Genomic DNA, 55,014 nt, shown 5'->3' on the forward strand with positions numbered 1-55,014 from the left:
AAGCCTACATCCTGACCAAGGAAGAAGGCGGCCGTCACACCCCGTTCTTCACCAACTACCGTCCGCAGTTCTACTTCCGCACGACGGACGTGACGGGCATCATCAAGCTGCGCGAAGGCGTCGAAATGATCATGCCGGGCGACAACGCCGAGCTGGACGTCGAGCTGATCACCCCGATCGCCATGGAAGAGAAGCTGCGCTTCGCTATCCGTGAAGGCGGCCGCACCGTCGGCGCCGGCGTGGTTGCGAAGATCGTTGAATAACGATCATCGCGACCCTGCTTAGTTCGCCAGAAGCGCTAGCGCTTCTGGTGGGCCAAGATCGTCGAGTAATCGAACGCTCTTAGCTTCGGCTAGAAATGCGAAGGCCCCGGAGAGCAATCTCCGGGGCCTTTTGCTTTTGCAACTCCCCCTGATTGTAACTTCCGGATTGACGTGGTGGTATTGCAACCTCGGCGCTTGCGCCGGCGTCTATCAGCTTGGGGCGGGCGAGTGTTTGGTGAAGAGGGTTCGGGCGCACGCTTCGAGGTGGGCGCTCCGGGGGATTGGGTGATTGCTGCGCGGTTCGAGCCCAATCTAGAACCACCGAGTGACAGCATTGATGGAGGGCGCCGATTTTGGCTCTCCGACACTCAGATTGATCTGCGCTGCGGCGGCCAGGCTTGGTTTTCCAGGGTCGTCGCCGAGGTTGTCACTGCGGATGGCTTGCAGCCTATCGGGCAGATCAGCGTCGACTTCGAACCTTCTTACGAGCGTCTCATTCTGCATCACGTGCGCATCCTGCGCGCGGGGGAGACGCGCGAAATCGAGATCAGGCCGCTAGTGAGCGTTCTGCGGCGCGAGCGGGATCTCGAGCGTGCGATGTATGACGGCCGTTACACCGCGCACCTCGTCGTTCCCGACGTTCGCGTCGGCGATATCGTAGATTACAGCTACACGCTTCACGGTGCCCATCCCAGCTTTCGCGGTCTGTTTGGGGCCGAGTTCGGGCTTCAGTGGTCGTGTTGGGTCGCGCAGACTCGTGTGCGCCTACTTGCGGATGAAGAGCGGACTTTCGACACACGAACGTGGAACGAGGCGCCCGCGCCCAAAGTGAGCCTTCTGGAGGCGGGCGGCCGCGAATGGCTCTGGAACGTCATCAACCAGCCCGGCGTCCGCTCCGAACAGAACGTGCCCGGCTGGATCCGAGACCGCATGGCGCTCCGGCTGGCCGATCACGCGACATGGGCTGACATCGTCGCGCTGTTCGCGCCGTCCTATGAGACATCCGGAGCGTTGCCAGACGATCTTGAGGCGCGGGCGGTAGAGATAGAGTCCCAGGCCGCAGATCAATCAGCGCGCGCGGTTGCCGCGCTCCGGCTGGTCCAACATGGGCTCCGCTATCATTCGGTCAGCTTGGGAGACGGGGGTTTCGCGCCGCGCTCCATCGAGCACATTTGGGCCGTCCGGGCGGGCGACTGCAAGGACTCGAGTCGGCTTTTGGCGGCCTTGCTTCGCCGCCTCGGCTTGGAGGCTGATCCTGCGCTTGTCCACACCTGGCTTGGACAGGATATCAAGGATGATCCGCCGGCGCCGAACGCCTTCAATCATTGCATTGTCCGGACTCGCGTAGCCGGCCGAACCTATTGGCTCGACGCGACCCGTTACCCACAAGGCGGCGCGCTGGAGAGCGTTTCGCAGGCCCGCTACGGTTGGGCCCTTCCGCTTGTCGAGGGAGCCGCGCTTGAGGCTATGGGGGAAGACACGCCCACACCGATTTGCGATGCGAAGGAACGCTTTGAACTCGAGCCCGCCCCTGATGGCGCGGGCCGACTGACGATTGATACACACTATCGTGGCTGGCGAGCGGACGACATTCGGCGTCGGTTGGCGTCGGAAGGCCCCGACGCTATCGCACGAAGCTACCGTGAGTACTACGAACGGTTCTTCGGCGCCGTAACCGAGCTCGCGCCGATGACGGTCGATGACGATGTGGAGGCCAACGTCATTCGGATTGGCGAGCGCTACGCGCTTGCGCGCCCCTGGGAACGGATCGACGAGAATCGGGGGCGCTTCCAGCCGCTCGACGACATCTTCGCACCGCATCTGACAACCCAGAGATCCGCGAAAAGGCGTACGCCTATTGACCTTGGGACGCCTCGGTCCCTCTCGGTAGAGACCCTGATCAAGCTTCCTCATGCCATAAGGGTCACGCCTTGGGACGATGTGTTCGAAGCGCCGGGTGTTCGCGCATCGTCACGGTTGGAGCCTGCGGACCAGACCGGGACCCTGTTCCGGCTGGCGCGAGGGTTGACGATCTCCCGAACTGAAGTTCGGCCCGAGGACGCTGAGGCTCTCTTTAACCTGCGCGAAGGCGCGATCAACGCCTCCGTCGTGATCACCGACACCAAGGACAAGCCAAAGGCGACGTCCGGCTTCCAGCTTGGCGAAGTTAATCTAGACTATCGAGTGATCTGGGTGGTCTTCTGGCTGCTGATCGTTATCGGTGGTCAAGTTTTTTCACGCATAAACTGACCAGCCACCAATCCAGATATCGGCCCTAACTGTGGCGCCTGATCCGGCGGCGCCGCAACCTCATCGTCTACGAAGCCCTAGCCTTCTGGCGGATTGTCTCCACGCGCGCGCCAAGTTCATGCTCGGGTCATCCGCCTATTGATGGCGGTTGGAGCAAGCGTGCCACGATGTGATCGGCTGTACCGCTCGGCGCCGTCGGAGTAGGCTCCCCGCCATGTCGCGTTCCGTCGCCGATCCCCGTCCCGCCCTGCAGTGGCGCGCCGATCAGGCCGTGCGGCCGATCGAGCGGATCACGCCGCGGGAGATCGCCGTCGGCCTGTCGTTCGATGGTCGCCCGCACACAGTGCTGATGGCCTCGCCGGAGGGTCTGGAAGACCTGGCGCGCGGCTTTGTCGTCACTGAAGCCGTGGCCGCCGCCCAGGATATCGCCGCGATCGACATTCGAAGCGAAGAGCAGGGTGTCCTGGTCGATGTCCGCTTCCACCCTGGCGCCGGCCCCCGCAAGGCTCGGCCGCGCAATCTGGAAGGGCGGTCCAGCTGCGGTCTGTGCGGGGTGGAGCGTTTGGCCGACGCCGTGCGCCCGCTGCCGGTGCTGGCGGCCTCGGACGTGACCCTGGCGCACGCCGTCATCCCGCACGCCCTGGCGAGGCTGGAGGATGAGCAGGCCCTGGGCCGCCTGACCCGCGCCACCCACGCCGCGGCGTTCTTCTCGCTGGACGGCGATCTGGTGTTGCTGCGCGAGGACGTCGGTCGTCACAACGCGCTGGACAAGCTGGCCGGCGGACTGCTGGGCGATGGGCATGACCCGACCGCCGGTTTCGTCGTGGTGACCAGCCGCTGCTCGTTCGAGATGGTCGAAAAGACCGTGCGGATGGGCTGTCCGATCCTGGTGGCGGTCTCGGCGCCGACCGCCTTGGCCATCGACCGGGCGCAAGCGGCCAACCTGACCCTGGTGGCGCTGGCGCGCGCGGATGGCCACGCGGTGTTCGCCGGCGAGGAGCGGCTCGTGGTCGCCGAAATGGAGACCGTCTGATGTCGGATCCCAAGATCCCCGGCGTCCGCGACTATGACGCCCCCGCCGGCGGCTGGGGCGCGCTGAAGGCCGTGGCCGGCGCGCTGGCCGACCAGGAGACGGTGATCGAGGGCGGCAAGACCCTGCTGCGCGCCAACCAGCCGGAGGGCTTCGACTGCCCCGGCTGCGCCTGGCCCGATCCCAAGCACACCTCGTCGTTCGAGTTCTGCGAGAACGGCGCCAAGGCCGTGGCCTGGGAGGCGACGACCAAGCGCGCCACGCCCGAGGTCTTCGCCCGCCACACGGTCAGTGAGCTCCTGACCTGGAGCGATCACCAGATCGAGGATCTGGGCCGCCTGACCGAGCCGATGGCCTACGACCCGGCCGACGATCGCTACAAGGCGATCAGCTGGGATGAGGCCTTCACCCGGACCGGCGCGGCGCTGAAGGCGCTGGAAGATCCCAACCAGGCCGAGTTCTACGCCTCGGGCCGCGCGTCGAACGAGGCGGCGTTCCTGTATCAGCTGCTGGGCCGACGGTTCGGAACCAACAATTTCCCCGACTGCTCGAACATGTGCCACGAGCCCACCAGCGTGGGCCTGCCGGACTCGATCGGCCTGGGCAAGGGCTCGGTGACGCTGGAGGATTTCGACCACGCCGACCTGATCCTGTGTTTCGGCCACAACCCCGGCACCAACCATCCGCGCATGATGGCCACCCTGCGCGAGGCCAGCCGGCGCGGCGCGATTATTCTGGCCTTCAATCCCCTCAAGGAGCGGTCGCTGGAGCGCTTCGCCTCGCCGCAAGACGCCGTCGAGATGGCGACTTTGGGATCCACGCCCATCGCCTCGGCCTATTATCAGGTGACGATCGGCGGCGACGCCATGCTGGTTCAGGGCATGATGAAGGCGCTGCTGGCGATGGAAGCCCAGGGCGGCGGCGTCCTCGACCACGCTTTCATCGCCGAGCACACTGCTGGCTTCGAGGCGCTCATGGCGCAGCTCGAGGCCCTGGACTGGTCGGTGATCGAGGCCGGCAGCGGCCTGTCGCGCGCCCGGATCGAGGAGGCCGCCGTCGTCTACGCCAAGTCCAAGGCCGCCATCCTCTGCTACGGCATGGGCCTGACCCAGCATCGCGACAGCTCCGGGACCGTGCAGCAGCTGGTCAATCTGCTGCTGCTGAAGGGCAATATCGGTCGGCCAGGCGCGGGGATCTGTCCGCTGCGGGGCCATTCGAACGTGCAGGGCGCACGGACCGTCGGGGTCTGGGAAAAGCCCCCGGCCGCGCTGCTGGACTCACTCCGCGACGTCTTCGGCTTCGAGCCGCCGCGGGCGCATGGCCATACGGTGGTCGAGGCGATCGCGGCGATGGAGCAGGGCAGGGCCAGGGTGTTCGTGGGCCTGGGCGGCAATTTCGCCGTCGCCGCGCCTGATCCGACCCGCACCTTCGCGGCCATGCGCCGGCTCGATATGGCGGTGCATATCGCCACCAAGCCCAATCGCACGCACCTGCTGGTCGGCAAGGCGGCGCTGCTGCTGCCTTGCCTGGGGCGGACCGAGATGGATATGCGCGGCGGCGTGCGCCAGTCTGTGACGGTCGAGGACTCGATGTCGATGGTCCACGCCTCGCGCGGTCTCAACCCGCCGGCGTCGGAGCATCTGCTGTCCGAGCCGGCGATCGTGGCGGGGCTGGCCGAGACGGTCTTCGGCCGCGACCCCCTGATCGACTGGGGCGGTCTGGCCAACGACTATGACGCCGTCCGGGCGCTGATCGCGCGCGTCTTCCCTTCGGCCTTCGCGGACTACAACGAGAGGGTCCGTGTCCCCGGCGGCTTCCGGCTGCCGGTCGGCCCCTCGGACCGGGTCTGGCGCACCGCCAGCGGCAAGGCCAACTTCCTGGTCTTTGACCCGAAGGGCGGCGATCCGCGTCGGGGCGATCCTGACGTCCTGCTGCTGACGACCCTGCGCAGTCACGACCAGTACAACACCACGGTCTATGGCCAGGATGATCGTTACCGGGGCGTGTTCGGACGACGCGACGTGGTGTTCGCCAATCCCGACGACATGGCGCGGCTGGGCCTGGAGGCCGGGGCCAAGGTTGACCTCCTCGCGGCGTTTGATGACGGCGGCGCCCGGATTGCGCGCGGCTTTACGCTTGTGGCGCGCGACATCCCGCCGGGCTGCCTGGCCGCCTATTATCCCGAGACCAATGTGGTCATCGCGCTGGACGACCACGATCTGCGTTCAGGGACGCCAGCCTACAAGTCCGCTCCGGTGCGGCTGCGCAAGCACGAGGCGGGTCTCAACTAAAGCGGTTGTTAGGATGCTTAAGGCCTAATGCGCGCTCTGGGGGGAGGGACCCGTTGCAGGCCGACCGTATCAAGGTTGAGGTTGTCGATGTCGCTGGACTGGGTCCGGCGGAGCGCTCGGCTTGGCGCGACCTGCGCGCGGCTGATCCGACCCTGGCCAGCCCGTATTTCGATCTCCGGTTCATCGATGTCGCGGCCGAGGTCGCGCCGGGCGCCAAGATCGCGGTTGTCCGCGAAGACGGCGAGATCCGGGGCTTCCTGCCTTTCCAGAAGCGCGGCGCTCTGCTGCAGCCGTTGGCGGCGCCGATGAGCGATTTCCACGGGCTGATCGGTGCGCGGGGCCTGTCGGTGTCTCGGCTGCTGCCGGACCTGCCCGGGGCGCGTCGCGTGCGGTTCGGCGCTCTGGTCGGCGCGAGCGATGAAGACCTGCCGGGCCTTGCGTCCCGCCGGGCGATGGCGGCGGTTCTTTCTGACGGCTTTGACGCCTATTTGGCCGGCCGCGACAGCCGCTTCCTGAAGGACAAGCGCCGGCGTCGACGTACGCTTGAGCGAGACCATGGGCCGCTGAGCTTCTCGCTCCAGCCCGCCACGCGTGACGACATCGCGATGATCGTCGACCGCAAGAGGGCGCAGATCGCGCGCACCCATCAGTACGACGTGTTCGCCTGCGGCTGGACCGTCACGCTGCTCGAACGGCTGGTGGACGCCAGCGCCGAGGATTTTGGTCTGCGGACGGCGACGCTACGGGCCGGGGGCAGGGTGGTGGCGGCCGAGTTGGGCCTGCTTTCCGGGGGCCGCTATCACCTGTGGCTGCCGATCTACGATCCGGAGTTCGCCCGCTACTCGCCCGGGGCGCTGATGACGCTGGATACGCTGGAGGCCTTGGCCGGGCTTGGCGTGAAGCGCGTCGATTTCGGGGTCGACGCTGACAGTTACAAACGTGACTTCGCAGACCCCGTCGAGACGGTGTTCGAAGGCCTCGTCGAACGACGACGCGGCGCCCGGGGGCGGCCCATGCGCGTGATGGGCGCGGCCCGCCTGGCTAGGCGGTTCGATCGCATCGTGGCGTGCGAGCCTGGCCTGGTGGGGCAGCTTCGAGGCGGTGGGGGCTTTATCGCGACGCTCGCCCGCCGCTATCCCCGGCTGGGCGCGGCGCTGGGCCTCGGGTTCGGCCTGGTGGGCCTGGCGATGCTGGTGGACTAGCCTGACCCCAACATGACTTCGCGGTCATGACCTCGAATTAAGTCGAAACCTTGTCGGCCCCTGGCTAGCCTCTCCTCATCGAATTTCAACACGCGTCCTTGGGGAGACACTGATGCGGGCTCTGACCACCCTGGCTGTTCTGGCCATCGCCTCGACCGCCGCTGGCGCGGCCGCCGCCGCGCCCTCCGTGAAGATCAAGGACGCTGTCGCCCGCGTTGTGATCATCCCGGAGAACCGTACGGACGTGAAGGTCGAGTTCCTGACCACCAACGCCGCTTTGCCGCTCACGGTCCGCCAGGACGGCGACCAGGTGATCGTTGACGGCGACCTGAAGATGAACCGGATCAAAGGCTGCAATAGCCGCAATGGCAAGATCTGGGTGAAGGTGCGCGGCGTGGGGGACGTTTCCTACGACAACATTCCCGAGGTCGCGGTCCGCATGCCTATGAACGTGAAGGTCCAGGCCGGCGGGGCGGTGTTCGGCGACATCGGCCGCTCCGACAGCGTCGAACTGGGCAATGCCGGGTGCGGCGATTGGACGATCGCCAACACCAAGGGCAAGCTGGAAATCGCTCAGGCGGGCTCGGGCGGAGCCAAGGCCGGCACGTCTTCGCAGGCCGAGGTCAGCATTGCCGGTTCTGGCGATGTCTCCACCCAGGCGGTCGCCGGCGACCTTGAGACCAATATCGCCGGTTCGGGCGACATCTGGGTGGCCAGCGTCAGCGGCAAACTCGAAGCCAATATCGCGGGCTCCGGCAACATCACGGTCGCGGGCGGTCGTAGCCGTTCGGTCGACATCAGCGTCATGGGCTCGGGGGATGTCAGCTTCAATGGCGAAGCCGATGACGTCGATGTCGCCGTCATGGGATCGGGCGACGTCAAGATCGCCCGGGCGACCGGCCCCGTGAGGAAGCACGTCGGCGGTTCGGGTGATGTGATCATCGGCCAGTAGCGCCAGGCCGGACCTTAAAGGCGGCGCTATATATAAAGCATGCTGCAGCGGACGCCCCGGCGATGACCTCGTCGGGGCGTTCTTGCGTTCCGTGGCTTGCCTGCGGAAGGGAAGGCGCCTATCCAGAACCCGCCCGACGACTCGCGAACTTCAATTTGCGACGAACCGGACAGAGCGCTTGACGAAACCGATTCCGGAACGTACAAGCGCGCCTCTGTTGGACCGGCTGTGAGCTCTAGGGCTCAAACGCGGTTCGCGAGACGCCCGGACATAGCGCCGCCAACCTCTTTCGAGAGGGGTGCAATATCTGGTCATCACCCCCGACAGGCGACTGTTGGGGACATTTGTTTTGCGGACGCTGCGTACGGAGCCCACCTGGGTTCCGAGTTGGTCTTTGAAATGGTTCGAGACGCGGGCGCAGCCCACTAGGAAACCGAGCGATATGGATCGTCAGAACATCCGCATCCGGCTCAAGGCCTTCGATCACCGCGTGTTGGATCATTCCACGCGCGAGATCGTCAATACGGCCAAGCGTACGGGTGCGACGGTGCGGGGCCCCATCCCCCTGCCCACGCTTATCGAGAAATTCACTGTCAACCGTTCGCCGCACGTCGACAAGAAGTCGCGCGAGCAGTTCGAGATCCGTACGCACAAGCGCGTTCTCGACATCGTTGACCCGACTCCGCAGACCGTGGACGCGCTGATGAAGCTCGACCTGTCGGCCGGCGTTGACGTCGAAATCAAGCTGTAAGGAGGGCCGATCCATGACTCTCCCCACCCAACGCACCGGCGTCATCGCCAAGAAGCTCGGCATGACCCGCTTCTTCGACGAAGCTGGTCAGCACGTGCCGGTCACCGTCCTGTCGCTCGACGGTTGCCAGGTCACGGGCGTTCGCACCGTTGAGAAGGACGGCTACACCGCCCTCCAGCTCGGCGCCGGCGCCAAGAAGGCCAAGAACACCTCCAACGCCATGCGTGGCCACTTCGCGAAGGCGGCCGTTGAGCCGAAGCGCGTCGTCGCCGAATTCCGCGTCGAGGAAAACGCCCTGATCGAAGTTGGCGCCGAACTGACGGCCGACCACTTCGTCGCCGGCCAGAAGGTCGACATCCAAGGCGTGACCGTCGGTAAGGGTTTCGCCGGCGCCATGAAGCGCTGGAACTTCGGTGGTCTTCGCGCCACCCACGGTGTTTCGGTCTCGCACCGCTCGCACGGTTCGACCGGTAACCGCCAGGACCCGGGTCGTACGTTCCCGGGCAAGAAGATGGCCGGTCACCTGGGTCAAGAAACCGTCACCACGCTGAACGTCACCGTTTGGAAGGTGGACGTTGAGCGCGGCCTTATCCTGGTCAAGGGCGCTGTCCCCGGCCACGAAGGCAGCTACGTGAAGGTTCGTGACGCCGTGAAGAAGGCTCTGCCGGCTGACGCTCCGCGTCCGGGCGCCTTCCGCAAGGCTGGCGAAGCTGCTCCGGCCGCTGCTGAGACCCCCGCTGAAGAGGCCCCCGCGGCTGCGACCGAAGAGGGCGAAGGCTAATGAAACTCGACGTCATCAAACTGGACGGCGGCAAGGCCGGTTCCGTTGATCTCGACGACGCCATCTTCGGCATCGACGAGATCCGCGGCGACATCCTGCAGCGCGTCGTGACCTGGCAGCTGGCCAAGCGCCGCTCGGGTAACCACAAGATTCAAGTTCGTAACGAGGTCTCTCGTACGAGCAAGAAGATGTACAAGCAGAAGGGCACCGGCGGCGCCCGTCACGGTTCGCGCCGTGCGGCTCAGTTCGTCGGCGGCGCCAAGGCTCACGGCCCTGTCGTCCGCAGCCACGCTTTCGACCTGCCGAAGAAGATCCGGGCCCTGGCTCTGCGCCATGCCCTGTCCTCGAAGGCCAAGGCCGGTTCGCTGGTCGTGGTGGACAGCGTTGCTCTGACCGAAGCGAAGACGGCCGCCCTGCGCGCCACCTTCGACAAGATCGGTCTGAAGAACGCCCTGGTCATCGCCGGTCCGGAAGTGGACGCGAACTTCAAGCTCGCCGCCCGCAACATCCCGAACGTGGATGTCCTGCCGAACGCCGGCCTGAACGTCTACGACGTGCTGCGTCGCCAGACCCTCGTCCTGACCAAGGACGCGGTCGAAGCGATCTCGGCCCGTTTCGCTGAGAAGGAAGCCGCCTAATGGCCGCCACCGCTCGCCACTACGACACGATCCTGTCGCCGGTGATCACCGAAAAGACGACCCTGCTCAGCGAGCAGAACAAGGTTGTCTTCAAGGTGGCCAACGACGCGACCAAGGACGAAATCGCCGCCGCCGTCGAAGAGCTGTTCAAGGTCAAGGTGACCAAGGTCAACACCATCGTGACCAAGGGCAAGACCAAGCGCTTCCGCGGTATCGTGGGTCGTCGCAACGACGTCAAAAAAGCGATCGTGACCCTGGCCGAAGGCCAGTCGATCGACATCACGACGGGGCTCTAAGACATGGCCTTGAAGCAATTTAACCCGACCAGCCCCGGCCAGCGCGGCCTGGTGCTGATCGACCGCAGCGAACTTCACAAGGGTCGCCCCGAGAAGAAGCTCGTTGAAGGCCTGACCAAGTCGGGCGGTCGCGGCGGCAATGGCCGTATCGCGGTCCGTTTCCGCGGCGGCGGCGCCAAGCGCCTGTACCGTCTGGTCGACTTCAAGCGCCGCAAGCAAGGCGTGGCTACGGTCGTTCGTCTCGAGTACGACCCCAACCGCACCGCCTTCATCGCCCTGATCAAGTATCAGGCCGACGGTGAGCTGGCCTACATCCTGGCCCCGCAACGCCTGAAGGCCGGCGACGAAGTCGTCACGGCTGAAAAGGTCGACGTGAAGCCGGGCAACGCCTCGCCGCTGCGCACGCTGCCGATCGGTACGATCATCCACAACATCGAGCTGAAGCCCGCCAAGGGTGGTCAGATCGCCCGTTCGGCTGGCGCCTACGCCCAGCTGGTCGGTCGTGACGCCGGCTATGCCCAGATCCGCCTGAACTCGGGCGAGCTGCGCATGGTGCTCGATACGTGCATGGCCACCGTCGGCGCCGTTTCGAACCCCGACCACATGAACCAGAACCTCGGCAAGGCCGGTCGTTCTCGTCACATGGGCCGTCGCCCGCACGTCCGCGGTGTCGCCATGAACCCGGTCGACCACCCCCACGGTGGTGGTGAAGGCCGGACCTCGGGCGGTCGCCACCCGGTGACCCCGGCTGGTAAGCCGACCAAGGGCGCCAAGACCCGCGTCAACAAGGCCACGGATAAGTTCATCATCCGCTCGCGCCACAAAGCGAAGAAGGGCCGCTAAGCCATGACCCGCTCCGTCTGGAAAGGCCCGTTTGTCGACGGGTACCTCCTGAAGAAGGCCGATGCCGCTCTGTCGTCGGGCCGCAAGGACGTCATCAAGACCTGGTCGCGTCGCTCGACGATCATGCCGCAATTTGTCGGCCTGACCTTCGGCGTGCACAACGGCCACAAGCACGTTCCCGTGCTCGTGTCGGAAGACATGGTCGGCATGAAGTTCGGCGAATTCGCGCCGACCCGGAACTTCCCGGGTCACGCCGCCGACAAGAAGGCCAAGAGGAAGTAATCATGGCCAAGCAGAAGCAAGAACGCCGCCTGCCGGCCGCCGAAGCGATGTGCAAGGTGCGCACCCTGCGCACCAGCCCGCGCAAGCTGAACCTGGTCGCTCAGTCCATCCGTGGCCTGAACGTCCAGCGCGCTCTCAACGAGCTCGAGTTCAGCCACAAGCGCATCGCTCAGGACGTCCGCAAGGCGCTGTACTCGGCGATCTCGAACGCCGAGAACAACCACAACCTCGACATCGACTCCCTGGTCGTGGCCGAGGCCTATGTGGGCAAGAACCTGATCATGAAGCGTTTCTCGCCCCGCGCTCGCGGTCGCGCGACGCGCGTTGAGAAGCCGTTCTCCGAGATCACGATCGTGGTCCGCGAACTGGGTGAGGCCGCCTAATGGGTCAGAAAGTCAATCCGGTCGGGCTGCGGCTCGGCATCAACCGCACCTGGGACAGCCGTTGGTTCGCCGACGGCAACCAGTACGGCAAGCTGCTGCACCAAGACCTCGCGGTCCGCGCCGCTCTGAAGAAGCGCCTGTACCAAGCTGGTGTCTCGCGCATCATCATCGAGCGTCCGCACAAGAAGTGCCGCGTGACGATCTATGCCGCCCGTCCGGGCGTCATCATCGGCAAGAAGGGCGCTGACATCGACAAGCTCCGCAAGGACCTGTCGGTGATGACCGAGGGCGAAGTCCACCTGAACATCGTCGAGATCCGCAAGCCGGAAACCGACGCTCAGCTGGTCGCCGAGTCCATCGCTCAGCAGCTGGAGCGCCGTATCGCGTTCCGTCGCGCCATGAAGCGCTCGATCCAGTCGGCCGTGCGCCTCGGCGCCAAGGGCATCCGGATCAACGTTTCGGGTCGTCTGGGCGGCGCTGAAATCGCTCGCATGGAGTGGTACCGCGAAGGCCGCGTGCCGCTGCACACCCTGCGCGCCGACATCGACTTCGGTTTCGCCGAAGCCAAGACCACCTACGGCATCATCGGCGTGAAGACCTGGATCTTCAAGGGCGAGGTGCTCGAGCATGATCCGATGGCGCTCGACAAGCGTCTGGCTACCGAGTCCGGCCCCGCCGGCGAAGGTGGCGGACGTGAGCGTGGTGATCGTCCCGACCGGGGCGACCGTCGTGACCGTCGCGATCGCGCCTAAGGATTAGATCGCCATGCTGTCTCCGAAGAAGACCAAATTCCGCAAGCAGTTCAAGGGCCGCATCCACGGCACTTCGAAGGGCGGCACCCTGCTGAACTTCGGTTCGTACGGCCTGAAGGCCGTCGAGCCGGAGCGCATCACGGCCCGTCAGATCGAAGCCGCCCGTCGCGCCATCACCCGCCAGATGAAGCGTCAAGGCCGCGTCTGGATCCGTATCTTCCCGGACGTGCCGGTCACCGGCAAGCCGGCGGAAGTCCGGATGGGTAAGGGTAAGGGCGCCGTGGATTACTGGGCCGCTCGCGTGGCTCCGGGCCGCATCATGTTCGAAATCGACGGCGTGCCGGACGATATCGCGCGTGAAGCGCTCCGCCTTGGCGCCGCCAAGCTGCCGATCCGCACCCGTGTTGTCACCCGCATCGATGCGGGCGTGGCTCAGGAGGCCTGAGGCTCATGAAGATCGCTGAAATCCGGGGCATGACCCCCGACCAGCTGGCCGACACCCTGATCAGCCTGAAGAAGGAGCAGTTCAACCTGCGCTTCCAGGCCGCCACGGGCCAGGTCGAAAAGACCCACCGCGTCAACGAGATCCGCAAGGATATCGCGCGGATCAAGACCGTGCTGCGCGCCAAGGCCGCGGCCTAAGGAGAACGATATGCCCAAGCGTATCCTCGAAGGGGTCGTCGTCTCCGATAAGGGCGACAAGACCGTGGTGGTGAAGGTCGAACGGACCATCGTCCACCCCGTTCTGAAGAAGATCGTGCGTCAGTCCAAAAAGTACCACGCGCACGACGAAGCCAACGCGTACAAGGCCGGTGAAGCTATCCGCATCATCGAGTGCGCTCCGAAGTCCAAGCTGAAGACCTGGGAAGTGCTTCCCAAGGCTTCGGCTTAATCTGGAAGGTTTAGACCATGATCCAGATGCAAACTAACCTGGAAGTTGCCGATAACTCTGGCGCTCGCCGGGTCATGTGCATCAAGGTGTTGGGCGGCGCAGGCCGTCGCTACGCCAGCGTGGGCGACGTCATCGTCGTCTCCGTCAAGGAAGCCATTCCGCGCGGTCGCGTGAAGAAGGGTGACGTGCTTCGCGCCGTCGTCGTTCGGGTGAATCAAAATCTGAAGCGCAAGGATGGCTCGGTCATCCGCTTCGATAAGAACGCCGCGGTGATCGTGAACAAGCAGAGCGAGCCGGTCGGCACGCGGATCTTCGGCCCGGTTCCCCGTGAACTGCGCGCCAAGAACCACATGAAGATCATCTCCCTCGCTCCGGAGGTGCTGTAATGGCCGCTAAGATCAAGAAGGGCGACCGCGTCGTCGTTCTGGCCGGCAAGGACAAGGGCAAGCAAGGCTCGGTCCTGCAAGTCCTGCCGAAGGACAACCGGGTCGTCGTGGAAGGCGTGAACATGGTTTCGCGTCACACCAAGCCGACCCAAGCCGATCCGCAAGGCGGCATCAAGAACAAGGAAGCCGCGCTGCACGTCTCGAACGTCGCCGTCGTGGACTCCAACGGCAAGCCCACCCGCGTTGGCTTCAAGATCGAAGGCGACAAGAAGGTGCGCGTCGCCAAGACGACCGGCGAGGTGATCAATGGCTGATCAAGCTTACGAGCCCCGGCTGAAGACCGTTTATCGCGAGCGCATCCGCGCCGCGATGAAGGAGCAGTTCGGCTACACCAACGAGATGCAGATCCCCAAGCTGGACAAGATCGTCCTGAACATGGGTATCGGCGAAGCTGTGGCTGACTCCAAGAAGGCTCAGACCGCCCTGAAGGACCTGCAGGCGATCGCCGGCCAAAAGCCCGTCGCCACCAAGGCCCGCAAGTCGATCGCCGGCTTCAAGCTGCGCGAAGGCATGGTGGTCGGCGCCAAGGTCACCCTGCGCAAGGACCGTATGTACGAATTCCTCGACCGCCTGGTCACGATCGCGCTGCCGCGCGTGAAGGACTTCCGTGGTCTGAACGGCAAGAGCTTCGACGGCCGTGGCAACTACGCCATGGGCCTGAAGGAGCACCTGGTGTTCCCGGAAATCAACTATGACCAGATCGAACAGATCTGGGGCATGGACATCATCGTCTGCACCACTGCGAAGTCCGACCAGGAAGCCAAGGCTCTCCTGAAGGAATTCCAGTTCCCGTTCGTGAACTAAGAGCGGGAAGGGAAAGAAACCATGGCCAAGAAAAGCGCCGTCAACCGCAACGAAGCCGTCAAGGCCCTCGTCAAGAAGTTCGCCGAGAAGCGCGCCGCGCTGAAGGCGATCGCCAACGACGAGACCCTGCCGCTCGAGGAACGCTTCGAGGCTCGCCTCAAGCTCGCCAAGCTGCCGCGTAACAGCGCCGCGATCCGCATCCGCAATCGCTGCGAAGTCACCGGCCGTCCGCGCGCCTATTACCGTAAGCTCAAGATGAGCCGTGTGGCCCTCCGCGAACTGGGTTCGCAAGGCCAGATCCCCGGCCTCGTCAAGTCGAGCTGGTGAGGACGATCAGATGTCGATGAACGATCCCCTGAGCGATATGATCGCTCGCATCAAGAACGCCGCCCAACGCAAGCGGTCCAAGGTCTCGACGCCGGCTTCCAAGCTGCGCGCCCGCGTCCTGGACGTGCTGGCCGACGAAGGCTACATCCGCGGCTACTCGCTGGTCGAGAAGCCCGGCGCGTTCCCCGAATTCGAGATCGAGCTCAAGTACTTCGACGGTGAGCCCGTGATCGCTGAGATCAGCCGCGTGTCCAAGCCTGGCCGTCGCGTCTACTCCTCGATCAAGGACCTGAAGCCGATCAAGAACGGCCTGGGCATCTCGATCCTGTCGACGCCGAAGGGCGTCATGTCGGACACCGCTGCACGCGACGCTAATGTCGGCGGCGAAGTCCTCTGCCGCGTCTACTAGGCGCGGGAGGGAAAGAGCATGTCACGTATCGGTAAGAAAGCCGTCGCAATCCCCTCGGGCGTGCAAGTCACGCTCGCGGGTCAGACGGTCACGGTAAAGGGCCCGAAGGGTCAACTGTCGTGGACGATCGCCGACGAAGTCGAAGTCAAGCAAGAGGGCGCTGAGCTCCTGCTGGCTCCGCGCGTCGACACGAAGCGCGCCAAGGGCATGTGGGGTCTGTCCCGCACGCTGGTGGCCAACATGGTGCACGGTGTCACCGTCGGCTTCGAGGAAAGCCTCGAACTGGTCGGCGTCGGTTACCGCGCGGCCATGAAGGGCACCGCCCTGAGCCTCCAACTCGGTTTCAGCCACGATGTGGACGTTGCGGCTCCGGCCGGCGTCACCTTCGCGGTGCCGAAGCAAACCGAAATCAAGATCGCCGGCATCGACAAGCAGGCGGTTGGTGAGATTGCCGCGAAGATCCGCCGCATTCGTCCGCCGGAACCCTACAAGGGCAAGGGCGTGCGTTATGCTGGCGAGAAGGTTCGCCGCAAGGAAGGCAAGAAGAAGTAAGCCATGGCGCTCTCTCCTCGTGAATCGGCGGCCAAGCGCGCTCAGCGCGTTCGCACCCGCCTCAAGAGCCTCGCCAACGGTCGTCCGCGTCTGTCGGTCTTCCGTTCGTCGAAGAACATCTACGCCCAGGTCATCGATGATGAACGCGGCGTGACCCTGGCGTCGGCCTCCACTCTGGAAGCCGAAGGCAAGGGCGCGGACAAGGATGCCGCCGCCGCTGTGGGCAAGCTCGTCGCCGAGCGCGCCATTGAAAAGGGCGTCAAGGACGTCGTTTTCGACCGTGGCAGCTACATCTTCCACGGCCGGGTGAAAGCCCTGGCCGACGCCGCGCGCGAAGCCGGCCTGAACTTCTAAGGGAACGAAAATGGCTCGTGGTGAACAACAGCGCGGTGAGGGCGGTCAACGCCGTGACCGTCGCGACCGCAACGCCCCCGAAGAGCGGGTCGACAGCGACATCGTCGAAAAGCTCGTCCACATCAACCGCGTCGCCGCCACCGTGAAGGGTGGTCGTCGCTTCAGCTTCGCTGCTCTGATGGTCGTTGGCGACCAAAAGGGCCGCGTCGGCTTCGGTCATGGCAAGGCGCGTGAAGTGCCGGAAGCCATCCGCAAGGCGACCGAAGAAGCCAAGAAGACGATGATCCGCGTTCCGCTGCGCGAATCCCGCACCCTGCACCACGACGGCGCTGGCCGTTGGGGCGCTGGCAAGGTGATGATGCGCGCGGCGCCTCCCGGCACCGGCGTCATCGCCGGCGGTCCGATGCGCGCGGTTCTCGAAACCCTGGGCGTCCAGGACGTCGTGGCCAAGTCGACGGGTTCCTCGAACCCGTACAACATGGTTCGCGCCACGTTCGAGGCCCTGAAGGTGCAATCGTCGCCCCGCCAGATCGCCGCCAAGCGCGGCAAGAAGGTTGGCGACATCCTCGGCCGCCGCGCCGACGGCGCTTCGGCGCCGGAAGCCATCGAGGGCTAAGTCATGGCTGAAGCTAAGACCGTTACGGTTCGCCAAACCGGCAGCCCGATCCGTCGTGAAAAGGACCAGCGCGCGACGCTCGTGGGTCTGGGTCTGAACCGCGTGGGTCGTGTCTCGACCCTGCAGGACAACCCCTCGACCCGCGGCATGATCCGCAAGGTCCAGCACCTGCTGGAAATCGTCGAGTAGTCCTTCTACACGATGCGAATACGCCACCCCGGAGCGATCCGGGGTGGTTTTCGTTTGAATTCGCGCATTCGCCCCATTGAGTTTTCTCGCGTTTTGGGGTTTTAACCGCGCTCTGTTTTTCAAAGCCGAGTCCAGCCGCCTGGCTGGGCGCAGATCTCCAAGGAGAGGCACATATGACCAAGCTGAACGAACTGGCTCCCCGCGAAGGCTCGACCAAGGGCCGCATGCGCGTTGGCCGCGGCCCGGGTTCGGGCAAGGGCAAGACCGCCGGTCGCGGTGTGAAGGGCCAGAAGGCGCGCTCGGGCGTCGCCATCAACGGCTTCGAAGGCGGTCAAATGCCGCTGCACATGCGTATGCCGAAGCGCGGCTTCAACAACCCCTTCCGCCTGGAGTTCGCTGAAGTGAACCTGTGGCGCCTGGAACAAGCCGTCGAAGCCGGCAAGATCAAGAAGGGCGCCGAGCTGGACGCCGCCGCTCTGATCGCCGCCGGTGTCATCCGTCGTGAACTCGACGGCGTGAAGCTGCTGGCCAAGGGCGAAATCAAGACCGCCCTGAAGCTGACCGTCTACTCGGCGACCGAAGCCGCCATCAAGGCCGTCGAGGCCGCCGGTGGTTCGGTCACCGTGACCAAGAAGGCCAAGGCGCAAGCCGAAGCCTAAAGGCATATGTCATCCCGTTGAGCGCCTGGCGCTGTCGGGACCGCGTTTTCGACCGGGATGACAGAATTTCGAGGCTCGCCGTGACATCGCGGCGGGCCTCACCTATTTGTGGCGCTCTCCTGGGATCAGCGTGATCCGGGAAACCTTATTTCAGAGCGTGATCGACGCCGAAGCGATATTGGCTTTCGACGATCGTGCTCCTGAGTCGTGGGGATCTGAATGGCCTCGGCCGCCGAACAACTCGCAGCCAATATGAATTTCGCGTCGTTCCAGAAGGCGACCGAACTTCACAAGCGTATCTGGTTCACGATCATCGCCCTGATCGTCTACCGCCTTGGCACCTACGTTCCGATCCCGGGCGTTGATCCGGCCGCCTTCGCGTCGCTGTTCAGCCAGAACAGCAAGGGCCTCCTGGGCATGTTCGACATGTTCTCGGGCGGGGCCGTCGAGCGGATGGCGATCTTCTCGCTGAACGTCATGCCCTACATCAGCGCCTCGATCATCGTGCAGCTGATGGGCACGGTGTATCCGCCGTGGGAGAAGCTGAAGAAGGAAGGCGGTGAGGCCGGTCGCAAGACCCTGAACCAGTACACGCGCTACCTGGCTGTCATTCTGGCCGTGGTGCAATCGGCTTCGATCGCGATCGGTATCGCGGCTCAGCCCGGCGTGGTGGCTGATGGCGTCGGCCACACCTTCTTCATCGTTTCGACGATCGTGGCGCTGACGGGCGGTACGATGTTCCTGATGTGGCTGGGCGAGCAGATCACCAGCCGCGGCGTCGGCAACGGCGTGTCGCTGATCATCTTCGCGGGCATCGTCGCGACCCTGCCGATTTCGCTGATGCAGATGCTGACCCAGGCGCAGTCGAACAACAACTACATGCCGTTGTTCCTGGTGGTGTTCGGGGGCATCGCCGCCATCCTGGCGATCGTCTTCATCGAGCGCTCGCAGCGTCGTCTGCTGGTCCACTATCCCAAGCGCCAGCAGGGCAATCGCATGATCGGCGGCGAAAGCTCGTTCATGCCGCTGAAGATCAACACCGCGGGCGTCATCCCGCCGATCTTCGCCTCGTCGCTGCTGCTGCTGCCGACGACCGCCCTGCAGTTCGTTCAGACCACGAACCTGCCCAACTGGGCCTCGTGGTTGCCGGCTATGGTCGGCGCGCTGCAGCACGGGCAGCCGGCGTTCCTGGTGCTCTATGCGCTGCTGATCATCTTCTTCTCGTTCTTCTACACCTCGGTGGTGTTCAATCCTGACGAGACGGCCGAGAACCTGCGCAAGTACGGCGGCTTCCTGCCGGGCATCCGTCCGGGCAAGCGCACCGCGGAGTATCTGGACTATGTCCTGACCCGCCTCACGGTGATCGGCGCGGCCTACATCACGGCGGTCTGTATCGCGCCGGAGTTTGTGATGATGGCGATGAACTCCACCCAGTTCGCGCTGGGCGGCACCTCGATCCTGATCGTCGTGACGGTGACCATGGACACCGTGGCGCAGATCCAGTCGCACCTGCTGGCCCACCAGTACGAGGGCCTGATCAAGAAGTCGAAGCTGCGCGGCGGACGCGGCCGCTAAGGCCGGCTTCACTTTTATTACAAGCGTCGGAAGCCGGTTTGTCACAAAACCGGCTTCCGTTTTTATTGCCGGGGCTCTAGGTCTGCTCCGGGAGACAGCCGGGCGCAGACTCGGCGACGCGCGAAGGGGCTTTTATGAATCTGATCCTGTTCGGCCCGCCGGCGGCGGGGAAGGGGACCCAGGCCAAGCGACTGGTCACGGAGCGGGGCATGGTCCAGCTCTCGACCGGCGACATGCTGCGCGCGGCCATCGCCTCAGGCTCGGAGCTCGGCCAGCGCGTCAAGGGCGTGCTGGACCGTGGCGAGCTGGTGACCGACGAGATCGTCATCGCCCTGATCGAAGACCGCCTGCCCGAAGCCGAAGCCGCCGGCGGCGCGATCTTCGACGGTTTCCCGCGGACGGTCGCCCAGGCCGAGGCTCTGGATAAAATGCTCGCCGCGCGCGGTCAGAAGATCGACGTCGTTCTCCGACTCAAGGTAGACGAGCCCGCCCTGATCGAGCGGATCAAGAAGCGGTTCGAAGAGCAGGGACGGCCCGACGACAATCCGGAAGTCTTCGTGACTCGCCTGGCCGCGTACAACGCTCAGACCGCGCCGCTGCTGCCCTACTATGAAGGGCAGGGCAAGTTGACGGAACTGGATGGCATGGGGACCGTCGAAGCGGTCGCCGCGTCGATCGACAGCGCACTGGAGCCCGTCGCTGCAGGATGATTATCCCGCAGCGATAGACGGACTCCATCTTCAAGGAGAGCGTGACTTTGGTCGCGCGAGCCTCGTCGATTAAGAAAGCCCGAATTCGGGGGATGTCTCCCGGATTCAGTTGTTGACGGAAGCGAAACGATCCCTATAACGGGGCGCTTCCGCGAAAGGGCGCGATCCGTGCGCGCCGGTTTGGGTCTCTGATCCGGCCGGGCGCGCCGTTCGCGTCTTTAGTGCGTGACTAGGAGAACATTAGACGTGGCCCGTATCGCAGGCGTCAACATCCCGACGAACAAGCGCGTTCTGATCGCGCTTCAGTACATTCACGGCATCGGCCAAAAGTCGGCTCGTGAGATCATCACCAAGGTGGGCATCGAGGAAGCCCGTCGCGTCAATCAGTTGACCGACGCGGAAGTCCTGCAGATCCGCGAGACGATCGACCGTGACTACACCGTCGAGGGCGACCTGCGTCGCGAGAACTCGATGAACATCAAGCGTCTGATGGACCTGGCCTGCTATCGCGGCCTGCGTCACCGTAAGGGCCTGCCGGTCCGCGGTCAGCGCACCCACACGAACGCCCGCACCCGCAAGGGTCCGGCCAAGCCGATCGCCGGCAAGAAGAAGTAAGGTAGCCTGACCGATGGCCAAGGAACCGGCTCGCGTTAAACGTCGCGAACGCAAGAACATCACCTCGGGCGTGGCGCACGTGAACGCCTCGTTCAACAACACCATGATCACCATCACCGACGCCCAGGGCAACACGATCTCGTGGTCCTCGGCCGGCATGATGGGCTTCAAGGGCTCGCGCAAGTCGACCCCGTACGCCGCGCAGATGGCCGCCGAAGACGCGGGCAAGAAGGCTGCCGAGCACGGCGTGAAGACGCTGGAAGTCAACGTTTCGGGTCCGGGTTCCGGCCGTGAATCGGCCCTGCGCGCTCTGCAAGCCGCGGGCATGACCATCACGACCATCCGCGACGTCACGCCGATCCCGCACAACGGCTGCCGTCCGCCCAAGCGTCGTCGCGTCTAGTACTTTTTAGACCACAATCTTCCTTCGCCGGCTGCGTAAACCGCGGCCGGCGAGCCGCGTTCAAGGGACCCGACCACGTGATCGAAAGAAACTGGAACGAGCTGATCCGTCCTGAGAAGCCGCAAATCGAAACCGGCGCCGATGCGACTCGCAAGGCCCGTATCGTCGCCGAACCGCTCGAGCGCGGCTTCGGCGTGACGCTCGGCAACGCTCTGCGTCGCGTTCTCCTCTCGTCGCTGCAAGGCGCCGCCGTCACCGCCATCCAAATCGATGGCGTGGTGCACGAATTCTCCTCGCTCGAAGGCGTCCGTGAAGACGTCGTCGACATCGTTCTGAACATCAAGCAACTGGCCGTGCGCATGCACGCCGAAGGTCCGAAGCGCATGACCCTGCGCGCCACGGGCCCCGGCCCGGTGACCGCTGGTCAGATCGAAACCCCGGCCGACATCGAAATCCTGAACCCCGACCACGTGCTCTGCACGCTGGACGACGGCGCTTCGGTGCGCATGGAGTTCACGGTCAATAACGGCAAGGGCTACGTCCCGGCCGACCGCAACCGTCCGGAAGACGCGCCGATCGGCCTCATCGCCGTCGACGCTCTCTACTCGCCGGTCAAGCGCGTCGCCTACCGCGTCGAGCCGACCCGTCAGGGTCAGTCGCTGGACTACGACAAGCTGATCCTGGAAGTGGAAACCAACGGCGCCGTCACTCCGGTGGACGCCGTGGCCTACGCCGCCCGGATCCTGCAGGACCAACTGCAGATCTTCATCACCTTCGAGGAACCGAAGGCCAAGTCGGCCGACGAGTCCAAGCCGGAACTGCCGTTCAACCCGGCCCTGCTGAAGAAGGTCGACGAGCTGGAACTGTCGGTCCGTTCGGCCAACTGCCTGAAGAACGACAACATCGTCTATATCGGCGACCTGATCCAGAAGACCGAAGCCGAGATGCTCCGCACCCCGAACTTCGGCCGCAAGTCGCTGAACGAGATCAAGGAAGTGCTCGCCGGCATGGGTCTGCACCTCGGCATGGACGTGCCGAACTGGCCGCCGGAGAACATCGAAGACCTGGCCAAGAAGTTCGAAGACCAAATCTAAGACTTCAAAGCCTAACGCGCTTAATCCGGGCCGCCTTTTTCGGAGGGCGGCCTGGGCCTTTTGAAGCCGCAAACGCGGTCGAGGGCCCCGGCGCTTCGCTCTGACCCGGTCGGGACGGACCAGGATTGGTGACAATCAGGCGCTCACTGGTTTTGCGCCGTTCGGGCTGATCGCCCAGGAGATACAAAATGCGTCACGGTAAGGCTCACCGTAAACTCGGCCGCACCTCGGCTCACCGCACCGCCATGTTCGCCAACATGTCGGCCTCGCTGATCAAGCACGAGCAGATCGTCACCACCCTGCCCAAGGCCAAGGAACTGCGTCCGATCGTCGAAAAGCTGGTCACCCTGGCCAAGCGCGGCGACCTGCACGCCCGTCGTCAGGCCATCAGCTCGGTTCGCGACGTTGAACAAGTCGGCAAGCTCTTCGCGGTTCTCGGCCCGCGCTACAAGGAGCGTCAGGGCGGCTACATCCGCGTCCTGAAGGCCGGCTTCCGCTATGGCGACAACGCCCCGATGGCCGTCATCGAGTTCGTCGATCGCGACGTCTCGGAAAAGGGCAAGGACTCGGGTCCGGTCTACGTCAACGACGCCGAAGACTAAGAGATTTCAGCGCAAGCTGAGCAAGAAGGCCCCGGAGCGATCCGGGGCCTTTTTCGTTTGGGCGGCGACCTGTCGCCGGGCGTGTCCGGTTTCTTGCGGGAGGCTGGAGACGGCTTTCGGCCCTGAGATGATGTCGCGCAAAACCCTCTCTCTTAGAGAGAGGGAGGGGCCCAAGCGAAGCTTGGGAGGGTGAGTGGTTACGCCGTCAGCCGGCGTGCCGGCACATAGATCAGCACAGCGTCAGAATCGTTTACGGGCTTCGCCGACCCACTCACGCTCCCACGCCTGCGGCGCGGGCCCCTCCCTCTCTCCATGAGAGAGGGATTCCTTGTGGCCGCTTCCACCCTTCACCGACATCGGCGACGTCCGCTGCAAAGCGTAAGCGCTTTGCGCCCCAATACCCGATGCGCTACGAGCGGCGTCGCTCCCCAGGCCCAACATAATCAACGCGTTAGTCCTCTCAACAACGGGTCGATCCAAAATCGACGCATCGCCCACGAAACCGCCCCCATACTGATCCCACCTCGTCGCGAGGAAGGGGCGCATGGCCAGCGACCATTTGCGGCGGCGGGGGGCGGTCGAGCGGGGACAGGTTCGAGGGGGATACTCGAGCGGTCCGGGGATCTGGTTGCTGGCCAGACCCGCCCGCCGTCGGCGTGGTTGGGGATAAAGGGATGTGTCTTAGCCTGTATTGGCTCGTCCTCTCCGACCGCTGGGAGCCTCGGGAAACCGAGGAGCCCAGGTCCCGGTAAGGCCTGAACAGGGCCACCTGACGGGAGGCTGGCGGATAACGGCTGCGCGGAGCGTTGCGGCTTCGTCGAAACGGTATTCAACACTCAAAATCCGGGCGTCGCCCGGCGCTCCGCAGCCCTTTCCACGACTTCAGCGAGTGATCGCGTGAGGGTGATGAAACGCGCCCCTCCGCCGGTGAATGGGGAGGGATGGGGGCTCAGCGTCCAATGTGGAGCCAGACTAGGTCCACTTCCACCAGGCCCGGGGCCCTCACTCCTTCGTCAGATCCTGCCGTCGGAACAGCCACACCGCCCCGGCCGTCAGCGCCGCGACCCAGGCCAGCAGCACAACCAGCGCCACCCCCGCCGAGCCGCCGGCCGCGCCCACCTGGTCCGGCGCCAGCAGCGCCGCGCGCAGCAGGTCGGCGTCGAAGACGGGGAGGGCCAGCAGCTTCCAGCTCGGCGCCTCGTTCTGCTCCATCATCTGCAGCGAACTGGCCAGGATGGTCTGGACGAAGCGGAAGCCAAGACACGCGATCACAACGCCCATGGTCGAGCGCGACAGCACGCCGACACAGGCGGCCAGCGCCGCCAGGGTCATGGCCTCCAGCCAGGTGATGGCCAGCACGCCGATCACGTCGAACAGGTTGCGGCCCGCCATCGACACCGTCAGGGCCTTTCCGTTGATCCCGGCCCCGATCACCCCGGCGAAGACCGACAGGATCGCCGTCAGCAGCAGACTCCAGAACACCGCCTCGCCGACCACGATCAGCTTGGCCAGCAAGAGGTTCTGGCGGGTGTTGCGCGGGGTCAGAAGCCGCCAGGTCTCCCAGCGATAGTCGCCGGCGAGGATGGCCGCCGCGCCGATCATCAGGAACAGCGCGCCGAAGGTCGAGGCGCCGTTCGACAGCGCCTTCAGCACCTGGTCGATCAGGCCGATGGTCAGGCCGGGGATCGGCTTCTTGATCACAAAGCGCAGGAACAGGTCCCCGCCGATGCTGAGCGCAAAGCCCACCAGCGGCGCGAAGCAGAAACCCCAGAAGACAGCCGCGCGGTCGCGCAGCAGGCGGAAGCGTTCGGCGGCGATGGCGTCGGCGAGCATCAGGCGGCTCCTTCGGCGGTGGCGGCCGTCGGCGTCTGGCCCAGGGATTTCAGATAGACGCCTTCGAGGTCGACCTCGCGCCAGCGGGCTTCGACGATCTCGACGCCGGCCTCGACCAGGGCGCGGATGAGCGCGGGGGCCTCGGCGCGGGGGATGTCGGCCAGAACAGCGTCGGGCCCATCGGCCTCGCCGCGATCGCCAAGCACCGCCAGCGCTGGGGCGAGGGGAGAGGTCAGGGTCAGGCGCAGGCGCGCCTCGCCGGCGGTGAGTTCAGCCACGCCGCCTTCGGCCACGACCTTGCCGCGCGAGAGGATGGCGACGCGGTCGCAGACGCGCTTGACCTCGTCCAGCTGGTGGCTGGCCAGGATGACGGTGACGCCTTCGATCTTGGCCAGGTCGATGATCAGGGCGCGGATCTCCTGGATACCGGCCGGGTCCATGCCGCTGGTCGGTTCGTCCAGGATGACGAGCTCGGGCTTGGTCAGGAAGGCGGCGGCCAGGCCCAGGCGCTGCTTCATACCGACCGAGAAGCCGCTGGTGGCGCGGTCGGCGGCGTGGGTCAGGCTGACCCGCTCCAGCCAGCCGCCGATGTCGGCGTCGGCCTTGCCGCTTTCCAGGGCCAGCATCTTCAGGGTGTCGCGCGCCGTCAGATACGGCGGATAGCGCGGGGTCTCGATCATGGCCCCGACCTTGCGCAGGGCGGTGATGTCGCCGGGCGCGGCGCCGAACAGACGAGCCGAACCGCTGGTGGGCCGCACCAGACCCAGGGCGATCCGGAACAACGTGCTCTTGCCGGCGCCGTTGGGACCCAGGATCCCGAACACGCCGCCGGCGGGGATGGCGATGGAGAAGTCGTCGAGGGCGCGCACCGCCCCATACGTCTTGGTGAGGCCCACAGCCTCCAGGGCGATCGACATGGAGCGGTTCCGGACGCCGACCTGAGTCGACTCGACGCGAAGACTATGGCGAGCGCGCCCGCCCACGCCAAGTTAAGAGGGTGTCATGCCTCGGAGACCGCCGGTCGTCATACGCCTGCAATCTGGGCCATGGATGACCGCTGGAACCGTCGTTCCAAGTCGAGCCCGAAGATGATCCTGCGCCGCCTGCTGTCCCTGGTTCTGGCCTTGGGTCTGATGATCGCCGCCGACGGGGCGGCGGCGCGGGAAAAGGCGCCGCACCTGACCATCCTGGTGTCGATCGACGGCTTCCGCGCCGACTATCTGGATCGTGGCGACACCCCGGTGATGAAGGCCCTGGCCGAGAACGGCGCCCGGGCGGCCATGCGACCCTCGTTCCCGTCGGTGACCTTTCCCAATCACTACACGCTGATCACCGGCAAGCGCCCGGACCGCAACGGCATCGTGGCCAACACCATGGTCGACCCCAGCGTCTCGGCCGAGAAATTCACCATGCGGAGCCTGGATCCGGCGTGGTGGAGCCAGGCCAAGCCGTTCTGGGTCTCGGTGGAGCAGCAGGGCAAGCGCGCCGCAGCCATGTTCTGGCCGGGCTCGGAGGTCGAGATCGACGGGGTGCGGCCCTCGCGCTGGGTCAAGTTCGACCAGACCATGCCGGGCGATGCGCGGGTCGATCAGGTGCTGAACTGGCTGGACAGCGCCGATGGTCCGCCGATCGCCTTCTCGACCCTCTATTTCGACATCGTCGACACCCAGGGTCACCACTATGGCCCGGAGTCTCCCGAGGTGCGCGCGGCCGCCGCCTCGGTGGACGCTGCGCTGGGGCGGCTGGTCGCGGGGCTGAAAGCGCGGGGACGCTTTGAGAGCACCGACATCGTCATCGTCGCCGACCATGGCATGGCGCCGCTACCGGCCGCCAATCGCGTGGTGCTGGACGACCTTGTCGACGTCTCGAAGATCCGGCTGGTCACCACCGGCGCGGTCACCGCGTTCTCGCCCATGCCCGGCGAGCGAAAGGCGGTCGAGGCGGCGTTCCTCTCCAAGCCCCTGCCGCACATGACCTGCTGGAAAAAGAACCGGATCCCGGCGCGCTTCCACTACGGTCGAAACTCGCGGGTTCCCGCGATCGTCTGCCTGTCGGAAACCGGCTGGTACACCACCACCGAGGCGGCGAGGCAGAAGCCGAGCGAATGGGACGGCAAGGACGGCGGGGCGCATGGCTTCGACCCCTATGACCCGACCATGCAGGCGGTGTTCGTCGCCCACGGCCCTTCGTTCAAGTCGGGTGTCGCTCTGCCGACGTTCGACAATGTGGATGTCTATGCGCTGCTGGCCAAGGTGACGGGGGTTCGTCCCGAGAAGACCGACGGCTCGCTGAAGGTCGTGCGCGAGGCGCTTCGATAGGGGCGGACCGCAAGTCGCTTTCCAGGCGGCCCGGCGGACGGCAGTCTCGCCCCGGGAGGACGGTCAAGCGTGGGCGACGAAGCGATTCATCTGGGCGACTACGACTACATCGTGGTCGGCGCCGGCTCTGCGGGATGTCTGCTGGCCAATCGCCTGTCGGCTGATCCACGGCGGCGGGTGCTGCTGCTGGAGGCGGGGGGCGACGACAACTGGATCTGGTTTCACGTCCCGGTCGGCTACCTGTTCGCGATCGGCAATCCCCGCGCCGACTGGATGCTGGAGACCACGCCGCAGGCGGGGCTGGACGGACGGGTTCTGGCCTATCCGCGCGGCAAGGTGATCGGCGGCTCATCGGCGATCAACGCCATGATCTATATGCGTGGCCAGGCTCGGGACTATGACGGCTGGCGCCAGCGCGGCTTGGTCGGGTGGGGCTGGTCGGACGTGCTGCCTTACTTTCTGAAGCACGAAGACCACATCGACCCGCGCGGCGAGCATCATCGGGCCGGCGGCGAGTACCGCGTCGAGCACCCGCGCGTGCGCTGGGATGTGCTGGACGCCATCCGTCGCGCGGGCGAGCAGGCCGGTATCGCCCAGGTCGACGACTTCAACGGCGGCGACAACGCGGGCTCGTCATACTTCCAGGTCAACCAGCGCGCCGGGCGCCGCTGGAGCACAGCCACGGCCTTTCTGAAGCCCGTCCTGTCGCGTCCCAACCTGCGGCTGGTGAAGGGCGTTGAGGTCGAGCGGCTCATTATCGACGGCAAGCGGGTGCGGGGCCTGCGTGGGCGTCGGGGTGGAGCGGCGGTGACCGCCAGCGTGTCGGGTGAGTTGATCCTGGCGGCCGGCGCGATCGGTTCGCCCGTGATCCTGCAGCGCTCGGGGATCGGGCGCGGCGAGACCCTGTCACGCGCCGGTGTGGCGATGGTTCACGATCTGCCAGGCGTCGGGGCCAATCTGCAGGACCATTTGCAGATCCGACCTGTGTTCAAGGTCAGCGGCGTGAGGACGCTGAACACCGACTACGCCAACCTCTTCCGCCGGGCAGGCATGGGGTTGGACTATCTGCTCCGACGCTCGGGTCCGCTGACCATGGCGCCGTCGCAGTTGGGGATGTTCTGCCGCTCGGGGCCTGAGTACGAAAGCGCCAATCTGGAGTTCCATTTCCAACCGCTCAGCCTGGACCGCTGGGGGGAGGGGCTGCACCGGTTCGGCGCGGTGACCGCCAGTGTCTGTAACCTGCGTCCAAGCAGCCGGGGCGCGGTCTCCCTCTCCGGGCCGGGCCTGGAGCACTCGCCAAGGATCGATCCCAACTACTTGGCGACCGAGGAGGACCGCCGCGTGGCCGTCGAGTCCCTGAAGTGGGCGCGGCGGATCATGGGGCAGGCGGCCTTGGTGGCCTATGCGCCGGAGGCGTTCCGGCCCGGTCCGGAGGTGGACGGCGACGCGGCGCTGCTTGCCGCCGCGAAGGCGCTGGCGACGACGATCTTCCACCCGGTCGGTACGGCGGCCATGGGCGCGGATGGTGATCCCCTGGCGGTGCTGGACGCGCGGCTGCGCGTGCGTGGCGTCGAGGGTCTGCGTGTCATCGACGCCTCGGCGATGCCGACCATCACCTCGGGCAACACCAACGCGCCGACTGTCATGATCGCCGAGAAGGGCGCGGCGATGATCCTGGAGGATTACCGCTGACGATCCGGTGGGGTTGCGAAATTAGTTTCGATGTGCGTTAAATATTTCACCGACTGAGAAGGAATGGCGCATGTCCAATCCCGCGGGCCTGATTTCGGCCGTCACCTATCGCGATCCCAAGGCGGCGCTGGCCTGGCTGGAAGCGGCCTTTGGCTTTGAACTGGTGTTCCTGATCGAGGGCGAGGACGCCAGCGTCGCCCATGCGGAGATGAGCCATGGCGCCTCCCGCGTGATGATCGGCGGCGAGTGGAGCCCTGCCCACGCCAGCCCCGCCTCGATCGGCGGCAAGACCACCCAGACGATCCACATCTATATCGAAGGCGACGTCGACGCCCATTGTCAGACAGCCGCCGCCGCCGGGGCTGAGATCGTCGAGCCGCCGGCGACCCAGTTCTACGGCGCGCGCACCTATCGTTGTCGCGACCTGGAAGGTCATCTCTGGACCGTCTCGGCCGATGTGGAGACAGTCTCCGTCGAGGAGATGGAAAGGCGCAGCGGCCTCAAGATTACGGTCGCCAAGGGGTGAGCGAGGCCCTGGACCGCACCCTGGCGGCCCTGGCCGATCCGCATCGTCGGCGCGCGGTCGATCTGCTGCGTGAGCGGCCGCGCCGGGCCGGCGAGCTGGCCGAGAGCCTGGGCCTGACCGCTCCGGCCATGAGCCGACACCTGCGCGCTCTGCGTCAGTCGGGCCTTGTTGAAGAGAGCCATCCCGAGTTCGACGCCCGGGTGCGGGTGTATCGCCTGCGGCCCGGGCCGATGGCCGAGCTTAAGGCCTGGCTGGAGGCCGCCGAGGAGCACTGGGTCGATCAGCTTTCGGCGCTGAAGGCGCATGTGGAGAGCAAGGCGCGGTGAGCTCTCGAATTGTTGTGTCTCTTCGCATCGCCGCCTCGCCCGAGGTCGTGTTCGACGCCTTCGTCGATGACATCGCCGTCTGGTGGCGGCCCAATGGGCTGTTCGCCTTCACGCCGCGCTCGCCGGGCGTGATGGCCTTCGAGGATGGCCGGCTGGTGGAGCGTCTGCCCAATGGCAAGGTGTTCGAGGTCGGCGTCGTCAGCGTCTGGGAGCGCGGCGCGCGACTGGTGTTCGGCTGGCGTCAGGCCGCCTTCACCCCGGACATGAACACCGAGGTCGAGGTCCGTTTCGAAGCGGTGGGCGAGGGGACCCGCGTCACGGTCGAGCATCGCGGCTGGGACAGCGTGCCTGCGCCGCACGTGGCGCGTCATGGCTTTCCCAATGCGGCTTTCCTGGCCCGACATGGGGAATGGTGGCGCAACCTTCTGGCCGGGCTTGCGGCGCGGGCCAACAGCGTCCACCTAGGGGCGGGCGACGAGGGGCTGTCATGAACACGACGATCACGGGCGGACGGCGTCAGGCCGCCCTGGGCTTCATCTTCGTCACCGCCATCCTGGATGTGCTGTCGCTCGGCGTGATGATCCCGGTTCTGCCGAACCTGGTGAAGGCGTTCGGCGGCGGCGACACGGCCGCGGCGGCCGACTGGAACGTGCTGTTCGCCACCACCTGGGGCGTGATGCAGTTCATCTGCTCGCCGATCCTGGGCTTGCTGTCCGACCGCTTCGGCCGACGGCCGGTGATCCTGACCTCGATCTTTGGTCTCGGCATCGACTTTCTGTTCATGGCCTTTGCGCCGAACCTCTGGTGGCTGTTCATCGGCCGGATCTTCAACGGCATGACGGCGGCCAGTTTCTCGACCGCCAGCGCCTATGTGGCCGATGTCACCACGCCGGAGAACCGGGCCAAGGGCTTTGGTCTGATGGGCGCGGCGTTCGGGATCGGCTTCACCTTCGGCCCGGCGCTGGGCGGGTGGCTCTGGGAGTTCGACCACCGCGCGCCGTTCCTGGTCTGCGCAGCCCTGGCCCTGACCAACTGGCTGTACGGCTTCTTCGTGCTGCCGGAGTCGCTGCCGCCCGAGCGTCGCCAGCCGCGCTTCGACTGGAAGAAGGCCAATCCGATCGGCTCGCTGCAACTGCTGCGTCACCATCCGGGCCTGATGGGTCTGGCGGGCGTGGGCTTCCTGTTCCAGCTGGCGCACAATGTGCTGCCCAGCGTCTTCGTGCTTTACATGGGCTTCCGCTATGGCTGGAGCCCTCAGACGATCGGCCTGACCCTGATGGCCAGCGGGATCGCCAGCATCCTGATCCAGGCGTTCGTCGTCGGTCCTGCGGTGAAGCGGTTGGGTGAGCGCGGCGTGCTGCTGATCGGGCTGTTTGCAGGCTTCCTGGGCTTTTCGATCTACGCCTTGGCGCCGACGAGCTTGCTGTACCTGGCCGGTCTGCCGATCTTCGCCTTCTCCGGCTTGATCCAGCCCGGCCTCCAGGGGCTGATGACGCGCCGGGTCGGTCCGAACGAGCAGGGCCAACTGCAAGGCGCCAATGCGGCGATGATGGGCATCGCTTCGATCATCGGCCCGCCGCTGTTCCTGATCCCGTTCGCCTTCGCGGTCCGCCATGACGCGACGCTGCACCTGCCGGGCCTGCCGATCCTGATCGCAGCGGTCTTGATGCTGGCGGCGACCCTCCTAGCTTATGCCAAGGCCAAGCCCGCCCCAGCGCCGGAACCCCAGCCGGCTTGACGGTTTTGGGCATGGCCAAACCTCGACCTTTCGTCGCCTTAGACTCGCCCGAAAGCTGGGCTGAGGTTTCGGCGAACCGCTAGGAGTCCTTCGTGACCAACATGCGCAAGCTTCGCGCCCTGCTGCCCGTCTTCGTCCTGCTGACCGCCTGCTCGAACCCGGCCGGCCCGTCGAACGCCCAGTCGATCCCGGACATGCCTCAGCCGACCCGTCGCGTTCCGGCCGACGCGGCCTCGATGAAACAGTCGTTCTCGCCCGTGGTGAAGAAGGCCGCGCCGGCCGTGGTCAATGTCGCCAGCCGCCGCCTGGTCCAGCGTCGCGTCGATCCGTTCTGGGACTTCTTCATGGGTGGCGGGCAGGCCGGCTCGCAGGTGCAAAGCTCGCTGGGTTCAGGCGCGATCGTCCGCGCCGACGGCGTGATCATCACCAATCACCACAACATCAACGGGATGAGCGACATCACCATCCAGCTGGCCGACCGCCGCGAGTTCCCGGCCGTGGTGCTGCTGGATGATCCACGCGCGGACCTCGCGGTGCTGAAGATCGACACCAAGGGCGAGAAGCTGCCGGTCATGGCCATCGACGACCAGGAGCAGCTGGAGGTCGGTGATCTGGTGCTGGCCATGGGCAATCCGTTCGGCGTGGGTCAGACCGTCACCAACGGCATCGTCTCGGCCCTGGCGCGCACCGACGTCGGCGCGGCGGACTTCGGCAGCTACATCCAGACTGATGCGGCGATCAATCCGGGCAATTCCGGCGGTCCGCTGGTCGACATGGACGGTGATCTGGTCGGCATCAACACCTTCATCATCTCGCGCTCGGGTTCATCGTCGGGCGTCGGCTTCGCTATCCCATCCCGCGTTGTGCGCCAGGTGGTCAACGCCGCGCTGGGCGGCGGGCACAGCATCGTGCGCCCCTGGTTGGGCGTGAAGGGTCAGGCCGTCACCGGCGAAATCGCCAAGAGCCTGGGCATGACCGCCCCGCGCGGCGTGCTGGTGGCCCAGGTCTATCCGGGCTCGTCGGCCGAGCGCGCGGGCCTGAAGGAAGGCGACGTGATCCTGTCGATTGACGGCCAGCCGGTGAACGACGAAGGCGGCGGCGCCTTTGCGATCGGAACCCACAAGGTCGGCGACCGCGTGCCGATGCAGATCCGTCGCGGCGACCGCGAACTGACCATCACGGTCCGCGCCGACGCCGCACCGGAGACGCCGGCTCGCGATGAGCGCACGCTGAGCGGCAACAACCCGTTCAACGGCGCGACGGTGATGAACCTGTCGCCGGCCGTCGCCCAGGACTTGGGCGTGGATCCGTTCGCCGGGCGCGGTGCGCTGGTGACCAAGATCGGCCCGGGTTACGCCGGTAACTGGATGCGACCCGGCGACTTCGTGCGCAGCGTCAATGGTCGCCAGATCAACACGGTGGCTGACCTCGCTTCGGCCATCGCCGGCCGCGCCGGCCGCTGGAGCGTCACCATCGAGCGTGGCGGCCAGCTGATCCAGGCGCAGTTCTAGGTTTGGAGCCGCCCCGGCGGCTTGCTGTTCCTCTATTGAAGAACAGCCCTCTTTCTTGGAGCGTGGCGGGCGGCGAAACCGCTCACATTTTTGCCTGCCACGCTCTAGAAGAGTCGAATGTCCGATCTCTTTCAGGCCGCCGGCCTGACTCCCCATGCGCCATCTCCTCTGGCCGACCGGCTGCGGCCCCAGAGCCTCGATGAGGTGGTGGGGCAGCAGCATCTTTTGGGGCCTGAGGGGCCGATCGGCCGCATGGCCGCCGCCCGCCGTCTGGCCTCGATGATCCTGTGGGGACCGCCAGGCACCGGCAAGACCACGATCGCCCGCCTGCTGGCCAAGGCCGGCGGCTACGAGTTCCAGCAGATCTCGGCGGTGTTCTCAGGCGTCGCGGACCTGAAAAAGGCCTTCGAGCAGGCCCGCGCGCGCCGGATGGCGGGGCAGAGCACCTTGCTGTTCGTCGACGAGATCCATCGCTTCAACCGCGCCCAGCAGGACGGCTTTCTGCCGTTCGTGGAGGAGGGGATCGTCACCCTGGTCGGGGCCACGACCGAGAACCCCTCTTTTGAGCTGAACGGCGCGTTGCTGTCGCGCTGCCAGGTGTTCGTGCTCAAGCGGCTGACCGAGGCGTCGCTGGAGCGTCTGCTGCAACGCGCCGAGGCCGCCGAGAGTCGCACGCTGCCGATCGACGCCGAGGCGCGTTCGACCCTGGTCTCCATGGCCGACGGCGACGGCCGCTATCTGCTGACCCTGGCCGAGACCCTGTTCTCGATCGGGACCGACACGCCGCTGAATCCAACACAGCTGGGCCAGTTCCTGCAAAAGCGCCGCCCGGCCTACGACAAGGACCGCGAGGAGCACTACAACCTCATCTCGGCCCTGCATAAGTCGGTGCGCGGCAGCGATCCCGATGCGGCCCTCTACTGGCTGGCGCGGATGCTGGAGGGCGGCGAGGACCCGCTGTTCATCGCCCGCCGCCTGGTGCGGATGGCGTCCGAAGACATTGGCGCAGCCGATCCGCTGAGTCTGCTGCTGACGACCGCGGCCAAGGACGCCTACGACTTTCTGGGATCGCCCGAGGGCGAGCTGGCCCTGGCCCAGGCCGTCGTCCACATGGCCAGCGCGCCCAAGTCCAATGCCGTCTACACGGCTTACAAGGCGGCCCGGCGCGCGGCCAAGGAGACGGGCAGCCTGATGCCGCCGTCGCACATCCTGAACGCCCCGACCAAGCTGATGAAGTCGCTCGGCTATGGTGACGGCTACGCCTATGACCACGACGTCGAGGGCGGGGTCTCGGGCCAGAACTATTTTCCGGACGGCATGGAGCGCCGGCGCTTCTATGAGCCCAAGCCGGTTGGCGCCGAGGCCAAGGTGCGTGAGCGCTTGGAAGCCTGGGGCAAGGTGCGTAAGGACGGCAAATGAGCAGTCCGAAATTCCGCCGTCCTCCCGCCCAGGCCAAGCCCAAGGCCTCCGAAACCCCCATCGCCCTGACGCCCGACGAGATCGCGGCGGCTCAATCGTGGGTGCTGTACGAGGACGAGACGATCATCGTGCTGAACAAGCCGGCGGGTCTGTCCAGTCAGGGCGGAAGGATCAAGGCCCATACCCTTGATGACTTGCTCTGGGCGTTCGCGCGGCCCAACCGGCCTCGGCCCAAGCTGGTGCATCGCCTGGACCGCGACACCTCGGGCGTGATCCTGACCGCCAAGACCAAGCCGGCGGCCGCTATGCTGGGCAAGGCGCTGGAGGCCAAGCGGTTCCGCAAGAGCTACCTGGCCATCGTCGCCGGCGCGCCCGAGCCCAAGGGCGGCATGATCGACAGCCCGCTGCGCCGCGAGTCCATCGGGCGCGAGGCCTATATGCGGGTCTGTGAGCCCGATCATCCGGATGCGGAGACGGCGCGCAGTCGCTATCGGACCCTGGCGCACAATGGTCTGGCGGCCCTGGTCGAGCTGTCGCCGGACACCGGCCGCATGCACCAACTGCGCGTCCATATGGCCTCGATCGGCCGACCGCTGGCCGGCGACAGCCGCTACGGCGGGGCGCTGATGCTGGGCGGAGTGCCCGCGCCGCGCCTGATGCTGCACGCTGCGAGTCTGGCGTTCCCGCATCCGCTGGGGGGCGAGAGAAAGATCCTGGCCCCGCTTCCGCCCGACTTTGTCAGCATGCTGGAGGCGCTGGGCTTGCCGGTCCCGGAACAGCCGCGACCGGCGTCCGTTGAGCAGGCGTAAGAGGTATTCCGCCATGAAGACCGCAAGACCCCTGATCGCCGCTGGCCTGGCCGCGCTGTTGCTGACCGGCTGCGCCACTACGCCAACCGTCTATCGGGCCGCGGTCGGGGCGCAGACTGAGGTCGGCTATTCCGAGTACCGGCTCGAGACCGGCCGCTATCGCGTGACCTTCCAGGGCGGCGCCGGCGCGCCGGAAGCCCAGGTGGCGGACTATGCGCTGCTTCGCGCCGCCGAGCTGGCGCTGCGGGATGGCTACGACTGGTTCCGCATCGCTGACCGCTCGACGACCATGAGCGGCGGCGGATCGGGGCCGCGCCTGTCGGTCGGTGGTGGGTCGGCAAGCTTTGGTCGGCACAGCGGAATCGGCGTTGGCTTGGGCACGAGCTTCAACCTCGGCCCAGGGCCGGCCTATGCGCGCTCGATCGAGGTGGTGTTCGGCAAGGGGCCGACGCCGCGCGAGAGCGACGCCTACGACGCTCGGGAGATCGTCAAGGTCGTCGGCTACGGTCGCGCCGAGGCCTGAGGAAGGCCGGGCGCGAAGGTATGGCGCGCGGCTGACGTCGGGGCGTGCTTCCGCAGCCCATTTGCGCATGCCAGACTTTTCGCCAATGCGACCGCCCCGGCCTCGGCCTGAGGGCGGTCCGCGAACATGGCGCGCGCCCGTCCTTTCTTTGGAGACCCAGATGTCATCGCCCCTGCACAAGCTCTTTGACCTGACGGGCCGGGTGGCGATCGTGACGGGGGGCTCGCGGGGTCTTGGTCTGCAGATCGCCCGGGCGTTGGCGGAGTATGGCGCAGCGGTGGCGCTGGTCGCCCGCAAGCAGGGCGAACTGGACGCCGCCGTCGCGGCCCTGACCGCCGAAGGGCGCACCGCCGTGGGCCTTGTGGCCGATCTCGGGCAGGCGGGCTCAGCGCAAGACCTGACCGCGCGCGTGCTCGAGCGTTTCGGGCGGATCGACATTCTGGTCAACAACGCCGGCGCCGCCTGGGGTGCGCCGGCCGAGGACTATCCGCTTGAGGGCTGGAACAAGGTCATGGATCTGAACGTCACCGGCCTTTTCCTCCTCACCCAGGCCGTCGCCCGCGAGGCGTTCCTGAAGCAGGGCAAGGGGGCGGTCGTGAACGTCGCCTCGATCGAGGGACTGCAGGGACACCATCACAGCCAGCTCGGCACGATCGCCTACAACACGGCCAAGGGTGCGGTGATCAACATGACCCGGGCGTTGGCGGCGGAGTGGGGACCAAGGAACATCCGGGTCAACGCGGTGGCGCCAGGCTACTTCCCCTCGAAGATGACCATGACGACCCTGGGCCAGCACGGCGACGACATGCTGCGCCAGACGCCGCTTGGCAAACTGGGCGGGGACACTGACCTGATGGGGCCGGCGCTCCTGTTGGCCTCCGACGCCGGCGGCCACATCACCGGCCAGATCATCGTCGTCGACGGCGGCATGACGATCATCTGACCGTCGACAGGCGCCTTTCAGCGGATCTCGCTCTCGTTTTGCGTTGAGGCGCAGGGGAGGGAGCGCCTCGAAGCTGGACACCCAGGCGCTGTAATCAGCCGTTCATCCAGCAGACAGCCTCGGTTCACGGCGGGCCTCTAGCTCTTGTCCTGTGGGCGCAGGCCCGATCCCCAAGGATAGGAACTCATGAATAAGCAAGGGACATTCGTCGCGGTCGCCACGTCGATCTTGGCCATGGCCGCCGCCGGGAGCGCGAGCGCGGCCGAAAGCGGCAAATTCCAGATCAAGGCCTTCGCGACCAAGGTTGCCGTCGACGGCGCCATCACGAAGGTGAAGGTCGATCAGCTGCGCTTGCCGGCGGGCGCGGACACCCGCGCCAAGGACGCGTGGGTCCCGACCGTGGCGGCCGAATACTTCTTCTCGCCCCGGGTTTCGGTCGAGACGATCTGCTGCCTCACCCAGCACGACGTTCGGGGCAGCGGCCCGCTGAACGGTGCGGCGCTCGTCGACAACGCCGAGGTCATCCCGGCCACGGTGACGGTGAAGTACCACTTCCCGCTTTCGAGCGGCGTTAAGCCCTATGTCGGCGCGGGTCCGGCCTACTTCATGGTGTTCGGCGAGAAGGTCGGCGCCAGCGCCCGCGCTCTGGGTGCGACCAAGGTGGGCCTGTCCAGTGAACTGGGCGCGGCTCTCCAAGCGGGCGTTGACATCCCGCTGCCCGGCAAGGCGGTCGGCCTCAGCATTGACGTGAAGCGCTATTTCGTCGACACCACCGCGCAGTTCCGCGCCGGAGATCGCGTCGTGCTCGAGACCAAACACAAGCTTGACCCGTGGGTGGCCAGCGCGGGTGTGGCATGGCGCTTCTAGTCCAGGGACGCGGCCGTCGCGCCGCCCTTGGTCTGACGCTGGCGAGCCTTGCGCTCGCCAGCGCCGGTACCGCCTACGCTGCGGACGAGGACGGCCAAATGTGGTCGATCGTCAATGCATCGCGGTCGCTGGACGCCAAGAGGGTGCTGGCGATGGACGTGCAGGCGCGCTTCAGCGACGACGCCAGCCGCCTGGGTCAGACGATCATCCGCCCGTCGATCGGCTGGCGGCTGGACGGCGCGACGACCGCCTCGCTTGGCTATGCCTATGTCCGAACCACGCCCCAGGGGCGTCCTACCACCCACGAGCATCGCGGTTGGCAGCAAATGGCCTTTCGGGTCGCGGGCGACGGGAAGGGGACGACCCTTACCGGCCGAACGCGGCTTGAGCAGCGTTGGGTGGAAGGACGGGATGGAGCAGGCTGGCGGATCCGCCAGCAAGTCCGCCTGACGACGCCGCTCAAGGATGGCGTTCGTGGCGTGGCCTGGACGGAAGCCTTCGTCGGCCTGAATCAGACGGGTTGGGGGCAGCGCGACGGCCTGCACCTTCTGCGGAGCTTTGCCGGCGTCTCTGTGCCGATCTCCAAGACCGTGACGCTGGAGCCCGGGTATCTGCATCAGCGCGCCTATCGAACGGGCCCAGACGCGGTCGTTCACGCTGCAGCCGTCTCGATCAATCTGCAGTTCTAGCGAATAGGACCCCTCTGCGGTGAACATGGGCTGATACGCGAACGGACGATCGTGTCGCCTCAGCTAGAACAGTCTAGCGCCTCCTAGAGGCTATGATTGGGCCGCGCTCCCCTTGGGGAGCGCGGCCCAATTCCGTAGGTGGATCCGGCCCTCTGCGCGCCTCTGTAATGCGCCGTTCATCCGCGCGACAGTTAAGGTTCACTGGCGGAACTTACACCTGCTCTCACGGCGCTCGGCGCCACGCAGATTTCATGCAGATCAGGAGAAAGACATGACCCCTCGCTCTATCATCGCCGCTGGTGCGCTCTTTGCGGCGGTTGCGACCGCTCCGGCCGCTTGGGCGAGCTCGACCTACATGGGCGCTCTGACCGAAGCCGAAGTTCTGGCGGCTCAGAAGGCCTGGGGCGAGGCTCTGGTGGCGATCTCCCGCGAGCATGAGGCCGGCGGCCAAGCCAAGGCCAAGGCCCTGGCCAGCACCGTGCTCGACAAGGCCTACGGCTACAACCTGGGCCCCGTGCTGTTCAAGCCGACCCTGACCATGGCCCCGCAGACCTTCCGCACCACCAAGGACGGCGCGCTGGCCTACTTCGTCGGCGGTGACCCGAACTATCCGAACGACAAGGGCTTCGCTCTGCAAGGCTGGCGTTCGGTTGCGATCAAGAACGCCGCCATCCAGATTCACGGCGATGTCGCCACCACCACCGGCAATGTCATGATCACCGACAAGAACGGTAATGTGACGACGGTCGACAAGACCTGGGCCTTCAAGAAGACCGACGACGGCGCGATCCGCATCGTTGTCCACCACTCCTCGCTGCCCTACACGGCGAAGTAATCCCCCCACACCCCTTCTAATCCCCTTGTCTAGCCCGCGCGGTCCCTCAGCCGCGCGGGCTTCTTTTGTGGAGAACAGTGGGAATGAGCTTAGGCGCAGGCGTAGCGACGCGATCGGAGCACGCCGTCAGAACTTGATCGAGAAGCGTGTAATCGCCGCAAGGCGCGCTAAAGGGCTCTGCTAGAGCCTGCTTACCCCGTTTAGGGGGTTCCGTAGAAACAGGGCAGGCTCTAGAGTCCTTTAGCTTTGGATGGAATCATCTAAAGCGTTTGAAAGGGCTCTAAGTGTTTGATTTTAGAGCCTGTTTATCTGGTTTAGATGGTTCCATCTAAACCAGACAGGCTCTAGGCGCCGATCGGGACTTTCGCGGGATCGGGCTCGAGCCGATATCCCAGGCCCCTCACCGTGGTGATAAAGGACGACGCGAGAGGGGGATCGATCTTGGCCCTCAGTCGACGGACATAGACATCGACCACGTTCGTCAGGGGGTCCTCGTCCACGCCCCAGACGTTGGAGAGGATGCGTTCGCGGCTCAGAACCCGTCCCGGCGAGGACAGGAAAAGCTCCAGGAGCGCAAGCTCGCGGGCGGTCAGGACCACTTCCTCGCCGTCGCGGGAGACGCGCATGGTCGTCCGGTCCAGTTCGACGTTTCCGGCCTTCAGCGTCCGATTGGCGGGCGCCCGTTGATCCCGCGATCGACGCAGCAGCGCTTCGATCCGGGCAAGGAGCTCCTCGAAGGAGAACGGCTTGACCAGGTAGTCGTCAGCGCCCGTTCTCAGGCCCGTGACGCGGTCATCGACGGCCCCCAGGGCGGTCAGCATCAGGACTGGCGTCAAGACACCGGACGCCCGAAGGGTCTGGCAGACTTCCATGCCGGTCATCTTCGGAAGCATCAGGTCCAAGAGGATCACGCCGCGCTGATCCAGCTCACGCAGCATGGCGTCCAGGTCGCGGGCCGCCTCCAGGCCGCTCACACCGTCTCGCGCCACGCGGACCTTGTACCCTTCGGCCTTCAAGCCGCGCTCAAGGAAGTCTGCGACGCGCGTATCGTCCTCCACCACCAGTATGTGCATCTAGTGGGCTCCTTCGAGGCAAGCATTGGTCGTGCAGGGCAGGGTTAGGATCGCGCTGACCCCATGGCCTGTCTGGCTGTGCAGTGTCAGGCTGCCGCCCTGACGTTCGGTCAGCGCCTTGGCGATGGGCAGGCCAAGGCCGGTGCCGTCGGCTCTATGGGCGCGCGCCGCCGCCGAGCGGAAGCCGCGTTCAAACACCCGCACCAGGTCGGCCTCGTTGATACCGATGCCTTGATCCTTGATCTCCAGACGCCACGAGCCCGGCGCGTCGTCAGGCACGCCGGCGACGATCTCAACGGTTCCACCAGGGTGAGAGTAGCGGATGGCGTTATCCAGCATCAGCGCCATGACCTGTTGCAGGCGCTGGCCATCCGCCGCCACGCGCACGGCGCCGTCGTCTATGCCGATCCGAAGCTCGACCTCGCGGACATGAGCGATCGGCGAGAGCGTGGCGATGGCCTCTTCCAGCGCCTGTCTCGGGTCCATGTCGGTCAGGTTGAGGTGGAGCAGCTCTGCGTCGCTGCGGGCCATCATCAGAAGATCTTCGATCAGCGCGCCCATCTGACCCGACGCGAGGGTTATCCGCTGAAGCGCCTCACGATAGTCATCCAGCGACTTGCGGCCGCGCAGCGTAACCTCGGCCTCGCCCCGGATGGCCGTCATCGGCGTGCGCAGCTCATGGCTGATGTCACCGAGCAATTGCCGTCGTCGCGCCTCGACCTGACGCAGTTCGGCCAGCGCGGCTTCCAGTTCCTCGGTGCGGGTGGCGACCTGGACCTCCAGGCTGGCGCGCAACTCGGCCTCCTGTTCGCGCCGCGCCGAGAGTTCCGCCGCCATGTGGTTCATGCTGGCCCCAAGGTGCGAGAACTCTCTAAATCCGCCTTCCGGCATGCGGTGGTCCAGATAGCCTTGTTCGAAGGCCTTGGCGCCGTCCGACATCGCCGCAAGCGGTCGGCGAAGCGCCCGGATGAAATAGACGGCCAATATGATCGCCATCAGGCTCAGCGTGCCCGCAGCCGACCAACTCAAGAGTTTGACCCGCTCCAGATAGAGGTCGGCCGTTTCTCGGGTTCGCTTGAGAATCTCAGCCTCGTCGCGGATGCGCTCGTTGAGCATCTCTCGCAGATCGCGACCCGCGCCCTTGTCGAAGACGGTTTCGATCGCGGCCCACGCCGTCGGCACGTCCTGAGCCGGGCCGCTACGATTGATCTCGGCGATGGGCTCCCGCAGGGAGACCACGCTTTGGGAGAGCAGCTTCAGCGCATCGTCCCGTTCCGGACCTTCGCGCGACTCGATGCCCATCGCCCGGTCCATCTGTTCGGCCCGTGCGCTGAGGTCCTGCAGGCGAACGATCGCATCGGCCATGCGCAGCCGCAGCATCTCGCCGTCACCCTGCGCGTGGGGAGCCCCGATCAGGGCGCGAAGAGACCAGGCGCGGAGCCGCTGTTTCGTCGCCGAAAGTTCCCAGAACGCGCTCTGTAGATCGCCCGCGACGCGTCCCCGAAGCACCTGGTGCTCGGCCCGGTCGGCGATCCAAGCCGCCAAGCCGCCCTGCGCCAGGGCGAGCGACGCCATCAACGCGAACGCCACCGTCAAGCGGGTGGAAAACAGAGGCTTCACCCGGGTCTCCATCGATAGCGGCGCCGAGCATACAGATATGGCGCCAGCTTGTTCTTTGCCACCTACTGGATGTCGCGTTTGGCGTCTGTCGGAAACACGGCGACACTTCGGCCTGCCTTGAAGGCGACCCACGCAAGGTGCGAGTCCTTGGGCGGCGCCTCCATTCAAGGCTGTGTCAGGCGTTGAGGCTCTTCGAGCCGCGATGCTCGCCGCCCTCCGTAACGGTCTGGGTGAGACCAGGTTACGGAGACCGGTCAGGCTTGGCTTCCGGTGATTTTACGGCAGACCAAGTTTGGCGCTGATCTTTGACCAGGGCACGAGCTTGAAGTTCTGGGCCTCGGGCGGGGAGATGTTGCGGCCATCCTGGGCGACGAAGGCGCCCATCTCCAGACCCGCGCCCAGCGAGGCGCTGGAAACGTCCAGCCCGTCTGTCTCGGAGATTCCGTCAACGTCCGTATCGCCGTTGGCCGTGACCGCAAAGCTGCCGACATAGGCGTTGTCACCCTCGCGGCGGAACACCGCATAGGTGTTGTTGCCCTGGCTGGAGAGGATCAGATAGCCCTTGCCCTTGGGCTGGATATAGAGGCCGACCCCTTCCAGATCGTCCTTGAGGGCAGGGTTATCGGCGACGCGCGCGATGGCCTTGCGCGCCGGACCACTCCTCGCATCGGCGCCAAGCTTCCAGAGCGCGACATCTTCCTCGGCGATGTAGAGCGCGCCGGTCTCGTCGTCGGCGACGCAGCCCTCGGTCTGGGTGTCGAACTTGAGGTCGCGGACCGCCTTGGCCCTGACCTTTCCGTTGGCCGTGGCGGTCAGGCTGTATTGCCGGACCAGACCGTCGGGATCGCTCACGAACACCGACATGTCGCCCTTGCGGTCGCGGTGCATGCACAGCCCGTAGGGGTCTGAGAGGCCGCTGGCCTGAACGCCGTCCGCGACACTGGTCAGCAGCCTCGTCTCCGGATCGATCGTGTAGAGCGCGATCGCCTTGTGGGTCCGATCGCTGGCGGCGATCAGCGTCACGGCCTTGCCGCCTAGCTTGAAGCCGTCACGCAGGTCGACATTGTTCATCTTGCCGTCGGGCAGATACTGCAGCTGCTTGCCCGACAGATCATAGACCAGCATGCCGCCCTTCTTGTCGGTGGCGATGACGGCGCTCTTGGCCGGGGTCGTGGGATGAACCCAGATGGCCGGGTCGTCCGCGGCGTCGCCGTCATGGGCGACCGGCTGAGTCTCCATCGTGGCCTGGACCAGGGCCACCTTGCTGGGCTCGACCGAGGGCGTGTCCTGGCCCAGGGCCAGCTTCATAGAGGCGGCGATGTCGGCCCAGGACAGGATCTTGCTGTTGGCGCCGACGTTCCGGTCGTCGGCGATCAGCAGGCCGCCGGCGGGCAGCCGCTCTCCGATCGGCGCACGCACGCCGAACAGGCCCGAAGGCTCCTGTATCGCCGGGGCGCCGTTCGTCTCGACCTTGAAGGCGCCGATGAAGCGGTCGCCGGCGCTGCGATCATAGACGTTGTAGTCACCGGCCTCGGCGTTCGCGGCGATCAGATAGTCCGCGCCCTTGCCGCCGTTGATCAACGCCAGGCCCGCGACCTCGCCCGCCAAGTGACCCAGGCGGTTGATGTCCACGATGGTTGGAACCGGGTCCGCTTCCGGGTCCGCGTCGTAGCGCCAGACGCCGACCGCCTCTTGCGCGACATAGAGGGCGCCGCTGGCGTCATCGGCGACGCAGAACTTTGCTTCAGACGACAGATGCAGTCGGCGAACGACACGTCCGTCCAGCTTGCCGTCTGCGGTGGGGTAGAGCAGCCATTGATCCAGCTGCCCTTCGCCCCCCAGCGCGAAGGCGTAGAGCGCGCCATCGCGACCGCTGCGATGGAGGCAGACGCCCTCGCCGGAATAGCCGAGTTGGAGCGGACGCGCGTCCACCGCCGCGATGGCGCCGCTGGCGTAGTCCCGCGCGAACAGGCGAAGGCGGCCGGCCTGTCGATCCAGGGCGACGACGAGCGCGCGCGGGCCGTCCTCACGGGTGTCGACGGCATAGATCTCACCGCCGGGAACCGCCGTGATACGCTGACCATCCAGCCCGTAGAACTCCAGGCCGCCCAGCTTGGCGTTGACGGCGATGACGCTCTTGGCGGGATGGGTCGGGTCGCGCAACAGGGCCACGGCGTTGGCGCCGCCCTGAGCGGTTGGGGCGGTTGCTCCGGCGACTGACACCGCAGGCGACGTGGTCTGAGCCAGCGCCGGCGCGGCGGTCAGCAGCGCCAGCAGGCTGGCGGCGAGTTTCAGTCGTGTCATGGCGGAGCCCCTCGTTTTCATGTCTCGCAGCTGGCTTAGCCGTCTGGACCTGACGTCCGGCTGACGAAACGGGTGGCGCGAAGAGAAATCCACACCCGCTTTGGGCCACACCCTCTTTGGGCCACACCCTCTTTGGGATGGAGAATTCTCCGTAGCCAGAGGTCAACGAAAGCGCCGCGTTCCGAACCGGATACCCAAGGCGCGTTATGGCGAAGCTTCAAAACGCATTCATGACAGCGGCGGTTTGCTGGGCGCCGCCCAGCCATGCCTAGCGCGGCGCCTTCGCAGCAAAAAAGGGAGCGCCTTGGAGGCGCTCCCTTTGTTGGGTCTTGTCTGTCGAAGACGAACCTAGAGCTTCACCACTTGGCCCGTCTTGGCGGACAGGCGGGCGGCTTCCGCCAAGGCCAGGGCTTCGACGCCGTCGACATAGCCGACGGAGGGCAGGGCTTCTCCCCGAATGATCTCGGCGAAGTGCGCCATCTCGCGACGGTAGGCTTCGGCATAGCGATCGAGGAAGAAGTTCTGGAAGGCGTCGCTGGCGGCGCCGTTCTCGCCCCAGATGCTGACCGTGCTCTCCATGACGTTATCGGCGCGAACCAGACCCTTGGACCCGAACGCCTCAATCCGTTGGTCATAGCCGTAGCCGCTGCGGCGGCTGTTGCTGATCATGCAGATCTTGCCCGATGCGGTGCGTAGCAGGATCTTGGCCGTGTCCACGTCGCCCGCCTCGCCGATCGCCGGATCGACCAGACAGCTGGCCGCGGCGAACACCTCGCTCACCGGTTCGTCCAGAAGCCAGCGGGCCATGTCGAAGTCGTGGATCGCCATGTCCTTGAAAAGGCCGCCGGAGACCTTGACGTAGCTGACCGGGGGCGGGGCCGGGTCGTGGCTGGTGATGTGCACGGTCTCCAGCGCGCCGACCACGCCGGCGCTCAGGCGCGCCTTGAGGCCCTGGAAGTTCGGATCGAAACGGCGATTGAAGCCCAGGAACAGCTTCACGCCCTTACCCCCCAGTTCGCCTGACGCCGACCGCGCGCGGGCCAGGTCCTGGTCGATGGGCTTCTCGCAGAACACCGCCTTGCCGGCGGCGATGGCCTTGAGGCTGTAGTCGAGGTGGGTGTCGGTCGAGCTGGCGACAATGACGCCGGCCACCGCCGGATCGTTCAAGGCCGTCTCCAGGTCGGCGACGCTCGCGCCGGTTTCGCCGGCCAGGCCGTCGGCGGCCGCAGCGACCGGGTCGACCACGTATTTCAGGCGCAGGCCCGGCTGGCTGGCGACGTTCTTGGCATGGATGCGGCCGATGCGGCCCGCGCCCAAAATGGCGATGTCGTGCATGGGAAACCTGTACGCAGAGAGTCGGATAGGGGCGCGTTCCATTCCGATCTAATATGGAACAAAAATTCCTTCTAGATGGAAAGCGGAACGGCTCGTCGAGTTTCCGGCGTTTGTGTTGGGGTGCGGAACAGATATTCTAAAACTGGAGCCATTATGTCGGGGCGAAGATGAGCGAAGATACTGCGGCTGCGAGCCCGCCGGCCAGCGCCGAGGAGCTAAGAGCGGCGATCCTTGAGCGCTATGATTCGCTCAGCAAACGCCTGCAGCAGATCGCCCGTTATGTGCTCGACGAGCCGAACGAGCTGGCGCTGGAGACGCTGGCGGTGATCTCCGAACGCTGTGGCGTCCAGCCCTCGGCGATCGTGCGGTTCGCCAAGACCTTCGGTTATCCCGGCGCCAGCCAGATGCAGCGGTTGTTCCGCGACGGCCTGCTGTCGGGCCATGCCGGACTGGGCTACAGCGAGCGGGTGCGGCACTTCAACGAGGCCGTCGCCATGACACCCCAGGGCGGCGCCGACGTGCTGGCCGAGTTCGTGGAAGGCAATACGCTGGCGCTGCAGAACCTGGGCCAGACGGTCAGCGCCGCCGACATGGCCAAGGCCGTTTCTCTGATCGACAAGGCCGAAACGGTCTATGTCGCCGGCTTCCGCCGCTCGTTCCCGGTTGCGTCCTATCTGGCCTATTCGCTGCAACAGGCCAACAAGCGCACGCTGTTCATCGACGGCGTGGCCGGGCTCACCAAGCAGCAGGTCCAGACCATCGGGCCCAAGGATCTCCTGATCGCCGTCAGCTATCATCCCTATGCCGAGGAGACGGTGATGGCGGCCGAGATGGCTACCCAGCGCGGCGCCAAGATCCTTTCGATCAGCGACAGCCTCGTCAGTCCGATCGCAAAGCCGGCCGAACTGGTGCTGCATGTCCGCGAATCCGAGGTGCGCACGTTCCGCTCCCTGGCGGCCTCCATCTGTCTGGCCCAGGCGCTCGTGATCGGCTTTGCGTTCGAAGCCGGGAAGGAAGAACGCAAGGCCCAGAAGGCGGGATAGCAATCCCACTGGACCATATGTTCCATCGCTGCTGGAAAATGAAATGCATATTGCAAGCATTTCAGGCCTGGAATATGCGTTACATTATCGCCGGTGGGGAGCCGGTCGCAGAGTGACGTGGAACCGGAATGGCCCAGGACGCAAAGACCCTTGATCTGATCGCGGTGGGCCGTTCGAGCGTCGATCTCTACGGCCAGCAGGTTGGCGGACGTCTTGAGGACATGGGGTCGTTCGCCAAGTACCTGGGCGGGAGCCCCACCAACACCGCCGCCGGCGGCGCACGGTTGGGCTTGAAGACCGGTCTTCTGACCCGGGTCGGCGCCGATCACATGGGACGTTTCATCCGCGAGCAACTGGAACGCGAGGGCGTCGACGTTGCGGGCGTGCTCTCTGATCCCGATCGTCTGACCGCCCTGGTGATCCTGGGCATTCGCGACCGCGTGAACTTCCCGCTGATCTTCTATCGCGAGAACTGCGCCGACATGGCGCTTGAGCCGTCGGATGTCGACGAGGCCTGGTTTGCTCAGGCAGGCGCGGTCCTGATCAACGGCACGCACCTCTCGCAGCCCAACGTCTACGAGACCAGCCTCAAGGCGGCTCGCGCCGTGAAGGCTGCGGGGGGGCGCGTCGCCTTCGACATCGACTATCGCCCCGTGCTGTGGGGCCTGACCGGCAAGGACGCCGGCGAGAACCGGTTCGTCGAGAACCAGCAGGTCACCGCAAAGCTGCAGGAAGTGGTGGCGCTGTGCGATCTGATCGTCGGCACCGAAGAAGAGATTCACATCCTGGGCGGTTCCACCGACACGATCGCCGCGCTCCGGGCGATCCGGAAGGCCTCTGACGCCCTGCTGGTCTGCAAGCGTGGCCCCGAAGGCTGTGTCGCGTTCCCGGGCGCGATTCCGGACACCCTGGACGAGGGGGTCAGCGCGCGCGGGTTCAAGGTCGAGGTGTTCAACGTGCTTGGCGCGGGCGACGCCTTCATGGCCGGTTTCCTGCGGGGCTGGCTGCGGCATGAGAGCGTCGAGACCTGTTGCGAGTGGGGCAACGCCTGTGGCGCTATCGTGGTCTCGCGCCACGGCTGTACGCCGGCCATGCCGACCTGGATCGAGCTGCAGGCCTTCCTCTCCGAGCGGGAGCGTCCCTTCCGTCTGCGCGAGGACGCCGAGCTTGAGCACATCCACTGGGCCACGACCCGCGAGCGTGTCTATGACGAGCTGACCGTCCTGGCGATCGATCATCGCAGTCAGTTCGAGGATCTGATCGCCGAGACCGGCGGCGACGCAGAGCGCATTCCGGACTTCAAGCGCCTTGCCTTGCGCGCCGTCAAGATGGTTGCAGGGCGAGATGAAACGCGGTTTGGCATGCTGCTGGACGGCCGCTTCGGGTTCGAGGCGTTGGCCGAGGCCGCCGACCACGACTACTGGATCGCGCGCCCCATCGAGTTGCCCAAGTCGAGGCCCCTGGAGTTCGAGTGCTCCGCCGACGTGGCGACCGAGCTTTTGGAATGGCCTTTGAACCAGGTGGTCAAGTGCCTGGCCTTCTATCACCCTGACGACGAGAGCGACCTGCGCGAGCGCCAGGAGCGGCAACTGCTGCGCTTGGCCGACGCCTGCCGCAAGACCCGTCATGAACTGTTGCTTGAGCTGATCCTGCCGCGCGGCATGTCCAGCGACAGCAGGACTGTGGCGCGTGCGATCCGCCGGCTCTACGCCCTGGGCATTCGTCCAGACTGGTGGAAGCTGGAGCCGCTGACCGATCCCGACGCTTGGCGCGAGATCGAGATCGCCATAGCCGAGAATGATCCGCTTTGCCGGGGCGTGGTCCTGCTGGGGCTGTCGGCGCCCGAGGCCGAGCTGGTGGCCTCGTTCGAGGTGGTCGCGCCGTTCCCGATCGTGAAGGGCTTCGCGGTCGGCCGGACGATTTTCTACGATGTCGCCCGCGCCTGGCTGTCCAACCAGATCGACGATGACGCGGCCGTGACGGCGCTGGCCGCGAAGTTCAAGGTGCTGGTCGACGCTTGGCGTCGCCTCCGAGGCTCCGTGGAAAAGGCCGCGTAGAATGGCTCTGGTTCGTCTCACCGCCGCCCAGGCGACCGTACGCTGGCTCGCGGCGCAGCACGTCGAGACTTCGAACGGCGAGGTTCCGTACTTCGCCGGCGTCTGGGCGATCTTCGGCCACGGCAATGTCGCCGGGCTGGGCGAGGCTTTGCACGGCGTTCGCGACGTCCTGCCGACCTATCGCGCCCACAACGAGCAAGGCATGGCCCACGCCGCCATCGCCTTCGCCAAACAGTCCCGGCGCGAGCGGGCGATGGTTTGCACCACCTCGATCGGGCCGGGTGCGACCAACATGGTCACCGCCGCCGCCCTGGCCCATGTGAACCGGCTGCCCGTGCTGTTCCTGCCCGGCGACGTCTACGCCAGCCGCCGGCCCGACCCGGTGCTGCAGCAGATCGAGGACTTCGGCGACGGCACGATCAGCGCCAATGACTGCTTCAAGCCGGTCTCACGCTATTTCGACCGGATTACGCGGCCCGAACAGATCCTGGATGCTCTGCCGCGGGCGCTGGCCGTGATGCTGGATCCGGCGACCTGCGGACCGGCTACGCTGGCCTTTTGTCAGGATGTCCAGGCCGAGGCCTTCGACTATCCGCAAGCCTTTTTCGCCAAGCGGGTTTGGCGCATTCGCGCGCCGCAGCCCGATCCTCGGGAGCTCGATGATCTGGTCGGCCTGATCAAGGCCGCTGAGCGTCCGCTCATCGTGGCCGGGGGCGGGGTGCTGTACGCCCGCGCCGAGGCGGCCCTGGCGGATCTGGCGCACGACGCCGGATTGCCGGTCGTCGAGACCCAAGGGGGCAAGGGAAGCCTGGCCTGGGATCATCCCTTGAACCTGGGCGCCGTCGGCGTAACCGGTACGACCGCCTCGGTCGCGGCGGCTGAAGCGGCTGATCTGGTGATCGGTCTGGGCACGCGCCTGCAGGACTTCACAACGGGCTCGCGAGCTCTGTTCGGCGCCGAGGGGCGCAAGCTGGTCCAGGTCAATGTCGCGCCTCATGACGCGCACAAGCATGGAGCGACCAGCGTCGTCGGCGACGCCCTGGCGGTGCTGGAGGCCTTGGCCGAGCGGCTGGACGGCTGGCGTGCGCCGTTCGCCTGGACCGAGCTGGCCACCAGCGGCGTGCCGGCCTGGAACGCGATCTTCGACGCCAGCACCAGGGCCGACACGCGGCCTCTGCCCACCGACGCCCAGGTGTTGGGCGCGGTGTGGCGAGCCTCGTCCGACGACAGTGTGGTGGTCTGCGCCGCCGGCGGTCTGCCCGGCGAACTGCACAAGCTTTGGCGCACGCGCATGCCGGGCGGCTACCACGTCGAATACGGCTTCTCCTGCATGGGGTACGAGATCGCCGGCGCGGTCGGCGTGAAAATGGCTGAACCCGACCGCGAGGTGCATGTGATGGTCGGGGACGGCAGCTATCTGATGCTGAACTCCGAACTCGCCACCTCGGTGATGCTGGGGACCAAGCTGATCGTCACGATCCTCGACAACCGGGGCTACGGCTGCATCAACCGCCTGCAGGCGGCGACCGGCGGCGCGGCGTTCAACAACCTGCTGGCCGACACGCTGCACGAAACCTTGCCCGACATCGACTTCGCCGCCCATGCCGCCAGCCTGGGTGCGCGCTCGGAGAAGGTGGGCGATCTGTCGAGCCTGGAAGCCGCGCTTCAGCGCGCCAAGGCCAGCGACCGGACCTATGTCGTCGTCATCGACACCGACCCCATGCCGACGACCGAGGGCGGCGCCTGGTGGGACGTGGCGGTGCCCGAGGTCTCCGTGCGGCCCAGCGTGAACGCCGCGCGCGCCGACTACGACCTGAAGATCAAGCAACAGCGTACAGGGGACTGACCCATGACCATCCGTTTCGGCGTGAGCCCCATCGCCTGGATCAACGACGACATGCCCGAGCTGGGCGGGGACACGCCCCTGGAAAGCGTGCTGGCCGACTGCCAGGCGATCGGCTTCGAAGGCGTCGAGCTGGGCGGAGTTTTCCCGCGCGATCCGGCGGTGCTGAAGCCGCTGCTCGACCGCTACGGCCTCGACCTGGTCGGCGGCTGGTACAGCGGCAATCTTCTGCCCCATTCGGCCGAGGACGAAATCGCCGCCCTGCAGCCGCATCTGGCCCTGCTCAAGGCGATGGGTTGTACGGTGTTCATCCATGCCGAGACCAGCAACGCGATCCACGGCGCGCGCGACACGGCGCTATCGGCCACGCCGCGGCTGGACGCCGAGGGCTGGACGCTGTTCGGCGCGCGTCTGACCAAGGTGGCGGACTACATCGCCGCCCAGGGTCTGAAGTTCGCCTATCACCATCATCTGGGCACAGTGGTCGAGCGGCCGCAGGACCTGGAGGCGTTTCTGAGCGCAACCGGCCCGTCGGTGGGCCTGACAGTCGACACCGGCCACGCGGCGCTGGGCGGGGTCGACCCGGTTGCGCTGATCCGCGCCCATCCGGAGCGCGTCGCCCATGTCCACTGCAAGGATGTCCGCCGCGAGGTCTTCCAGTCGGTGATCGGCCAGAAGGGCGGCAGCTTCCTGGATGGCGTGCTGGCAGGCATGTTTACAGTGCCCGGCGACGGCGGCCTGGACTACGCGGCGGTGATGCAGGCCTTGGCCGAGATCAACTACTCGGGCTGGATCATCGTCGAGGCCGAACAGGATCCCGCCATCGCCAATCCGCGCCAGTACGGCGAGATGGGCTTGGCGACCCTCAAAAAGGAAGCCGCTGCAACGGGCCTGAGGGCGGCGTGATGAGCAAGCTGCTGGTTCGCCCCCATGCGCCCGACGCGACGGGCTCGGTGCTCGAGGTCACGCCCGCCTCGGCCGGCTGGACCCATGTCGGCTTCCAGGTCGTCAAGCTGGCGGCCGGCGCGGTCTTCGAGGGCGGTGATCCCGATCGCGAAACCTGCGTCGTGGTGATGAGCGGAACCGCCGAAGTCTCGGCCCAGGGCGTCTCCTTCGGCGCGATCGGTGGTCGCGCCAGCGTGTTCGAGGACAAGGCGCCGGGTGCGGTCTATGTGCCGGCCGCCATCGCCTTCTCGGTGTCGGCTGTCAGTGACGTGGAGGTGGCGCTGTGCAGCGCGCCGGGCCAGCCGGGCGGCCAAGCGCGGCTGATCGCCGAGCGCGATATGCCACGCGAGACGCGGGGCAGGGGAACCAACACGCGCTTTGTCCGCAACATCCTGCCCGAGACGGCGCCGGCCGATGGCCTGTTGGTGGTCGAGGTGATCACCCCAGGCGGCCACTGGTCCAGTTATCCGCCTCATAAGCACGACACCGCGGCGGAGGGCGAGGAAACGGCGCTGGAGGAAACCTACTATCATCGCCTGAACCCGCCCCAGGGCTTCGCCTTCCAGCGCGTCTACACCGACGACCGAAGCCTGGACGAAACGGTCTGCGTGCAAGACGGGGACGTCGTGATGGTGCCCCGCGGCTACCACCCGGTCGGCGCGCCGCATGGCTACGACCTTTACTATCTGAACGTCATGGCCGGCCCGCACCGGAAGTGGATCTTCCGCAATGACCCCGCCCACGACTGGATCATGCGCCAGGCCTGAACGGCCGCCCCAGAACGACGAGAGGAGCGCGTGATGCGCGACATTCCCCATTTCATCGGCGGCCAGAAGGTCGACGGAGCCTCGGGCCGTTTCGGCGAGGTGTTCGACCCCAACACCGGCAAGGTCCAGGCCAGGGTGGCCCTGGCCTCGGCCGGCGAACTGAACACGGCCATCGCCAACGCCAAGGTCGCTCAAGCCGCCTGGGCCGCGACCAATCCCCAGCGCCGCGCGCGGGTGATGTTCGAGTTCAAGCGCCTGCTTGAAGTCCATATGGACGAACTGGCGGCGCTGCTGTCGTCCGAGCACGGCAAGGTCATCGCCGACAGCAAGGGCGACATCCAGCGGGGCTTGGAGGTGATCGAGTTCGCCTGCGGCGTCCCGCATCTTCTGAAGGGCGAGTACACCCAGGGCGCGGGTCCCGGCATCGACGTCTATTCGATGCGTCAGCCATTGGGCGTCGTAGCGGGCATCACCCCGTTCAACTTCCCGGCCATGATCCCGATGTGGATGTTCGGCCCGGCTATCGCGACAGGCAACGCCTTCATCCTGAAGCCCTCTGAGCGTGATCCCTCCGTGCCGGTGCGTCTGGCCGAGTTGATGATCGAGGCCGGCCTGCCGCCCGGCGTTCTGAACGTCGTCCACGGCGACAAGGACTGCGTTGAGGCCATTCTCGACCATCCGGACATCAAGGCCGTCAGCTTCGTGGGCAGTTCGGATATCGCCCAGTCAGTGTTCCAGCGCGCCGGCGCGGCCGGCAAGCGGGTCCAGGCGATGGGCGGGGCCAAGAACCATGGCCTGGTCATGCCCGATGCTGATCTCGATCAGGCCGTGGCCGACATTATCGGTGCGGCCTACGGCTCGGCCGGCGAGCGTTGCATGGCCCTGCCGGTCGTCGTGCCGGTCGGCGAGAAGACCGCCACCGCCCTGCGCGAGAAGCTGGTCGCGGCCATCGGCGGCCTTCGGGTCGGCGTCTCGACCGATCCGGACGCCCATTACGGACCGGTGGTCAGCGCCGCCCACAAGGCGCGCATCGAAAGTTACATCCAGATGGGCGTCGATGAAGGCGCCGAGTTGGTCGTTGATGGCCGGGGCTTTTCGCTGCAGGGCCACGAGGAAGGCTTCTTCGTCGGTCCGACCCTGTTCGATCACGTCAAGCCGACCAGTCGCTCCTATCACGACGAGATTTTCGGCCCGGTGCTGCAGATGGTCCGCGCCGAAAGTCTGGAGGAGGGGATCGCGCTGGCCTCGCGCCACCAGTACGGCAATGGCGTGGCGATCTTCACTCGTAACGGCGACGCCGCGCGCGAGTTCGCCGACCAGGTCGAGGTGGGCATGGTCGGGATCAACGTCCCGATCCCCGTGCCGGTGGCCTATCACAGCTTCGGCGGCTGGAAGCGCTCGGGCTTTGGCGACCTCAATCAATACGGCATGGACGGCGTGCGGTTCTACACCCGCACCAAGACCGTGACCCAGCGCTGGCCCAAGGGCGGGGCGGTGCTGGACCAGAGCTTTGTCATCCCCACCATGCGGTGACGGTTTTCGGGGCCTCCCCGAACGATAGCGCCGCCTGCGAGCGCGACCTCAGGCCTCGGACGAAGCGCGTCCGGGGCCTTTTCTTGTCGATGTTCAGCGCCTGGTTACCGGCGATGGCGCGGTGTCAGCGTTCGGGCGTTGCGATGCGTCAGGAGCGTGTCAGGATGCCTGTGGAATCCTAAGCGCCATGACCCAGTCCCGATCTTTCCCCGTCGCCCTTGTCGCCCTCGTCGCTATCGCCGCGGCCGTCTTGGCGACAAGCGCAACCGCCGACGACCACAAGGCGCACAAGAAGAGAGACCACGATGTCGCCCGCGAGGCGTTGCTGCGCCGGGAAGTGCTGCCCCTGACCCGTATTCTCGCAATCGCGGCCGAACGAGCGCCTGGCGAAGTGATCGAGGTCGAGCTGGAGGAAGCCGGCCCCGGCCGCCTGAAGTATGATCTCAAGATCCTGGCCAAGAACGGACGTGTCCGGGAGTTGGAACTCGACGCCAAGACCGGCGCGACCCTGAAGCTTGAGGACGATTGATGCGCGCGCTCGTCGTCGAGGATGATCCGGTCGTGGGCCCAGACCTCGCCAAGGCGCTGAGCGCGTCGGGCTTCGTGGTCGATATCGCCCGCGATGGCGAGGACGCGTCCTTCAAGGGCGAGGTCGAGGATTACGCGCTTGTCGTGCTGGATCTGGGCCTGCCGCGTCTTGACGGTCTGTCGGTGCTTCGGCGCTGGCGGGCCAATGACCGCGCCTTCCCGGTGCTGATCCTGTCGGCGCGGGGCGACTGGACCGAGAAGGTCGAAGGCATCGAGGCCGGCGCCGACGACTATCTGGCCAAGCCTTTCGAGATGGGCGAACTGCTGGCGCGCGCGCGTGGCCTCGTGCGCCGTGCGGCGGGCCGCACGTCACCCGTGATCGGCGCGGGGCGACTGGCCCTGGATACGCGGCGCATGTCCGCCACCCTGGACGGCGCGCCGATCCGCTTGTCGCCGCTTGAGTTCCGGCTGCTGGACTGCCTGGCGCACAACCCCGGACGGGCTGTTTCGGCCGGTGAGCTTGCCGAACAGCTCTACGGCGTCGCCGACACCGCCGACACCAACGCCATCGAGGCCCTGGTGGCGCGCCTTCGCCGCAAAATCGGCGCCGACGTTATCGAAACCCGCAGAGGCTTTGGCTACCTGCTGGCCGGCGGGACGGCGTGAGCGGCGGCTCGTTGCGATGGCGACTGATCGTCGGCGGCATGCTGGCGATCCTGGCGGCCCTGGCGGTCGCCTGGCTGGCCATGACCTGGCTTTTCGAGCGTCATATCGTGCGTCGGGAAACGGCCGACCTGACACGCGCGGGTCAGGTGCTGGTCGCGGGTCTCCGGCTGGAGCCGAACGGCGCGCCGGTCATCGACGCGACCTTGTCTGATCCGCGGCTGTCGAAAGCCGCTGGCGGCTTCTACTGGCAGGTTTCGACAACCTCTGGCAGCGAGCGGTCGGTCTCCCTGTGGGATCAGGCGCTAAAGTC

63 protein-coding genes and 1 pseudogene (1 of these 64 only partly in view) are annotated in these 55,014 nt (G+C 66.0%); 57 read left to right on the forward strand and 7 right to left on the reverse strand.

Annotated features, from left to right (window positions below):
• The 34 genes and pseudogenes from tuf to rplQ form a co-directional block, all read left to right on the forward strand.
• Positions 1–263: pseudogene (tuf, locus tag CVUC_RS18035) on the forward strand (elongation factor Tu); the annotation flags it as partial.
• A 228-nt stretch (positions 264–491) separates the two neighbouring features.
• Positions 492–2,513, forward strand: coding sequence for a DUF3857 domain-containing protein (locus CVUC_RS18040; protein ID WP_164512724.1), 2,022 nt, complete (start codon positions 492–494; stop codon positions 2,511–2,513).
• A gap of 214 nt (positions 2,514–2,727) precedes the next feature.
• Positions 2,728–3,546 (forward strand): formate dehydrogenase accessory sulfurtransferase FdhD, encoded by an 819-nt coding sequence (fdhD, locus tag CVUC_RS18045; RefSeq protein ID WP_096032928.1) that lies wholly within the window; start codon positions 2,728–2,730, stop codon positions 3,544–3,546.
• A complete protein-coding gene (locus CVUC_RS18050) occupies positions 3,546–5,834 on the forward strand; it encodes an FdhF/YdeP family oxidoreductase (RefSeq protein WP_096032929.1) in 2,289 nt (762 codons plus the stop codon). Before fdhD ends, CVUC_RS18050 begins: the two co-directional genes overlap by 1 nt.
• Before the next feature lie 53 nt (positions 5,835–5,887).
• Positions 5,888–7,036, forward strand: a complete 1,149-nt coding sequence (locus CVUC_RS18055) for a GNAT family N-acetyltransferase (protein ID WP_096032930.1) — start codon at positions 5,888–5,890, stop codon at positions 7,034–7,036.
• A gap of 112 nt (positions 7,037–7,148) precedes the next feature.
• Positions 7,149–7,988: a GIN domain-containing protein gene (locus CVUC_RS18060; protein ID WP_096032931.1), complete on the forward strand. Its 840-nt coding sequence runs from the start codon at positions 7,149–7,151 to the stop codon at positions 7,986–7,988.
• A gap of 228 nt (positions 7,989–8,216) precedes the next feature.
• Positions 8,217–8,417, forward strand: a complete 201-nt coding sequence (locus tag CVUC_RS18065; RefSeq protein ID WP_012640189.1) for a hypothetical protein — start codon at positions 8,217–8,219, stop codon at positions 8,415–8,417.
• Positions 8,418–8,430: 13 nt separating this feature from the next.
• Positions 8,431–8,739, forward strand: coding sequence for a 30S ribosomal protein S10 (rpsJ, locus tag CVUC_RS18070; protein ID WP_004616952.1), 309 nt, complete (start codon positions 8,431–8,433; stop codon positions 8,737–8,739).
• A 13-nt stretch (positions 8,740–8,752) separates the two neighbouring features.
• The gene (rplC, locus tag CVUC_RS18075) at positions 8,753–9,520 is read left to right on the forward strand and encodes a 50S ribosomal protein L3 (protein ID WP_096032932.1); all 768 of its coding nucleotides are present in this window, start codon (positions 8,753–8,755) and stop codon (positions 9,518–9,520) included.
• Positions 9,520–10,158, forward strand: coding sequence for a 50S ribosomal protein L4 (rplD, locus tag CVUC_RS18080; RefSeq protein ID WP_010919128.1), 639 nt, complete (start codon positions 9,520–9,522; stop codon positions 10,156–10,158). Before rplC ends, rplD begins: the two co-directional genes overlap by 1 nt.
• Positions 10,158–10,454: a 50S ribosomal protein L23 gene (locus tag CVUC_RS18085; protein WP_010919129.1), complete on the forward strand. Its 297-nt coding sequence runs from the start codon at positions 10,158–10,160 to the stop codon at positions 10,452–10,454. Before rplD ends, CVUC_RS18085 begins: the two co-directional genes overlap by 1 nt.
• Positions 10,455–10,457: 3 nt before the next feature.
• Positions 10,458–11,297 carry a 50S ribosomal protein L2 gene (gene rplB, locus CVUC_RS18090; protein WP_010919130.1) on the forward strand — a complete coding sequence of 280 codons (840 nt, stop codon included), beginning with the start codon at positions 10,458–10,460 and terminating at the stop codon, positions 11,295–11,297.
• A gap of 3 nt (positions 11,298–11,300) precedes the next feature.
• A complete protein-coding gene (gene rpsS, locus CVUC_RS18095; protein ID WP_010919131.1) occupies positions 11,301–11,579 on the forward strand; it encodes a 30S ribosomal protein S19 in 279 nt (92 codons plus the stop codon).
• 2 nt (positions 11,580–11,581) lie between these two features.
• Positions 11,582–11,962 (forward strand): 50S ribosomal protein L22, encoded by a 381-nt coding sequence (gene rplV, locus CVUC_RS18100; RefSeq protein ID WP_010919132.1) that lies wholly within the window; start codon positions 11,582–11,584, stop codon positions 11,960–11,962.
• Positions 11,962–12,714, forward strand: a complete 753-nt coding sequence (gene rpsC / locus CVUC_RS18105) for a 30S ribosomal protein S3 (protein WP_096032933.1) — start codon at positions 11,962–11,964, stop codon at positions 12,712–12,714. Before rplV ends, rpsC begins: the two co-directional genes overlap by 1 nt.
• Positions 12,715–12,727: 13 nt before the next feature.
• Positions 12,728–13,159 (forward strand): 50S ribosomal protein L16, encoded by a 432-nt coding sequence (gene rplP, locus CVUC_RS18110; RefSeq protein WP_010919134.1) that lies wholly within the window; start codon positions 12,728–12,730, stop codon positions 13,157–13,159.
• Between the two features lie 5 nt (positions 13,160–13,164).
• On the forward strand, positions 13,165–13,356 hold the full coding sequence (gene rpmC / locus CVUC_RS18115) for a 50S ribosomal protein L29 (protein ID WP_010919135.1): 192 nt from the start codon (positions 13,165–13,167) through the stop codon (positions 13,354–13,356).
• 10 nt (positions 13,357–13,366) lie between these two features.
• Positions 13,367–13,606 carry a 30S ribosomal protein S17 gene (rpsQ, locus tag CVUC_RS18120; RefSeq protein ID WP_010919136.1) on the forward strand — a complete coding sequence of 80 codons (240 nt, stop codon included), beginning with the start codon at positions 13,367–13,369 and terminating at the stop codon, positions 13,604–13,606.
• Positions 13,607–13,623: 17 nt separating this feature from the next.
• Positions 13,624–13,992 carry a 50S ribosomal protein L14 gene (gene rplN, locus CVUC_RS18125; RefSeq protein WP_010919137.1) on the forward strand — a complete coding sequence of 123 codons (369 nt, stop codon included), beginning with the start codon at positions 13,624–13,626 and terminating at the stop codon, positions 13,990–13,992.
• Entirely contained in the window at positions 13,992–14,306 is a 315-nt protein-coding gene (rplX, locus tag CVUC_RS18130) for a 50S ribosomal protein L24 (RefSeq protein ID WP_010919138.1), read from the forward strand. Before rplN ends, rplX begins: the two co-directional genes overlap by 1 nt.
• Positions 14,299–14,856: a 50S ribosomal protein L5 gene (gene rplE, locus CVUC_RS18135; protein ID WP_010919139.1), complete on the forward strand. Its 558-nt coding sequence runs from the start codon at positions 14,299–14,301 to the stop codon at positions 14,854–14,856. The genes rplX and rplE overlap by 8 nt, the downstream gene beginning before the upstream one ends.
• Before the next feature lie 21 nt (positions 14,857–14,877).
• Positions 14,878–15,183, forward strand: a complete 306-nt coding sequence (gene rpsN, locus CVUC_RS18140; RefSeq protein WP_010919140.1) for a 30S ribosomal protein S14 — start codon at positions 14,878–14,880, stop codon at positions 15,181–15,183.
• Between the two features lie 10 nt (positions 15,184–15,193).
• The gene (gene rpsH / locus CVUC_RS18145; RefSeq protein WP_010919141.1) at positions 15,194–15,592 is read left to right on the forward strand and encodes a 30S ribosomal protein S8; all 399 of its coding nucleotides are present in this window, start codon (positions 15,194–15,196) and stop codon (positions 15,590–15,592) included.
• 18 nt (positions 15,593–15,610) lie between these two features.
• Positions 15,611–16,144 carry a 50S ribosomal protein L6 gene (gene rplF, locus CVUC_RS18150; protein ID WP_010919142.1) on the forward strand — a complete coding sequence of 178 codons (534 nt, stop codon included), beginning with the start codon at positions 15,611–15,613 and terminating at the stop codon, positions 16,142–16,144.
• A gap of 3 nt (positions 16,145–16,147) precedes the next feature.
• On the forward strand, positions 16,148–16,498 hold the full coding sequence (rplR, locus tag CVUC_RS18155; protein WP_010919143.1) for a 50S ribosomal protein L18: 351 nt from the start codon (positions 16,148–16,150) through the stop codon (positions 16,496–16,498).
• 10 nt (positions 16,499–16,508) lie between these two features.
• Positions 16,509–17,114 carry a 30S ribosomal protein S5 gene (gene rpsE, locus CVUC_RS18160; RefSeq protein ID WP_010919144.1) on the forward strand — a complete coding sequence of 202 codons (606 nt, stop codon included), beginning with the start codon at positions 16,509–16,511 and terminating at the stop codon, positions 17,112–17,114.
• Positions 17,115–17,117: 3 nt separating this feature from the next.
• Positions 17,118–17,303 (forward strand): 50S ribosomal protein L30, encoded by a 186-nt coding sequence (gene rpmD / locus CVUC_RS18165; protein WP_010919145.1) that lies wholly within the window; start codon positions 17,118–17,120, stop codon positions 17,301–17,303.
• 173 nt (positions 17,304–17,476) lie between these two features.
• The gene (gene rplO / locus CVUC_RS18170) at positions 17,477–17,962 is read left to right on the forward strand and encodes a 50S ribosomal protein L15 (protein ID WP_010919146.1); all 486 of its coding nucleotides are present in this window, start codon (positions 17,477–17,479) and stop codon (positions 17,960–17,962) included.
• Positions 17,963–18,181: 219 nt separating this feature from the next.
• Positions 18,182–19,537, forward strand: a complete 1,356-nt coding sequence (gene secY / locus CVUC_RS18175) for a preprotein translocase subunit SecY (RefSeq protein ID WP_096032934.1) — start codon at positions 18,182–18,184, stop codon at positions 19,535–19,537.
• A gap of 134 nt (positions 19,538–19,671) precedes the next feature.
• On the forward strand, positions 19,672–20,247 hold the full coding sequence (locus tag CVUC_RS18180) for an adenylate kinase (RefSeq protein WP_010919148.1): 576 nt from the start codon (positions 19,672–19,674) through the stop codon (positions 20,245–20,247).
• A gap of 246 nt (positions 20,248–20,493) precedes the next feature.
• Positions 20,494–20,862: a 30S ribosomal protein S13 gene (rpsM, locus tag CVUC_RS18185; protein WP_096032935.1), complete on the forward strand. Its 369-nt coding sequence runs from the start codon at positions 20,494–20,496 to the stop codon at positions 20,860–20,862.
• A 13-nt stretch (positions 20,863–20,875) separates the two neighbouring features.
• Positions 20,876–21,265, forward strand: coding sequence for a 30S ribosomal protein S11 (rpsK, locus tag CVUC_RS18190; protein ID WP_010919150.1), 390 nt, complete (start codon positions 20,876–20,878; stop codon positions 21,263–21,265).
• A gap of 77 nt (positions 21,266–21,342) precedes the next feature.
• Positions 21,343–22,359, forward strand: coding sequence for a DNA-directed RNA polymerase subunit alpha (locus CVUC_RS18195; RefSeq protein ID WP_010919151.1), 1,017 nt, complete (start codon positions 21,343–21,345; stop codon positions 22,357–22,359).
• A gap of 188 nt (positions 22,360–22,547) precedes the next feature.
• A complete protein-coding gene (rplQ, locus tag CVUC_RS18200) occupies positions 22,548–22,961 on the forward strand; it encodes a 50S ribosomal protein L17 (protein ID WP_010919152.1) in 414 nt (137 codons plus the stop codon).
• A gap of 443 nt (positions 22,962–23,404) precedes the next feature.
• Here rplQ and CVUC_RS20895 read toward each other — a convergent pair whose 3' ends face one another.
• The 3 genes from CVUC_RS20895 to CVUC_RS18215 form a co-directional block, all read right to left on the reverse strand.
• Complete coding sequence (locus tag CVUC_RS20895) at positions 23,405–23,797, reverse strand: hypothetical protein (RefSeq protein ID WP_101685858.1); 393 nt, start codon at positions 23,795–23,797, stop codon at positions 23,405–23,407.
• A 166-nt stretch (positions 23,798–23,963) separates the two neighbouring features.
• On the reverse strand, positions 23,964–24,794 hold the full coding sequence (locus CVUC_RS18210; protein WP_096032936.1) for an ABC transporter permease subunit: 831 nt from the start codon (positions 24,792–24,794) through the stop codon (positions 23,964–23,966).
• Positions 24,794–25,711, reverse strand: a complete 918-nt coding sequence (locus CVUC_RS18215; RefSeq protein ID WP_024265688.1) for an ABC transporter ATP-binding protein — start codon at positions 25,709–25,711, stop codon at positions 24,794–24,796. Before CVUC_RS18215 ends, CVUC_RS18210 begins: the two co-directional genes overlap by 1 nt.
• Before the next feature lie 171 nt (positions 25,712–25,882).
• Here CVUC_RS18215 and CVUC_RS18220 point away from each other — a divergent pair, with 171 nt between their 5' ends.
• The 14 genes from CVUC_RS18220 to CVUC_RS18285 all read left to right on the forward strand — a co-directional run bounded on the left by CVUC_RS18220 (position 25,883) and on the right by CVUC_RS18285 (position 38,990).
• Positions 25,883–27,112 (forward strand): ectonucleotide pyrophosphatase/phosphodiesterase, encoded by a 1,230-nt coding sequence (locus CVUC_RS18220; RefSeq protein ID WP_096034748.1) that lies wholly within the window; start codon positions 25,883–25,885, stop codon positions 27,110–27,112.
• A gap of 69 nt (positions 27,113–27,181) precedes the next feature.
• Complete coding sequence (locus CVUC_RS18225) at positions 27,182–28,804, forward strand: GMC family oxidoreductase (RefSeq protein ID WP_096032937.1); 1,623 nt, start codon at positions 27,182–27,184, stop codon at positions 28,802–28,804.
• A gap of 70 nt (positions 28,805–28,874) precedes the next feature.
• Entirely contained in the window at positions 28,875–29,330 is a 456-nt protein-coding gene (locus CVUC_RS18230) for a VOC family protein (protein WP_096032938.1), read from the forward strand.
• Positions 29,327–29,656: an ArsR/SmtB family transcription factor gene (locus CVUC_RS18235; RefSeq protein WP_010919159.1), complete on the forward strand. Its 330-nt coding sequence runs from the start codon at positions 29,327–29,329 to the stop codon at positions 29,654–29,656. Before CVUC_RS18230 ends, CVUC_RS18235 begins: the two co-directional genes overlap by 4 nt.
• The gene (locus CVUC_RS18240; RefSeq protein WP_096032939.1) at positions 29,653–30,147 is read left to right on the forward strand and encodes an SRPBCC domain-containing protein; all 495 of its coding nucleotides are present in this window, start codon (positions 29,653–29,655) and stop codon (positions 30,145–30,147) included. Before CVUC_RS18235 ends, CVUC_RS18240 begins: the two co-directional genes overlap by 4 nt.
• Positions 30,144–31,394 (forward strand): TCR/Tet family MFS transporter, encoded by a 1,251-nt coding sequence (locus CVUC_RS18245; RefSeq protein WP_024265690.1) that lies wholly within the window; start codon positions 30,144–30,146, stop codon positions 31,392–31,394. The genes CVUC_RS18240 and CVUC_RS18245 overlap by 4 nt, the downstream gene beginning before the upstream one ends.
• Positions 31,395–31,486: 92 nt before the next feature.
• On the forward strand, positions 31,487–32,905 hold the full coding sequence (locus CVUC_RS18250; RefSeq protein WP_096032940.1) for a DegQ family serine endoprotease: 1,419 nt from the start codon (positions 31,487–31,489) through the stop codon (positions 32,903–32,905).
• 117 nt (positions 32,906–33,022) lie between these two features.
• Positions 33,023–34,324 (forward strand): replication-associated recombination protein A, encoded by a 1,302-nt coding sequence (locus CVUC_RS18255; RefSeq protein WP_096032941.1) that lies wholly within the window; start codon positions 33,023–33,025, stop codon positions 34,322–34,324.
• The gene (locus CVUC_RS18260; RefSeq protein ID WP_010919163.1) at positions 34,321–35,133 is read left to right on the forward strand and encodes an RluA family pseudouridine synthase; all 813 of its coding nucleotides are present in this window, start codon (positions 34,321–34,323) and stop codon (positions 35,131–35,133) included. The genes CVUC_RS18255 and CVUC_RS18260 overlap by 4 nt, the downstream gene beginning before the upstream one ends.
• Complete coding sequence (locus tag CVUC_RS18265; RefSeq protein ID WP_010919164.1) at positions 35,120–35,656, forward strand: CC0125/CC1285 family lipoprotein; 537 nt, start codon at positions 35,120–35,122, stop codon at positions 35,654–35,656. The genes CVUC_RS18260 and CVUC_RS18265 overlap by 14 nt, the downstream gene beginning before the upstream one ends.
• A 160-nt stretch (positions 35,657–35,816) precedes the next feature.
• Positions 35,817–36,599 carry an SDR family oxidoreductase gene (locus tag CVUC_RS18270; RefSeq protein ID WP_010919165.1) on the forward strand — a complete coding sequence of 261 codons (783 nt, stop codon included), beginning with the start codon at positions 35,817–35,819 and terminating at the stop codon, positions 36,597–36,599.
• Positions 36,600–36,785: 186 nt separating this feature from the next.
• Complete coding sequence (locus tag CVUC_RS18275; protein ID WP_096032942.1) at positions 36,786–37,466, forward strand: OmpW family outer membrane protein; 681 nt, start codon at positions 36,786–36,788, stop codon at positions 37,464–37,466.
• Complete coding sequence (locus CVUC_RS18280) at positions 37,430–38,155, forward strand: DUF2490 domain-containing protein (protein WP_096032943.1); 726 nt, start codon at positions 37,430–37,432, stop codon at positions 38,153–38,155. Before CVUC_RS18275 ends, CVUC_RS18280 begins: the two co-directional genes overlap by 37 nt.
• Positions 38,156–38,426: 271 nt before the next feature.
• Positions 38,427–38,990 carry a hypothetical protein gene (locus CVUC_RS18285; RefSeq protein ID WP_024265691.1) on the forward strand — a complete coding sequence of 188 codons (564 nt, stop codon included), beginning with the start codon at positions 38,427–38,429 and terminating at the stop codon, positions 38,988–38,990.
• 344 nt (positions 38,991–39,334) lie between these two features.
• On the opposite strand, the gene CVUC_RS18290 is transcribed toward CVUC_RS18285, so the two are convergent.
• From CVUC_RS18290 to iolG, 4 genes are all read right to left on the reverse strand, one after another.
• Positions 39,335–40,063, reverse strand: a complete 729-nt coding sequence (locus CVUC_RS18290; protein ID WP_010919170.1) for a response regulator transcription factor — start codon at positions 40,061–40,063, stop codon at positions 39,335–39,337.
• A complete protein-coding gene (locus tag CVUC_RS18295) occupies positions 40,064–41,695 on the reverse strand; it encodes a sensor histidine kinase (protein WP_024265692.1) in 1,632 nt (543 codons plus the stop codon).
• 264 nt (positions 41,696–41,959) lie between these two features.
• Positions 41,960–43,987: a phytase gene (locus tag CVUC_RS18300; protein WP_164468098.1), complete on the reverse strand. Its 2,028-nt coding sequence runs from the start codon at positions 43,985–43,987 to the stop codon at positions 41,960–41,962.
• Positions 43,988–44,335: 348 nt separating this feature from the next.
• Positions 44,336–45,322, reverse strand: coding sequence for an inositol 2-dehydrogenase (gene iolG / locus CVUC_RS18305; RefSeq protein ID WP_096032946.1), 987 nt, complete (start codon positions 45,320–45,322; stop codon positions 44,336–44,338).
• 167 nt (positions 45,323–45,489) lie between these two features.
• Here iolG and CVUC_RS18310 point away from each other — a divergent pair, with 167 nt between their 5' ends.
• The 9 genes from CVUC_RS18310 to CVUC_RS18350 form a co-directional block, all read left to right on the forward strand.
• Positions 45,490–46,365 (forward strand): MurR/RpiR family transcriptional regulator, encoded by an 876-nt coding sequence (locus CVUC_RS18310; protein WP_096032947.1) that lies wholly within the window; start codon positions 45,490–45,492, stop codon positions 46,363–46,365.
• A 128-nt stretch (positions 46,366–46,493) separates the two neighbouring features.
• Entirely contained in the window at positions 46,494–48,422 is a 1,929-nt protein-coding gene (locus CVUC_RS18315) for a bifunctional 5-dehydro-2-deoxygluconokinase/5-dehydro-2-deoxyphosphogluconate aldolase (protein ID WP_096032948.1), read from the forward strand.
• Position 48,423: 1 nt separating this feature from the next.
• Entirely contained in the window at positions 48,424–50,268 is a 1,845-nt protein-coding gene (gene iolD, locus CVUC_RS18320) for a 3D-(3,5/4)-trihydroxycyclohexane-1,2-dione acylhydrolase (decyclizing) (RefSeq protein ID WP_096032949.1), read from the forward strand.
• A 3-nt stretch (positions 50,269–50,271) separates the two neighbouring features.
• On the forward strand, positions 50,272–51,171 hold the full coding sequence (gene iolE / locus CVUC_RS18325) for a myo-inosose-2 dehydratase (protein ID WP_096032950.1): 900 nt from the start codon (positions 50,272–50,274) through the stop codon (positions 51,169–51,171).
• Positions 51,168–51,977: a 5-deoxy-glucuronate isomerase gene (iolB, locus tag CVUC_RS18330; protein ID WP_164468099.1), complete on the forward strand. Its 810-nt coding sequence runs from the start codon at positions 51,168–51,170 to the stop codon at positions 51,975–51,977. Before iolE ends, iolB begins: the two co-directional genes overlap by 4 nt.
• Before the next feature lie 33 nt (positions 51,978–52,010).
• Positions 52,011–53,510, forward strand: coding sequence for a CoA-acylating methylmalonate-semialdehyde dehydrogenase (locus CVUC_RS18335; RefSeq protein WP_010919179.1), 1,500 nt, complete (start codon positions 52,011–52,013; stop codon positions 53,508–53,510).
• A gap of 187 nt (positions 53,511–53,697) precedes the next feature.
• Positions 53,698–54,039: a PepSY domain-containing protein gene (locus CVUC_RS18340; RefSeq protein ID WP_024265694.1), complete on the forward strand. Its 342-nt coding sequence runs from the start codon at positions 53,698–53,700 to the stop codon at positions 54,037–54,039.
• Positions 54,036–54,704: a response regulator transcription factor gene (locus CVUC_RS18345; protein ID WP_012640199.1), complete on the forward strand. Its 669-nt coding sequence runs from the start codon at positions 54,036–54,038 to the stop codon at positions 54,702–54,704. The genes CVUC_RS18340 and CVUC_RS18345 overlap by 4 nt, the downstream gene beginning before the upstream one ends.
• Positions 54,701–55,014: the beginning of a sensor histidine kinase gene (locus CVUC_RS18350; RefSeq protein WP_164468100.1), read on the forward strand. It continues 1,045 nt past the right edge of the window; only the first 314 of its 1,359 coding nucleotides appear in the window; its start codon is at positions 54,701–54,703; its stop codon lies beyond the right edge, outside the window. Before CVUC_RS18345 ends, CVUC_RS18350 begins: the two co-directional genes overlap by 4 nt.

It is taken from the genome of Caulobacter vibrioides (assembly GCF_002858865.1).
GTDB classification, from domain to species: domain Bacteria; phylum Pseudomonadota; class Alphaproteobacteria; order Caulobacterales; family Caulobacteraceae; genus Caulobacter; species Caulobacter vibrioides.

Excerpts from the sequence above, each read along its gene's own strand:
- fdhD (WP_096032928.1), top strand. The coding sequence starts at position 2,728 with ATGTCGCGTTCCGTCGCCGATCCCCGTCCCGCCCTGCAGTGGCGCGCC.
- CVUC_RS18050 (WP_096032929.1), top strand. The coding sequence starts at position 3,546 with ATGTCGGATCCCAAGATCCCCGGCGTCCGCGACTATGACGCCCCCGCC.
- CVUC_RS18060 (WP_096032931.1), top strand. The coding sequence starts at position 7,149 with ATGCGGGCTCTGACCACCCTGGCTGTTCTGGCCATCGCCTCGACCGCC.
- rpsJ (WP_004616952.1), top strand. The coding sequence starts at position 8,431 with ATGGATCGTCAGAACATCCGCATCCGGCTCAAGGCCTTCGATCACCGC.
- rplC (WP_096032932.1), top strand. The coding sequence starts at position 8,753 with ATGACTCTCCCCACCCAACGCACCGGCGTCATCGCCAAGAAGCTCGGC.
- rplD (WP_010919128.1), top strand. The coding sequence starts at position 9,520 with ATGAAACTCGACGTCATCAAACTGGACGGCGGCAAGGCCGGTTCCGTT.
- CVUC_RS18085 (WP_010919129.1), top strand. The coding sequence starts at position 10,158 with ATGGCCGCCACCGCTCGCCACTACGACACGATCCTGTCGCCGGTGATC.
- rplB (WP_010919130.1), top strand. The coding sequence starts at position 10,458 with ATGGCCTTGAAGCAATTTAACCCGACCAGCCCCGGCCAGCGCGGCCTG.
- rpsS (WP_010919131.1), top strand. The coding sequence starts at position 11,301 with ATGACCCGCTCCGTCTGGAAAGGCCCGTTTGTCGACGGGTACCTCCTG.
- rplV (WP_010919132.1), top strand. The coding sequence starts at position 11,582 with ATGGCCAAGCAGAAGCAAGAACGCCGCCTGCCGGCCGCCGAAGCGATG.
- rpsC (WP_096032933.1), top strand. The coding sequence starts at position 11,962 with ATGGGTCAGAAAGTCAATCCGGTCGGGCTGCGGCTCGGCATCAACCGC.
- rplP (WP_010919134.1), top strand. The coding sequence starts at position 12,728 with ATGCTGTCTCCGAAGAAGACCAAATTCCGCAAGCAGTTCAAGGGCCGC.
- rpmC (WP_010919135.1), top strand. The coding sequence starts at position 13,165 with ATGAAGATCGCTGAAATCCGGGGCATGACCCCCGACCAGCTGGCCGAC.
- rpsQ (WP_010919136.1), top strand. The coding sequence starts at position 13,367 with ATGCCCAAGCGTATCCTCGAAGGGGTCGTCGTCTCCGATAAGGGCGAC.
- rplN (WP_010919137.1), top strand. The coding sequence starts at position 13,624 with ATGATCCAGATGCAAACTAACCTGGAAGTTGCCGATAACTCTGGCGCT.
- rplX (WP_010919138.1), top strand. The coding sequence starts at position 13,992 with ATGGCCGCTAAGATCAAGAAGGGCGACCGCGTCGTCGTTCTGGCCGGC.
- rplE (WP_010919139.1), top strand. The coding sequence starts at position 14,299 with ATGGCTGATCAAGCTTACGAGCCCCGGCTGAAGACCGTTTATCGCGAG.
- rpsN (WP_010919140.1), top strand. The coding sequence starts at position 14,878 with ATGGCCAAGAAAAGCGCCGTCAACCGCAACGAAGCCGTCAAGGCCCTC.
- rpsH (WP_010919141.1), top strand. The coding sequence starts at position 15,194 with ATGTCGATGAACGATCCCCTGAGCGATATGATCGCTCGCATCAAGAAC.
- rplF (WP_010919142.1), top strand. The coding sequence starts at position 15,611 with ATGTCACGTATCGGTAAGAAAGCCGTCGCAATCCCCTCGGGCGTGCAA.
- rplR (WP_010919143.1), top strand. The coding sequence starts at position 16,148 with ATGGCGCTCTCTCCTCGTGAATCGGCGGCCAAGCGCGCTCAGCGCGTT.
- rpsE (WP_010919144.1), top strand. The coding sequence starts at position 16,509 with ATGGCTCGTGGTGAACAACAGCGCGGTGAGGGCGGTCAACGCCGTGAC.
- rpmD (WP_010919145.1), top strand. The coding sequence starts at position 17,118 with ATGGCTGAAGCTAAGACCGTTACGGTTCGCCAAACCGGCAGCCCGATC.
- rplO (WP_010919146.1), top strand. The coding sequence starts at position 17,477 with ATGACCAAGCTGAACGAACTGGCTCCCCGCGAAGGCTCGACCAAGGGC.
- secY (WP_096032934.1), top strand. The coding sequence starts at position 18,182 with ATGGCCTCGGCCGCCGAACAACTCGCAGCCAATATGAATTTCGCGTCG.
- CVUC_RS18180 (WP_010919148.1), top strand. The coding sequence starts at position 19,672 with ATGAATCTGATCCTGTTCGGCCCGCCGGCGGCGGGGAAGGGGACCCAG.
- rpsK (WP_010919150.1), top strand. The coding sequence starts at position 20,876 with ATGGCCAAGGAACCGGCTCGCGTTAAACGTCGCGAACGCAAGAACATC.
- rplQ (WP_010919152.1), top strand. The coding sequence starts at position 22,548 with ATGCGTCACGGTAAGGCTCACCGTAAACTCGGCCGCACCTCGGCTCAC.
- CVUC_RS18210 (WP_096032936.1), bottom strand. The coding sequence starts at position 24,794 with ATGCTCGCCGACGCCATCGCCGCCGAACGCTTCCGCCTGCTGCGCGAC.
- CVUC_RS18215 (WP_024265688.1), bottom strand. The coding sequence starts at position 25,711 with ATGTCGATCGCCCTGGAGGCTGTGGGCCTCACCAAGACGTATGGGGCG.
- CVUC_RS18220 (WP_096034748.1), top strand. The coding sequence starts at position 25,883 with ATGATCCTGCGCCGCCTGCTGTCCCTGGTTCTGGCCTTGGGTCTGATG.
- CVUC_RS18230 (WP_096032938.1), top strand. The coding sequence starts at position 28,875 with ATGTCCAATCCCGCGGGCCTGATTTCGGCCGTCACCTATCGCGATCCC.
- CVUC_RS18245 (WP_024265690.1), top strand. The coding sequence starts at position 30,144 with ATGAACACGACGATCACGGGCGGACGGCGTCAGGCCGCCCTGGGCTTC.
- CVUC_RS18255 (WP_096032941.1), top strand. The coding sequence starts at position 33,023 with ATGTCCGATCTCTTTCAGGCCGCCGGCCTGACTCCCCATGCGCCATCT.
- CVUC_RS18260 (WP_010919163.1), top strand. The coding sequence starts at position 34,321 with ATGAGCAGTCCGAAATTCCGCCGTCCTCCCGCCCAGGCCAAGCCCAAG.
- CVUC_RS18270 (WP_010919165.1), top strand. The coding sequence starts at position 35,817 with ATGTCATCGCCCCTGCACAAGCTCTTTGACCTGACGGGCCGGGTGGCG.
- CVUC_RS18275 (WP_096032942.1), top strand. The coding sequence starts at position 36,786 with ATGAATAAGCAAGGGACATTCGTCGCGGTCGCCACGTCGATCTTGGCC.
- CVUC_RS18285 (WP_024265691.1), top strand. The coding sequence starts at position 38,427 with ATGACCCCTCGCTCTATCATCGCCGCTGGTGCGCTCTTTGCGGCGGTT.
- CVUC_RS18290 (WP_010919170.1), bottom strand. The coding sequence starts at position 40,063 with ATGCACATACTGGTGGTGGAGGACGATACGCGCGTCGCAGACTTCCTT.
- CVUC_RS18295 (WP_024265692.1), bottom strand. The coding sequence starts at position 41,695 with ATGGAGACCCGGGTGAAGCCTCTGTTTTCCACCCGCTTGACGGTGGCG.
- CVUC_RS18300 (WP_164468098.1), bottom strand. The coding sequence starts at position 43,987 with ATGACACGACTGAAACTCGCCGCCAGCCTGCTGGCGCTGCTGACCGCC.
- iolG (WP_096032946.1), bottom strand. The coding sequence starts at position 45,322 with ATGCACGACATCGCCATTTTGGGCGCGGGCCGCATCGGCCGCATCCAT.
- CVUC_RS18310 (WP_096032947.1), top strand. The coding sequence starts at position 45,490 with ATGAGCGAAGATACTGCGGCTGCGAGCCCGCCGGCCAGCGCCGAGGAG.
- CVUC_RS18315 (WP_096032948.1), top strand. The coding sequence starts at position 46,494 with ATGGCCCAGGACGCAAAGACCCTTGATCTGATCGCGGTGGGCCGTTCG.
- iolD (WP_096032949.1), top strand. The coding sequence starts at position 48,424 with ATGGCTCTGGTTCGTCTCACCGCCGCCCAGGCGACCGTACGCTGGCTC.
- iolE (WP_096032950.1), top strand. The coding sequence starts at position 50,272 with ATGACCATCCGTTTCGGCGTGAGCCCCATCGCCTGGATCAACGACGAC.
- CVUC_RS18335 (WP_010919179.1), top strand. The coding sequence starts at position 52,011 with ATGCGCGACATTCCCCATTTCATCGGCGGCCAGAAGGTCGACGGAGCC.
- CVUC_RS18340 (WP_024265694.1), top strand. The coding sequence starts at position 53,698 with ATGACCCAGTCCCGATCTTTCCCCGTCGCCCTTGTCGCCCTCGTCGCT.